This is a genomic window from Streptomyces sp. NPDC001816 (assembly GCF_042892235.1).
Classification (GTDB): Bacteria; Actinomycetota; Actinomycetes; order Streptomycetales; family Streptomycetaceae; genus Streptomyces.
Genome location: NZ_JBIATY010000015.1, coordinates 1 through 55,251 on the forward strand (window position 1 = coordinate 1; position 55,251 = coordinate 55,251).

General features: G+C 69.8%; 53 protein-coding genes and 6 pseudogenes (1 of these 59 only partly in view). 29 read left to right on the plus strand and 30 right to left on the minus strand.

From position 1 onward, the window contains the following. Positions 1-161 precede the first annotated feature (161 nt). Positions 162-1,022 carry a biotin--[acetyl-CoA-carboxylase] ligase gene (locus tag ACFYZZ_RS38160; protein ID WP_389186464.1) on the minus strand — a complete coding sequence of 287 codons (861 nt, stop codon included), beginning with the start codon at positions 1,020-1,022 and terminating at the stop codon, positions 162-164. Between the two features lie 111 nt (positions 1,023-1,133). Here ACFYZZ_RS38160 and ACFYZZ_RS38165 point away from each other — a divergent pair, with 111 nt between their 5' ends. The 4 genes from ACFYZZ_RS38165 (at position 1,134) to ACFYZZ_RS38180 (ending at position 3,858) form a co-directional block, all read left to right on the plus strand. Further along, positions 1,134-2,717 (plus strand): acyl-CoA carboxylase subunit beta, encoded by a 1,584-nt coding sequence (locus ACFYZZ_RS38165; protein WP_389186467.1) that lies wholly within the window; start codon positions 1,134-1,136, stop codon positions 2,715-2,717. Between the two features lie 24 nt (positions 2,718-2,741). Then, positions 2,742-2,951: an acyl-CoA carboxylase epsilon subunit gene (locus tag ACFYZZ_RS38170; protein WP_389186470.1), complete on the plus strand. Its 210-nt coding sequence runs from the start codon at positions 2,742-2,744 to the stop codon at positions 2,949-2,951. A 134-nt stretch (positions 2,952-3,085) separates the two neighbouring features. Beyond that, positions 3,086-3,214: a morphogenic membrane protein MmpB gene (mmpB, locus tag ACFYZZ_RS38175; protein WP_386579162.1), complete on the plus strand. Its 129-nt coding sequence runs from the start codon at positions 3,086-3,088 to the stop codon at positions 3,212-3,214. A gap of 26 nt (positions 3,215-3,240) precedes the next feature. Further along, positions 3,241-3,858 carry a Maf family protein gene (locus tag ACFYZZ_RS38180; protein ID WP_389186473.1) on the plus strand — a complete coding sequence of 206 codons (618 nt, stop codon included), beginning with the start codon at positions 3,241-3,243 and terminating at the stop codon, positions 3,856-3,858. Here ACFYZZ_RS38180 and ACFYZZ_RS38185 read toward each other — a convergent pair. After that, positions 3,830-4,414: a hypothetical protein gene (locus tag ACFYZZ_RS38185; RefSeq protein WP_389186476.1), complete on the minus strand. Its 585-nt coding sequence runs from the start codon at positions 4,412-4,414 to the stop codon at positions 3,830-3,832. The two genes, ACFYZZ_RS38180 and ACFYZZ_RS38185, sit on opposite strands and share 29 nt — an antisense overlap. Positions 4,415-4,789: 375 nt before the next feature. Between ACFYZZ_RS38185 and ACFYZZ_RS38190 the strand changes: the two genes are divergently transcribed. Beyond that, positions 4,790-6,562, plus strand: coding sequence for an acetyl/propionyl/methylcrotonyl-CoA carboxylase subunit alpha (locus ACFYZZ_RS38190; protein ID WP_389186479.1), 1,773 nt, complete (start codon positions 4,790-4,792; stop codon positions 6,560-6,562). A gap of 192 nt (positions 6,563-6,754) precedes the next feature. Here ACFYZZ_RS38190 and ACFYZZ_RS38195 read toward each other — a convergent pair whose 3' ends face one another. Then, complete coding sequence (locus ACFYZZ_RS38195; protein ID WP_389187011.1) at positions 6,755-7,660, minus strand: DeoR/GlpR family DNA-binding transcription regulator; 906 nt, start codon at positions 7,658-7,660, stop codon at positions 6,755-6,757. Positions 7,661-7,864: 204 nt separating this feature from the next. Next, positions 7,865-9,313: an NAD(P)H-quinone dehydrogenase gene (locus ACFYZZ_RS38200; RefSeq protein ID WP_389186482.1), complete on the minus strand. Its 1,449-nt coding sequence runs from the start codon at positions 9,311-9,313 to the stop codon at positions 7,865-7,867. Positions 9,314-9,429: 116 nt separating this feature from the next. On the opposite strand from ACFYZZ_RS38200, the gene ACFYZZ_RS38205 reads away from it, so the two are divergent. The 5 genes from ACFYZZ_RS38205 (at position 9,430) to ACFYZZ_RS38225 (ending at position 13,816) form a co-directional block, all read left to right on the plus strand. After that, complete coding sequence (locus ACFYZZ_RS38205; RefSeq protein WP_389186485.1) at positions 9,430-9,867, plus strand: gamma-glutamylcyclotransferase; 438 nt, start codon at positions 9,430-9,432, stop codon at positions 9,865-9,867. 126 nt (positions 9,868-9,993) lie between these two features. Beyond that, on the plus strand, positions 9,994-10,818 hold the full coding sequence (locus ACFYZZ_RS38210; RefSeq protein WP_386579150.1) for a purine-nucleoside phosphorylase: 825 nt from the start codon (positions 9,994-9,996) through the stop codon (positions 10,816-10,818). 155 nt (positions 10,819-10,973) lie between these two features. Next, positions 10,974-12,605, plus strand: coding sequence for a phospho-sugar mutase (locus ACFYZZ_RS38215; RefSeq protein ID WP_389186488.1), 1,632 nt, complete (start codon positions 10,974-10,976; stop codon positions 12,603-12,605). A 120-nt stretch (positions 12,606-12,725) separates the two neighbouring features. Then, positions 12,726-13,613 (plus strand): helix-turn-helix domain-containing protein, encoded by an 888-nt coding sequence (locus tag ACFYZZ_RS38220; RefSeq protein WP_389186491.1) that lies wholly within the window; start codon positions 12,726-12,728, stop codon positions 13,611-13,613. Next, positions 13,610-13,816: a DUF397 domain-containing protein gene (locus tag ACFYZZ_RS38225; RefSeq protein WP_389186494.1), complete on the plus strand. Its 207-nt coding sequence runs from the start codon at positions 13,610-13,612 to the stop codon at positions 13,814-13,816. Before ACFYZZ_RS38220 ends, ACFYZZ_RS38225 begins: the two co-directional genes overlap by 4 nt. 307 nt (positions 13,817-14,123) lie before the next feature. Here the strand turns inward: ACFYZZ_RS38225 and ACFYZZ_RS38230 are convergent, their stop codons facing one another. Further along, the gene (locus ACFYZZ_RS38230; protein ID WP_389186498.1) at positions 14,124-14,537 is read right to left on the minus strand and encodes a hypothetical protein; all 414 of its coding nucleotides are present in this window, start codon (positions 14,535-14,537) and stop codon (positions 14,124-14,126) included. Positions 14,538-15,273: 736 nt separating this feature from the next. Next, a complete protein-coding gene (locus tag ACFYZZ_RS38235; RefSeq protein WP_389186501.1) occupies positions 15,274-15,936 on the minus strand; it encodes a PH domain-containing protein in 663 nt (220 codons plus the stop codon). A gap of 137 nt (positions 15,937-16,073) precedes the next feature. Here ACFYZZ_RS38235 and deoC point away from each other — a divergent pair, with 137 nt between their 5' ends. From deoC to ACFYZZ_RS38250, 3 genes are read left to right on the plus strand one after another with little or no spacing between them, the layout of a single operon-like run. Then, positions 16,074-17,030, plus strand: coding sequence for a deoxyribose-phosphate aldolase (deoC, locus tag ACFYZZ_RS38240; RefSeq protein WP_386579375.1), 957 nt, complete (start codon positions 16,074-16,076; stop codon positions 17,028-17,030). A 20-nt stretch (positions 17,031-17,050) separates the two neighbouring features. Further along, positions 17,051-18,487, plus strand: coding sequence for an aldehyde dehydrogenase family protein (locus tag ACFYZZ_RS38245; RefSeq protein WP_389186504.1), 1,437 nt, complete (start codon positions 17,051-17,053; stop codon positions 18,485-18,487). After that, entirely contained in the window at positions 18,480-19,388 is a 909-nt protein-coding gene (locus ACFYZZ_RS38250) for an aldehyde dehydrogenase family protein (protein WP_389186506.1), read from the plus strand. Before ACFYZZ_RS38245 ends, ACFYZZ_RS38250 begins: the two co-directional genes overlap by 8 nt. A gap of 90 nt (positions 19,389-19,478) precedes the next feature. Here ACFYZZ_RS38250 and ACFYZZ_RS38255 read toward each other — a convergent pair whose 3' ends face one another. After that, positions 19,479-19,901 carry a hypothetical protein gene (locus ACFYZZ_RS38255; protein ID WP_389186509.1) on the minus strand — a complete coding sequence of 141 codons (423 nt, stop codon included), beginning with the start codon at positions 19,899-19,901 and terminating at the stop codon, positions 19,479-19,481. Between the two features lie 127 nt (positions 19,902-20,028). On the opposite strand from ACFYZZ_RS38255, the gene ACFYZZ_RS38260 reads away from it, so the two are divergent. Beyond that, the gene (locus ACFYZZ_RS38260; RefSeq protein ID WP_389186512.1) at positions 20,029-20,664 is read left to right on the plus strand and encodes a uridine kinase; all 636 of its coding nucleotides are present in this window, start codon (positions 20,029-20,031) and stop codon (positions 20,662-20,664) included. Positions 20,665-20,840: 176 nt separating this feature from the next. On the opposite strand, the gene ACFYZZ_RS38265 is transcribed toward ACFYZZ_RS38260, so the two are convergent. Beyond that, entirely contained in the window at positions 20,841-21,578 is a 738-nt protein-coding gene (locus tag ACFYZZ_RS38265) for a SigE family RNA polymerase sigma factor (RefSeq protein ID WP_386579134.1), read from the minus strand. A 229-nt stretch (positions 21,579-21,807) separates the two neighbouring features. Here ACFYZZ_RS38265 and afsQ1 point away from each other — a divergent pair, with 229 nt between their 5' ends. The 5 genes from afsQ1 (at position 21,808) to ACFYZZ_RS38290 (ending at position 25,635) form a co-directional block, all read left to right on the plus strand. After that, a complete protein-coding gene (afsQ1, locus tag ACFYZZ_RS38270; RefSeq protein WP_179851543.1) occupies positions 21,808-22,485 on the plus strand; it encodes a two-component system response regulator AfsQ1 in 678 nt (225 codons plus the stop codon). After that, on the plus strand, positions 22,482-24,065 hold the full coding sequence (locus tag ACFYZZ_RS38275; RefSeq protein ID WP_389186515.1) for an ATP-binding protein: 1,584 nt from the start codon (positions 22,482-22,484) through the stop codon (positions 24,063-24,065). Before afsQ1 ends, ACFYZZ_RS38275 begins: the two co-directional genes overlap by 4 nt. Continuing rightward, entirely contained in the window at positions 24,062-24,673 is a 612-nt protein-coding gene (locus tag ACFYZZ_RS38280) for a hypothetical protein (RefSeq protein ID WP_389186518.1), read from the plus strand. Before ACFYZZ_RS38275 ends, ACFYZZ_RS38280 begins: the two co-directional genes overlap by 4 nt. Before the next feature lie 107 nt (positions 24,674-24,780). Next, positions 24,781-25,338, plus strand: a complete 558-nt coding sequence (locus ACFYZZ_RS38285; protein WP_389186521.1) for a VanZ family protein — start codon at positions 24,781-24,783, stop codon at positions 25,336-25,338. A 93-nt stretch (positions 25,339-25,431) separates the two neighbouring features. Further along, positions 25,432-25,635, plus strand: a complete 204-nt coding sequence (locus ACFYZZ_RS38290) for a PspC domain-containing protein (RefSeq protein ID WP_389186524.1) — start codon at positions 25,432-25,434, stop codon at positions 25,633-25,635. Between the two features lie 77 nt (positions 25,636-25,712). Here ACFYZZ_RS38290 and ACFYZZ_RS38295 read toward each other — a convergent pair whose 3' ends face one another. Both ACFYZZ_RS38295 and ACFYZZ_RS38300 read right to left on the minus strand, forming a co-directional pair. Beyond that, positions 25,713-26,066, minus strand: a complete 354-nt coding sequence (locus ACFYZZ_RS38295) for an ATP-binding protein (RefSeq protein WP_386579126.1) — start codon at positions 26,064-26,066, stop codon at positions 25,713-25,715. Between the two features lie 151 nt (positions 26,067-26,217). Continuing rightward, the gene (locus tag ACFYZZ_RS38300; RefSeq protein ID WP_389186527.1) at positions 26,218-27,393 is read right to left on the minus strand and encodes an adenosine deaminase; all 1,176 of its coding nucleotides are present in this window, start codon (positions 27,391-27,393) and stop codon (positions 26,218-26,220) included. A 121-nt stretch (positions 27,394-27,514) separates the two neighbouring features. On the opposite strand from ACFYZZ_RS38300, the gene ACFYZZ_RS38305 reads away from it, so the two are divergent. Next, the gene (locus ACFYZZ_RS38305) at positions 27,515-28,276 is read left to right on the plus strand and encodes an alpha/beta hydrolase (protein WP_389186529.1); all 762 of its coding nucleotides are present in this window, start codon (positions 27,515-27,517) and stop codon (positions 28,274-28,276) included. Positions 28,277-28,284: 8 nt separating this feature from the next. On the opposite strand, the gene ACFYZZ_RS38310 is transcribed toward ACFYZZ_RS38305, so the two are convergent. Next, on the minus strand, positions 28,285-29,244 hold the full coding sequence (locus ACFYZZ_RS38310; RefSeq protein WP_389186532.1) for a LysR family transcriptional regulator: 960 nt from the start codon (positions 29,242-29,244) through the stop codon (positions 28,285-28,287). 63 nt (positions 29,245-29,307) lie between these two features. Between ACFYZZ_RS38310 and ACFYZZ_RS38315 the strand changes: the two genes are divergently transcribed. Next, the gene (locus ACFYZZ_RS38315; RefSeq protein WP_389186535.1) at positions 29,308-30,597 is read left to right on the plus strand and encodes an MFS transporter; all 1,290 of its coding nucleotides are present in this window, start codon (positions 29,308-29,310) and stop codon (positions 30,595-30,597) included. Positions 30,598-30,761: 164 nt separating this feature from the next. Further along, complete coding sequence (locus ACFYZZ_RS38320) at positions 30,762-31,775, plus strand: sigma-70 family RNA polymerase sigma factor (protein ID WP_389186539.1); 1,014 nt, start codon at positions 30,762-30,764, stop codon at positions 31,773-31,775. Here ACFYZZ_RS38320 and ACFYZZ_RS38325 read toward each other — a convergent pair. After that, positions 31,659-32,045 (minus strand): STAS domain-containing protein, encoded by a 387-nt coding sequence (locus tag ACFYZZ_RS38325; protein ID WP_389187014.1) that lies wholly within the window; start codon positions 32,043-32,045, stop codon positions 31,659-31,661. The genes ACFYZZ_RS38320 and ACFYZZ_RS38325 overlap by 117 nt on opposite strands. Before the next feature lie 80 nt (positions 32,046-32,125). On the opposite strand from ACFYZZ_RS38325, the gene ACFYZZ_RS38330 reads away from it, so the two are divergent. After that, positions 32,126-33,046, plus strand: coding sequence for an AEC family transporter (locus ACFYZZ_RS38330; protein ID WP_389186542.1), 921 nt, complete (start codon positions 32,126-32,128; stop codon positions 33,044-33,046). Between the two features lie 107 nt (positions 33,047-33,153). On the opposite strand, the gene ACFYZZ_RS38335 is transcribed toward ACFYZZ_RS38330, so the two are convergent. The 8 genes from ACFYZZ_RS38335 to ACFYZZ_RS38370 all read right to left on the minus strand — a co-directional run bounded on the left by ACFYZZ_RS38335 (position 33,154) and on the right by ACFYZZ_RS38370 (position 43,012). Beyond that, positions 33,154-34,431: a thymidine phosphorylase gene (locus ACFYZZ_RS38335; protein WP_389187017.1), complete on the minus strand. Its 1,278-nt coding sequence runs from the start codon at positions 34,429-34,431 to the stop codon at positions 33,154-33,156. A gap of 78 nt (positions 34,432-34,509) precedes the next feature. After that, positions 34,510-34,914: a cytidine deaminase gene (locus ACFYZZ_RS38340; RefSeq protein WP_389186545.1), complete on the minus strand. Its 405-nt coding sequence runs from the start codon at positions 34,912-34,914 to the stop codon at positions 34,510-34,512. Beyond that, positions 34,911-36,173, minus strand: coding sequence for an ABC transporter permease (locus ACFYZZ_RS38345; RefSeq protein ID WP_389186548.1), 1,263 nt, complete (start codon positions 36,171-36,173; stop codon positions 34,911-34,913). Before ACFYZZ_RS38345 ends, ACFYZZ_RS38340 begins: the two co-directional genes overlap by 4 nt. Then, complete coding sequence (locus ACFYZZ_RS38350) at positions 36,173-37,291, minus strand: ABC transporter permease (protein ID WP_389186551.1); 1,119 nt, start codon at positions 37,289-37,291, stop codon at positions 36,173-36,175. Before ACFYZZ_RS38350 ends, ACFYZZ_RS38345 begins: the two co-directional genes overlap by 1 nt. Continuing rightward, positions 37,288-38,958, minus strand: a complete 1,671-nt coding sequence (locus tag ACFYZZ_RS38355; protein ID WP_389187020.1) for an ABC transporter ATP-binding protein — start codon at positions 38,956-38,958, stop codon at positions 37,288-37,290. Before ACFYZZ_RS38355 ends, ACFYZZ_RS38350 begins: the two co-directional genes overlap by 4 nt. A 233-nt stretch (positions 38,959-39,191) precedes the next feature. Beyond that, positions 39,192-40,238, minus strand: coding sequence for a BMP family protein (locus ACFYZZ_RS38360; RefSeq protein ID WP_389186553.1), 1,047 nt, complete (start codon positions 40,236-40,238; stop codon positions 39,192-39,194). A 215-nt stretch (positions 40,239-40,453) separates the two neighbouring features. Then, positions 40,454-41,482 (minus strand): BMP family protein, encoded by a 1,029-nt coding sequence (locus ACFYZZ_RS38365; RefSeq protein WP_389186556.1) that lies wholly within the window; start codon positions 41,480-41,482, stop codon positions 40,454-40,456. Positions 41,483-41,770: 288 nt separating this feature from the next. Continuing rightward, complete coding sequence (locus ACFYZZ_RS38370) at positions 41,771-43,012, minus strand: amidohydrolase (RefSeq protein WP_389186559.1); 1,242 nt, start codon at positions 43,010-43,012, stop codon at positions 41,771-41,773. 226 nt (positions 43,013-43,238) lie between these two features. Between ACFYZZ_RS38370 and ACFYZZ_RS38375 the strand changes: the two genes are divergently transcribed. Next, on the plus strand, positions 43,239-43,892 hold the full coding sequence (locus tag ACFYZZ_RS38375) for a class I SAM-dependent DNA methyltransferase (protein WP_389186563.1): 654 nt from the start codon (positions 43,239-43,241) through the stop codon (positions 43,890-43,892). Positions 43,893-43,922: 30 nt separating this feature from the next. Here ACFYZZ_RS38375 and ACFYZZ_RS38380 read toward each other — a convergent pair whose 3' ends face one another. Then, on the minus strand, positions 43,923-44,405 hold the full coding sequence (locus tag ACFYZZ_RS38380; protein WP_389186566.1) for a MarR family winged helix-turn-helix transcriptional regulator: 483 nt from the start codon (positions 44,403-44,405) through the stop codon (positions 43,923-43,925). A gap of 220 nt (positions 44,406-44,625) precedes the next feature. Between ACFYZZ_RS38380 and ACFYZZ_RS38385 the strand changes: the two genes are divergently transcribed. The 3 genes from ACFYZZ_RS38385 to ACFYZZ_RS38395 all read left to right on the plus strand — a co-directional run bounded on the left by ACFYZZ_RS38385 (position 44,626) and on the right by ACFYZZ_RS38395 (position 47,209). Then, positions 44,626-45,252: an isochorismatase family protein gene (locus tag ACFYZZ_RS38385; protein ID WP_389186569.1), complete on the plus strand. Its 627-nt coding sequence runs from the start codon at positions 44,626-44,628 to the stop codon at positions 45,250-45,252. Positions 45,253-45,294: 42 nt separating this feature from the next. Next, a complete protein-coding gene (locus ACFYZZ_RS38390; RefSeq protein ID WP_389186572.1) occupies positions 45,295-46,455 on the plus strand; it encodes an alpha/beta fold hydrolase in 1,161 nt (386 codons plus the stop codon). A gap of 289 nt (positions 46,456-46,744) precedes the next feature. Next, positions 46,745-47,209 carry a hypothetical protein gene (locus tag ACFYZZ_RS38395; RefSeq protein ID WP_389186575.1) on the plus strand — a complete coding sequence of 155 codons (465 nt, stop codon included), beginning with the start codon at positions 46,745-46,747 and terminating at the stop codon, positions 47,207-47,209. Positions 47,210-47,324: 115 nt separating this feature from the next. On the opposite strand, the pseudogene ACFYZZ_RS38400 reads toward ACFYZZ_RS38395, so the two are convergent. From ACFYZZ_RS38400 to ACFYZZ_RS38425, 6 genes and pseudogenes are all read right to left on the minus strand, one after another. Continuing rightward, positions 47,325-47,633: pseudogene (locus ACFYZZ_RS38400) on the minus strand (serine/threonine protein kinase); the annotation flags it as partial. 11 nt (positions 47,634-47,644) lie between these two features. Next, positions 47,645-48,535, minus strand: coding sequence for a glycoside hydrolase family 19 protein (locus ACFYZZ_RS38405; protein WP_389186577.1), 891 nt, complete (start codon positions 48,533-48,535; stop codon positions 47,645-47,647). 127 nt (positions 48,536-48,662) lie between these two features. Further along, positions 48,663-49,072 (minus strand): annotated as a pseudogene (locus ACFYZZ_RS38410) (ATP-binding protein). A 120-nt stretch (positions 49,073-49,192) separates the two neighbouring features. Then, positions 49,193-50,528, minus strand: a pseudogene (locus ACFYZZ_RS38415) (IS256 family transposase). A 103-nt stretch (positions 50,529-50,631) separates the two neighbouring features. After that, positions 50,632-50,759: pseudogene (locus ACFYZZ_RS38420) on the minus strand (AAA family ATPase); the annotation flags it as partial. 190 nt (positions 50,760-50,949) lie between these two features. Next, positions 50,950-51,305, minus strand: a pseudogene (locus ACFYZZ_RS38425) (NUDIX domain-containing protein); the annotation flags it as partial. A gap of 187 nt (positions 51,306-51,492) precedes the next feature. On the opposite strand from ACFYZZ_RS38425, the pseudogene ACFYZZ_RS38430 reads away from it, so the two are divergent. Next, positions 51,493-51,690 (plus strand): annotated as a pseudogene (locus ACFYZZ_RS38430) (IS5/IS1182 family transposase); the annotation flags it as partial. A 28-nt stretch (positions 51,691-51,718) separates the two neighbouring features. Here ACFYZZ_RS38430 and ACFYZZ_RS38435 read toward each other — a convergent pair. Further along, positions 51,719-52,024, minus strand: coding sequence for a barstar family protein (locus ACFYZZ_RS38435; RefSeq protein ID WP_389186579.1), 306 nt, complete (start codon positions 52,022-52,024; stop codon positions 51,719-51,721). 104 nt (positions 52,025-52,128) lie between these two features. On the opposite strand from ACFYZZ_RS38435, the gene ACFYZZ_RS38440 reads away from it, so the two are divergent. Next, positions 52,129-52,374, plus strand: a complete 246-nt coding sequence (locus ACFYZZ_RS38440) for a hypothetical protein (RefSeq protein WP_389186582.1) — start codon at positions 52,129-52,131, stop codon at positions 52,372-52,374. A 240-nt stretch (positions 52,375-52,614) separates the two neighbouring features. Here ACFYZZ_RS38440 and ACFYZZ_RS38445 read toward each other — a convergent pair whose 3' ends face one another. Beyond that, positions 52,615-53,055 carry a barstar family protein gene (locus ACFYZZ_RS38445; RefSeq protein WP_389186584.1) on the minus strand — a complete coding sequence of 147 codons (441 nt, stop codon included), beginning with the start codon at positions 53,053-53,055 and terminating at the stop codon, positions 52,615-52,617. 5 nt (positions 53,056-53,060) lie between these two features. After that, on the minus strand, positions 53,061-55,251 hold the final stretch of the coding sequence (locus ACFYZZ_RS38450) for an RHS repeat-associated core domain-containing protein (RefSeq protein ID WP_389186587.1). The gene runs 4,940 nt beyond the window's last position; the window shows 2,191 of its 7,131 coding nt (coding positions 4,941-7,131); its start codon lies beyond the right edge, outside the window; the stop codon is at positions 53,061-53,063.

Consider the following 55,251-nt stretch of genomic DNA (forward strand, 5'->3'; position numbering starts at 1 on the left):
CCTGCGCGATCTGGCACAACCGGACCATCGGCGCACCCATCACCAGGTCACTGATCGCCTACGACCACTGAGCCACATCGGAACTACTCGTCTAGCCCGCAAAGGCGCCGCAGGGGGGCACCCCACCCAAGCCCGCAAAGGCGCCGCAGGCAAGGGCACCGTCACGCAGGCCGCAGATGCACGATGTCCCCCGCCCCCACAGGCTCCTGCACACCACGCTCCGTAGCGATGACGAGCCGCCCGTCCCCGTCGACGGCGACCGCCTCCCCCACCAGGGCCCGATCCCCCGGCAGCTCGGCCCGCACCACTCGCCCGAGCGTCGCGCACCCCGCCGCATAGGTCTCCTGGAGCCCACTGACCCCCGGATCACCCCCGGCCGCCCGCCACCGCCCGTACCAGTCCTCCAGCGACCGCAGCACAGCCCGCAGCAGCGGATCCCGATCCGTGCTCACCGCCCCGGCCAACGCCAGCGACCCCGCCTGCGGCACAGGCAGTTCCTCGGCGCGAAGCGTGACGTTGATCCCGACGCCGACCACGACGCCGTCGTCCCCGGCCCGCTCCGCCAGGATGCCCCCCGTCTTGCGCTCCTCGTCGCCCACGGTCACCAGCACGTCGTTGGGCCATTTGAGTGCCATGTCCACACCGGCGGCCCGAGACAGACCGGCCGCCACCGCCACCCCGGTGAGCAGCGGCAGCCACCCCCACCGAGCGACCGGCACCTCGACAGGGTTGAGCAGAACGGAGAAGAAGAGCCCCGACCGAGCAGGCGCGGTCCACTCCCGCTCCAGCCGCCCCCGCCCGGAGGTCTGCTCCTCGGCGACGAGGACCGCGCCCTCCCCCGCCTTGCCCGCGACGGCCCGGGCGACGAGGTCGGAGTTGGTGGAGCCGGTGTGCTGGACCACGTCCAGCTCCGACCACAGACTCCCCTCCCGCACCAGAGCCCTCCGCAGCGCGGCGGCGTTCAGAGGCGGACGGTCCAGGTCGGACCAACGACTGTCGTCTGATGCATTGTGCGGCGTCATGCAAGTCACCCTAGGTGTGGGAAACGCCGCACTGCCGACATGAAGGCACGCCACTACGCTACGGATGAGTAACCGTCCCCCCTTTTGAGCAGGCAGGGAGCCACGATCCCGATGTCCGAGCCGGAAGAGATCGACATCCACACGACCGCGGGCAAGCTCGCGGATCTGCAGCGCCGTATCCATGAGGCGACGCACGCCGGCTCGGAGCGCGCCGTCGAAAAGCAGCACGCCAAGGGCAAGCTGACGGCGCGTGAGCGCATCGAGCTGCTGCTCGACGAGGGCTCCTTCGTCGAGTTGGACGAGTTCGCCCGCCACCGCTCCACCAACTTCGGGCTGGAGAAGAACCGCCCGTACGGCGACGGTGTCGTCACGGGCTACGGCACGGTCGACGGCCGCCCCGTGGCGGTGTTCTCGCAGGACTTCACGGTCTTCGGCGGCGCGCTCGGCGAGGTCTACGGCCAGAAGATCGTCAAGGTCATGGACTTCGCGCTGAAGACCGGCTGCCCGGTCATCGGCATCAACGACTCCGGCGGCGCCCGCATCCAGGAGGGAGTCGCCTCCCTCGGCGCGTACGGCGAGATCTTCCGCCGCAACACACACGCGTCCGGCGTGATCCCGCAGATCAGCCTGGTCGTCGGCCCGTGCGCGGGCGGTGCGGTCTACTCGCCCGCGATCACCGACTTCACGGTCATGGTCGACCAGACGTCGCACATGTTCATCACGGGCCCGGACGTCATCAAGACGGTCACCGGCGAGGACGTCGGCTTCGAGGAGCTGGGCGGCGCCCGCACCCACAACTCGACGTCCGGCGTGGCCCACCACATGGCCGGTGACGAGAAGGACGCCATCGAGTACGTCAAGCAGCTGCTGTCGTACCTGCCGTCCAACAACCTCAGCGAGCCCCCGGTCTTCCCGGAGGAGGCGGACCTCGCCGTCACCGGGGAGGACCTGGAGCTGGACACCCTGGTCCCGGACAGCGCGAACCAGCCGTACGACATCCGCACGGTGGTCGAACACGTCCTGGACGACGCCGAGTTCTTCGAGACCCAGGCCCTGTTCGCGCCGAACATGGTCACCGGCTTCGGCCGGGTCGAGGGCCACCCGGTGGGCATCGTCGCGAACCAGCCGATGCAGTTCGCCGGCTGCCTCGACATCGACGCCAGTGAGAAGGCGGCGCGCTTCGTGCGCACCTGCGACGCCTTCAACCTCCCGGTGCTCACCTTCGTGGACGTGCCTGGCTTCCTCCCGGGCGTCGACCAGGAGCACACGGGCATCATCCGCCGCGGCGCGAAGCTGATCTACGCCTACGCGGAGGCGACCGTCCCGCTCATCACGGTCATCACCCGCAAGGCCTTCGGCGGCGCGTACGACGTCATGGGCTCCAAGCACCTGGGCGCCGACCTGAACCTCGCCTGGCCGACCGCCCAGATCGCCGTGATGGGCGCCCAGGGCGCGGTCAACATCCTGCACCGCCGCACGATCGCGGAGGCGGAGGACGTCGAGGCGACCCGCGCTCAGCTCATCCAGGAGTACGAGGACACCCTCCTCAACCCCTACATCGCTGCCGAGCGCGGCTACATCGACGCGGTGATCATGCCGTCGGACACCCGCGGCCACATCGTCCGGGGTCTGCGTCAGCTGCGCACCAAGCGGGAATCCCTGCCTCCGAAGAAGCACGGCAACATCCCCCTCTAGGCCCCGCGGACCCTTGGAGCGGTCATGAACATCAAGGTCGTACGAGGCAACCCCACCCCGGAGGAGCTGGCCGCCGCTTTGGCGGTGGTCCGCGCCCGCGCCGTGGCGGCAGCAGCGATGCCGCCCGGCGCACCGGGCCCGAGGGACTCCTGGTCGGACCCGTCCCGCATCGCAGCACAACGAGTCCCGAGGCCCGGCCAGGCGTCGTGGACCCGCACGTACTGGCCGAGCTGAGGCCTGGGAACTGCGCGACCAGCCCCCATGCACCCGCAGGTGAATACGACCTGAACAGCTGATGGCAATTCCGGGCCCCAACTTGAGTACCTGTACTCAGGCACCCTTCCCCGGCCAAGCCCCACGCTGGTGGCATGCTGTGGTCAGACCCCGAAGACGAGCCGCCGAAGGAACTCCGCGACACGCAGGAGATGCTCCGGCGGCTCGGCTTCGTCATGGCCCTGGCCATGTTCCTCGGCATGATCGTGCTCGGCCTGAGGTAGCCCGGCGGCCCCGCTAACCTGACCGCATGACTGCAAAGCCGCGCAGACGCCTCGTGCTCGCCTCCCGGTCCCCCGCCCGCCTGGCCCTGCTACGCCAGGCCGGCCTCGCCCCCGAGGTGATCGTGAGCGGCGTCGACGAGGACGCCGTCACCGCACCGACCCCGGCCGAGCTGGCGCTCGCTCTCGCGGAGGCCAAGGCCTCGGTCGTGGCGGCGAAGCCGGAGGTGCAGGGCGCCCTGGTGATCGGCTGCGACTCGGTGCTGGAGCTGGACGGGCAGGCGCTCGGCAAGCCGGCCGACGCCGAGGAGGCCACCGCCCGCTGGAAGTCGATGCGCGGGCGCGCCGGGACCCTCCAGACGGGCCACTGCATCTGGGACACGACGGCCAAGCGGTACGTCGCCGGGCTCGCCTCCACCGTCGTCCGCTTCGGCGAGCCCTCGGACGAGGAGATCGCCGAGTACGTGGCCTCGGGCGAACCTCTCTACGTCGCCGGAGCGTTCACCCTGGACGGACTCTCGGCGCCGTTCATCGAGGGCATCAACGGCGACCACGGCAACGTGATCGGCATCAGCCTGCCCCTCGTACGGCGGCTGCTGGCCGAACTGGGCATCGGCATCACAGAGTTGTGGGCACCGGCTGAGTGATCTGGGCGGGGACGGAGTCCTGCGGCTCGTCGTCCCCGTCCTGGGGCTCGTCCGTCCGGCTGTGCGACTCGCCCACGGCACCCGGGGCCCCGGCCGGCTCGCCCTCGGCCAACGGGTCGCCGCCCGCCTCCGGGGCACCGCCGGAGGCATCCTGCTCCGGGCCGTCCTCACGGTCGTAGGACACCAGGAGCAGGACGAGGAGGCCGAGCATCACGACCATGAACACGAAGGCCGGCCAGCCCACCAGGCTCAGGGTGAAGGCGCCCAGCAGGCCGTGCACGACCGCCACGCTGATCAGCACGACACGCCCGAAGCCCGCGGGGGCGCGGTTGCGTATCGCCACGAGCAGGGCCACCAGAGCGCACAAAGCGAAGTAGAGGCCGAAGGCCACCCCGCCGATCTTCGAGGACGTCGACATGACGTCGGGGTCGAGGCCGGCCAGGGACATCTGCTGCCGGTCCACCACCACCCCGAGGAACCAGTTCAGCGCCCCGATCACCAACGCCTCGGCCAAGAGGACGACCGCTACGACCCATGCCACCGGTCTGCGCACCACCGGCCCCCACCCACCTTCGACCTCAGCCCGAGCAGAGCTGCTGTTACCTGAAGTACGTTCGAGTCATCGCGAACGCTACTAACGGGTAAACCCAGGGACAAGGGTTCGGTCACCGGCAAAGAATCATTGGGCCATTCGTAGGGACTCGACAAAGAAACAGAGTGGGCCGCAGCACGCTCTCACAGAGACCTTGACCACATGACGGGGCTAGGGTTTTCCGGAGGAGTCCTGCGTACCGAGGTGCGACAAGGGATTTCGCGGGTCGAGCGAGCCTCGTATCACGCTCCGTGTGGGCAAGCTCACCATTGGGGACGGGTCGAAGTGCCGTGTCGGCAGTCCCTAAACTCGGCTTGTTTCAAGGAGGGAGCCTCAATCGTGCGCAAGGTGCTCATCGCCAACCGTGGCGAAATCGCTGTCCGCGTTGCCCGGGCCTGCCGGGATGCCGGGATCGCGAGCGTGGCCGTCTACGCCGACCCGGACCGGGACGCTCTGCATGTCCGCGCCGCGGATGAGGCGTTCGCCCTGGGTGGTGAGACCCCCGCCACCAGCTATCTGGACATCGAGAAGGTGCTGAACGCCGCTCGCGAGTCCGGCGCGGACGCGGTCCACCCGGGCTACGGCTTCCTCTCGGAGAACGCCGACTTCGCGCAGGCGGTCCTGGACGCCGGTCTGATCTGGATCGGCCCGCCCCCGCAGGCCATCCGCGACCTGGGTGACAAGGTCGCCGCCCGTCACATCGCCCAGCGCGCCGGCGCCCCCCTGGTGGCCGGTACGCCCGACCCGGTGAGCGGTGCCGACGAGGTCGTGGCCTTCGCCGAGCAGCACGGCCTGCCGATCGCCATCAAGGCCGCCTTCGGTGGCGGCGGCCGCGGCCTGAAGGTCGCCCGCACCCTCGAAGAGGTCCCGGAGCTGTACGAGTCGGCGGTCCGCGAGGCGGTCGCCGCCTTCGGCCGTGGCGAGTGCTTCGTCGAGCGCTACCTCGACCGCCCCCGCCACGTCGAGACCCAGTGCCTGGCCGACAAGCACGGCAACGTGGTCGTGGTATCCACCCGTGACTGCTCCCTGCAGCGTCGCCACCAGAAGCTGGTCGAGGAGGCCCCGGCGCCGTTCCTCTCCGAGAAGCAGGTCGCCGAGCTGTACCGCGCCTCGAAGGCGATCCTGAAGGAGGCCGCGTACGAGGGTGCCGGCACCTGTGAGTTCCTGGTCGGCCAGGACGGCACGATCTCCTTCCTGGAGGTGAACACCCGCCTCCAGGTCGAGCACCCGGTCACCGAGGAGGTCGCCGGCATCGACCTGGTGCGCGAGATGTTCCGCATCGCCGACGGCGAGGAGCTGGGATACGACGACCCCGCCCTGCGCGGACACTCGTTCGAGTTCCGGATCAACGGCGAGGACCCGGGCCGCAACTTCCTGCCGGCTCCGGGTACGGTCACCAAGTTCACCCCGCCGTCCGGACCCGGCGTCCGCCTGGACGCGGGCGTGGAGTCCGGCTCGGTCATCGGCCCGGCCTGGGACTCCCTGCTCGCCAAGCTGATCGTCACCGGCCGCACCCGCAAGGAGGCCCTGGAGCGGGCCGCCCGCGCCCTGGAGGAGTTCCAGGTCGAGGGCATGGCGACGGCGATCCCGTTCCACCGCGCGGTCGTGCGGGACCCGGCGTTCGCCCCGGAGCTGACCGGTTCCGCCGAGCCCTTCACGGTCCACACCCGCTGGATCGAGACGGAGTTCGTCAACGAGATCAAGCCGTTCGCGACCCCCGCCGAGGCCGAGGCCGAGGAGGAGACGAACCGCGAGACGGTCGTCGTCGAGGTCGGCGGCAAGCGCCTGGAGGTCTCCCTCCCGGCCTCCCTGGGCATGTCCCTGGCCCGCACCGGCCTCGCGGCCGGCGCCAAGCCGAAGCGCCGCGCGGCCAAGAAGTCCGGCCCGGTGGCCTCCGGCGACACCCTCGCCTCCCCGATGCAGGGCACGATCGTGAAGGTCGCGGTCGAGGAGGGCCAGGAGGTCAAGGAAGGCGACCTGGTGGTCGTCCTCGAGGCCATGAAGATGGAACAGCCCCTCAACGCCCACAAGGCGGGCACCATCAAGGGCCTCAACTTCGAGGTAGGCGCCTCGGTGACGTCGGGCGCCGCGATCTGCGAGATCAAGGACTGACGTCAGGACTCTGAGCGACGCCCGGTGGACAAAGACTCTGCCGGGCGTCCGCTATTTGAGTCGTCTGGGCGCAACCTACCCAGGGGCGCGGGGCTGCATCTATTAGCGGCTCCGCCGCGGGGCGCGACCAGCCACCCAGAACCCGCACCCGCCCACACGCCAGAAGCCCTACGGCGAATAGGCGAACGGACCTCAGCGCCGACGAAGGTCAGCCACCCGACCCCGCTCAACGCCTGGCGCCTGCTCCCCGAGCATCCCCCGCAACCCGCCCTGCCCCCGCCGAGGCCCAGGCAGACCCCGCTGACGCGCCGCAGGCACTTGCTCACCCCCCGGAGGGCTGCTCGCCCCCGCGACAGCGATCTGCACCCCCTGATCCGCGAGAGCCTGCAACTCCGTGGCGGCGCGATCGTCGTGCGCGGGCGGCTCGTCGGTGACCAGCCGGGTGATGACATCGGTCGGCACCGTCTGGAACATGGTGTCCGTACCCAGCTTGGTGTGGTCGGCGAGGACCACGACCTCCGCCGCGGCCTGCACCAGCGCACGGTCGACGGACGCCGAGAGCATGTTGGACGTGGACAGCCCCCGCTCCGCGGTCAGGCCGCTCCCCGAGAGGAACGCCTTCGACACCCGCAGCCCCTGCAGGGACTGCTCCGCTCCGGAGCCGACGAGGGCGTAGTTGGAGCCGCGCAGGGTGCCGCCGGTCATCACGACCTCCACGCGGTTGGCGTGGGCCAATGCCTGTGCCACCAGAAGGGAGTTGGTGACGACGGTCAGCCCGGGCACCCGCGCGAGCCGGCGGGCCAGCTCCTGCGTGGTCGTACCCGCGCCGACCACGATGGCCTCGCCCTCTTCGACGAGTCCCGCGGCGAGATCGGCGATGGCCGTCTTCTCGGCGGTCGCGAGATGGGACTTCTGCGGAAAGCCGGACTCCCGCGTGAACCCGCCCGGCAGTACCGCACCGCCGTGCCGGCGGTCGAGGAGTCCTTCTGCCTCCAGTGCGCGCACGTCCCGCCGTACGGTCACTTCGGAGGTCTGGACGACGCGGGCGAGTTCACGGAGCGACACGGCCCCGTTCGCTCGCACCATTTCGAGGATCAATTGGCGACGTTCTGCAGCGAACACGAAACTGACAGTAACCCCAACGACCGTCTGCTTTCAGCAGTTTGCGCCGAATAACAGAAGTTGTTCGTACGGCAGGACGGGAAGTGGTATAGGGCCTAATCTCCCCGCCTATGCCGCACGCATGCTCGACAACTCCCCGTGACCAGCGGGAACATCGGGCCCGGCAGCCGGGCCCGGCCGTCAGGCCTCGACGCCCGCCTTGCGGGTGTGCAGCTGCCGTGCCACCTCCGCGATCGACCCCGAAAGGGAGGGGTACACCGTGAAGGCGTTCGCGATCTGTTCGACCGTCAGATTGTTGTCGACGGCGATCGAGATGGGGTGGATCAGTTCCGAGGCGCGCGGCGCCACCACGACACCGCCCACGACGATCCCGGTACCCGGCCGGCAGAAGATCTTCACGAAGCCGTCCCGGATGCCCTGCATCTTGGCACGCGGGTTGCGCAGCAGCGGCAGCTTCACGACCCGGGCGTCGATCTTGCCCGCGTCCACGTCCGCCTGGCTGTAGCCGACGGTGGCGATCTCGGGGTCGGTGAAGACGTTGGACGAGACCGTCTTCAGGTTCAGCGGGGCCACCGCGTCGCCGAGGAAGTGGTACATGGCGATACGCCCCTGCATGGCGGCGACGGACGCGAGGGCGAAGACACCGGTCACGTCACCGGCCGCGTAGACGCCGGGAGCGGTCGTACGCGAGACCTTGTCGGTCCAGATGTGGCCCGAGTCGCGCAGCTTCACGCCCGCGTCCTCCAGCCCGAGACCCGCGCTGTTCGGGATGGCGCCGACGGCCATGAGGCAGTGCGAGCCGGTGATGACGCGGCCGTCGGCCAGCGTCACCTCGACCCGGTCGCCGACGCGCTTGGCGGACTGCGCGCGGGAGCGGGCCATGACGTTCATGCCGCGGCGCCGGAAGACGTCCTCCAGGACGGCGGCGGCGTCCGGGTCCTCACCCGGCAGCACGCGGTCGCGCGAGGACACCAGGGTCACCTTGGACCCGAGCGCCTGGTAGGCACCGGCGAACTCGGCACCGGTCACACCGGAGCCGACCACGATCAGCTCTTCCGGCAGCTCGGTGAGGTCGTAGACCTGGGTCCAGTTGAGGATGCGCTCGCCGTCGGGCTGGGCGTCGGGCAGCTCACGCGGGTGGCCACCGGTGGCGATGAGGACGGCGTCGGCGGTGAGGGTCTCCTCGGAGCCGTCGGCGGTGGTGACGACGACCTTGCGGGAACCGTCGAGGGACTGCATGCCGTCCAGCCGGCCGCGGCCACGCATGACCCGGGCGCCGGCGCGCGTGACGGACGCGGTGATGTCGTGCGACTGGGCGAGCGCGAGCCGCTTCACACGGCGGTTGACCTTCCCCAGATCCACGCCCACCACCCGGGCCGCCTGCTCCAGCGGCGGGGTGTCGTCGGCGACGATGATCCCCAGCTCCTCGTACGAGGAGTCGAAGGTGGTCATCACCTCGGCCGTAGCGATAAGGGTCTTCGACGGCACGCAGTCGGTCAGCACCGACGCTCCGCCCAGACCGTCGCAGTCGACGACGGTCACCTCCGCACCGAGCTGAGCGGCGACCAGCGCCGCTTCGTATCCGCCGGGTCCGCCACCGATGATCACGATCCGAGTCACGTACCCCATTGTCCCGCACGCTTCAAGGTGCTACTGCCCGGGGGGCGGCGGGCGACTGTCTCCGGTACGGAAAAGAACGGGAGAGAACGGAGAGTCAGGAGTTTCTCCTGCCGTACCCTCTCCCCATGTCGCTCTACGCCGCGTACGCCGGCAACCTCGAAGCGCGGCTGATGTCCCGCCGCGCCCCGCACTCCCCGCTGCGCGCCATCGGCTGGCTGAACGGCTGGCGGCTGACCTTCGGCGGCGAGCAGCTGGGCTGGGAGGGCGCGCTGGCGACGATCGTCGAGGAGCCCGGCGCCCAGGTCTTCGTCGGCCTGTACGACATCGCACCCATGGACGAGGAGTCCCTCGACCGCTGGGAGGGCGTCGGCCTCGGCATCTACCGCCGGGTCCGGGTCCGGGTGCACACCCTGGACGGCGAGGAGTCGGCATGGACGTACGCCCTCAACGCCTACGAGGGTGGTCTGCCCTCGGCCCGGTACCTGGGGGAGATCGCGGACGCGGCCGAATCGGCCGGGGCGCCCCACGACTATGTGATGGAACTCCGCAAGCGCCCCTGCTGAGGCCGGGCGGACAGCGGCCTTCCTGCGGCTTTGCCCGTGCTTCGTCGGAAACGACAAGACAACGAAAGCATTCCCGTGAGGTCTGTCATCTACGCGCGTAGGCGAAGACCGGCTACCCTCATCGGCGTGAACGCATCTCTTCTTCCGGACGACATCCAGGGCGACCCCTACGCCGCCGCCGACGCCGCCGCCGCGCGCCTGCGCGAACTCACCGGCGCCGAGACCCACGACGTCGCCCTCGTGATGGGCTCCGGCTGGGCTCCGGCCGTCGACGCCCTGGGCGCACCCGACGCCGAGTTCCAGGTCACCGAGCTGCCCGGCTTCCCGCCGCCGGCCGTCGAGGGGCACGGCGGCAAGATCCGCTCGTACTCCTTCGGTGACAAGCGCGCCCTGGTCTTCCTGGGCCGCACGCACTACTACGAGGGCCGCGGCGTGGCCGCCGTCGCGCACGGCGTCCGCACGGCCGTCGCCGCCGGCTGCAAGACCGTGGTCCTCACCAACGGCTGCGGCGGCCTGCGCGAGGGCATGCGCCCCGGCCAGCCGGTCCTGATCAGCGACCACATCAACCTGACGGCCACGTCCCCGATCGTCGGCGCCAACTTCGTCGACCTGACGGACCTCTACTCCCCCCGTCTGCGCGCCCTGTGCAAGGAGATCGACTCCTCCCTGGAGGAGGGCGTCTACGCGCAGTTCCCCGGCCCGCACTACGAGACCCCGGCCGAGATCCGCATGGCCCGTGTGATCGGCGCGGACCTGGTCGGCATGTCCACGGTCCTGGAGGCGATCGCCGCCCGCGAGGCCGGCGCCGAGGTGCTGGGCATCTCCCTGGTCACCAACCTCGCGGCGGGCATGACCGGCGAGCCCCTCAACCACGAGGAGGTCCTCCAGGCGGGCCGCGACTCGGCGGCGCGGATGGGGCAGCTGCTGACGCAGGTGCTGGGCAGGCTGTAAACACCGCTGAGCCCATCCGCCTGCTTTCCAGCCGAGAGATTCGGGATGGGGGTCCCCCCGCGCGAGCGCAGCCGAGCGTGGGGGAGGGTGGGAAACGGGGGTCTGGGGGCGGAGCCCCCAGTGGACGAGGCAAACACGGAGAGGTTGATCCCAAGGTGCACGACGATCTCATCGCCAAGGCCAGCGCATGGCTCGCCGAGGACCCGGACCCGGAGACCCGCGACGAACTGGCCAAGCTGATCGAGGCCGGGGACGTCACCGAACTCTCCGCCCGCTTCAGCGGCACCCTCCAGTTCGGCACGGCCGGCCTGCGAGGTGAACTCGGCGCCGGCCCGATGCGCATGAACCGCTCGGTGGTCATCCGCGCCGCCGCCGGCCTCGCCGCCTACCTGAAGAAGAACGGCCAGACCGACGGCCTCGTCGTCATCGGCTACGACGCCCGCCACAAGTCCGCCGACTTCGCCCGGGACACCGCCGCCGTCATGACCGGCGCCGGCCTGCGCGCGGCCGTCCTCCCCCGTCCCCTGCCGACCCCCGTCCTGGCCTTCGCGATAAGGCACCTGGGCGCGGTCGCGGGCGTGGAGGTCACCGCCAGCCACAACCCGCCCCGGGACAACGGCTACAAGGTCTACCTCGGCGACGGCTCCCAGATCGTCCCGCCGGCGGACGCGGAGATCGCCGCCGAGATCGACGCGATCGTCTCGCTGAACGACGTACCCCGCCCGGACGCCGGCTGGGAAACCCTGGACGACGCGGTCCTGGACGCCTATCTGGCCCGTACGGACGCGGTCCTCGCCCCCGACTCCCCCCGCACCGCCCGCACGGTCTACACGGCGATGCACGGCGTCGGCAAGGACGTCCTGCTGGCCGCGTTCGCCCGCGCAGGCTTCCCCGAGCCGGTGCTGGTCGCCGAGCAGGCCGACCCGGACCCGGACTTCCCGACGGTCGCCTTCCCCAACCCGGAGGAGCCGGGCGCGATGGACCTGGCGTTCGCCCAGGCCCGCGCGACCGACCCGGCCCTGATCATCGCCAACGACCCCGACGCCGACCGCTGCGCCGTGGCCGTCAAGGACGGCGACGCCTGGCGGATGCTGCGCGGCGACGAGGTCGGCGCGCTGCTCGCCGCCCACCTGGTGGCCCGCGGCGCCACGGGCACCTTCGCGGAGTCGATCGTCTCCTCCTCCCTCCTCGGCCGCATCGCCGAGAAGGCGAACCTCCCGTACGAGGAGACCCTCACCGGCTTCAAGTGGATCGCCCGCGTGGACGGCCTGCGCTACGGCTACGAGGAGGCCCTCGGCTACTGCGTGGACCCGGAGGGCGTCCGGGACAAGGACGGCATCACCGCCGCGCTCCTGATCACCGAGCTGGCCTCCGCCCTCAAGGAGCAGAACCGCACCCTCCTCGACCTCCTGGACGACCTGGCCGTGGAGCACGGCCTGCACGCCACCGACCAGCTGTCGGTCCGCGTCCAGGACCTCTCCGTCATCTCCGACGCGATGCGCCGCCTGCGCGAGCAGCCCCCGACCGAGCTGGCGGGCCTGGCCATCACCCGCGCCGAGGACCTCACCCAGGGCACGGACAAGCTCCCGCCCACGGATGGCCTGCGCTACACGCTCGACGGCGCCCGGGTGATCGTCCGCCCGAGCGGCACCGAGCCGAAGCTGAAGTGCTACCTGGAGGTCGTCGTGCCGGTCGCGACCCACGCCGACCTCCCGGCCGCCCACACCCGCGCGGCCGAGCTGCTCGCGGCCATCAAGCGGGACCTGTCGGCGGCTGCCGGCATCTGAGTCGTACGACAGTGATGGGGTGCCCCGGATGACCGGGGCACCCCATTTCGTCATTCCGAGGATTGGTGACTCTGTGGATGCATACGATGACAGAACGGAGTGTGACCGGAGGGGTACGGGATGACGGTCGACGCAGAAGCGGAAGCGGAAGCGGAAGAACTCAAGTCCGAGGCGGACGAGCCGGGTTGGGAGGTCGATCCGGACGACGAGTGGGGCGTCGCGGTCATCGCCACCGTCGGGCGGCAGTTGAGACTGCGCCGGAAGGCGATGGGGCTGCGGGCCGCCGAGTTCGGGAAGGCGATCGGGTACGGAGAGGGCCTGGTCCTCAAGGTCGAGAGTGGGGGGCGGATTCCCCGTCCCGAATACCTGGACAAGGCCGACGAGGTGCTGAAGGCGGACGGGTTGATCGCCGCGATGAAGGAGGACGTGGCCAAGGTCCGGTACCCGAAGAAGGTTCGGGAGCTGGGGAAGCTGGAAGCCAACGCGGTCGAGATCGGCGTGTACGAGTGCAACAGCGTGCACGGCCTGTTGCAGACGCCAGAGCACGCCCGTGCCCTGATCGAGGCAGCACAGCCGCCGTACTCGCCGGACGACGTGGAGCGCATGGTGGCCGCTCGCCTGGCCCGCCAGTCGATCTTTGAAGGGGACCCTGCCCCGAGCCTTCACTTCGTGCTGGAAGAAACACCGCTCCGCCGTCCGGTTGGAGGCACAATGGTGTGGCGACGACAGCTCGAACACCTGCTCCAGGCAGGGCAGTTGCGGAACGTCAGGCTCCAAGTCATGCCAACACACACTGACGCTCACCCAGGAGTGGACGGCAAGATCGAACTGCTCAAGTTCCCGGACGGCACGGCAGTGGGACGCTCCGACGGGGCGTTCAACGGTCGGCCGATCACCGATCCGAGGCAACTGCGCATCCTTGAGCTGCGGTACGGCACTATCCGGGCGCAGGCTCTCCCCCCTCGGGAGTCGCTGGCCTTCATCGAGAAACTGCTGGGAGAGACATGACCCGCAAACCCCCTGCCGGAGCCCCCTCCGAACTGGCGTGGTTCAAGAGCAGCTACAGCAGCGGAACAGATGGCGAATCCTGCGTAGAAATAGCCACCACCCCCGGCGCCATCCACGTCCGCGACTCCAAGCACACCGAGGGCCCCCGCCTCGCCCTCTCCCCCTCCGCATGGGGCGTTTTCCTCCCGTACGCCGCGAAGTGACCGTAGGGGCCGCCCGCTTCTTGGCCAGTGTCGTGCTTCCACGGCCCGCCTCAAGGGCGCTGCGCGTCGCCTTCGGCGATGGCCCTTCGGGCCACCCTTGACCCGGGCCGCTCCAGCACGGGGAAGAAGCGAGCGAGCGGCCCGGAAAGGCGGGGTCCCGGCCGGGGTTCGCGAGCAACGGCCGGCTGCGAGGGCACCCTCGGCCGACGGGGCGCGGTCGCGCCTCGCCAGCACGCCGGGCCGGCTTAGCGGCTTCCGGCCGGTAGGGGTGGGGACGCGTTCGCGAAGATCAACGAAGTCATCGGAGTCACTCTTTCGGCCCCGCGGGGCCGGTGGCCGCGGCCCGCGCAGCGGCCGCCGCCTCCAGTAGGGACCAGCCGTCGATCTCCACCACCCGCCGCCCCTCCGGCTGCCACCCGCGGGTCGACGCCACGTCGAGCAGGGCTCGGACGGCGCCGGGTTCGTGCAGGTTCAGGGAGGCACCCCGAACGTACCCCACGTCTCCAGAACCCAGGGGAGCCCCGCCTGGGACGTACCGGCCTGGGCCCTGGGGGAAGACGATGCGCAGTGGCCCGCCAGTGCCGGCTGGCTGCGGGTACAGCGTGAGGGTCTCGCAGCATGACCGACTGCTGTCCGCCACGCTGTGGCTGTGACGGAGCGTCCACAGATACGTGCGCCCGTCGGCAATCAGCCGACGGGGCTTCTTCGGATGACGGGGCATGGAACCGAGGGTACGCAGCCTGATCCACAAGACCTTCGTCACAGGCGCCCCACCTGCCCCGCCCAGGGCAGTGACTGGAAGATTTGGGCCAGGCCCAGGAGGAAAAGCGCAGGCCAGAAACCTAGTCCAGGCGGGGAGAGTGGGAGAGATCTGCGGCCTCTTGGCCCATTACTGCCAATCGCCACCCTTGTGTGACGAGAGCGACGGATGTGACGCCCCCAAGGTCCCCCAATCCAGCACGCTGACCCCAATCACCCCACGGCCCCCACGGCCCCCAGGGACTCGACGGACTCCAGGAGCGGCTCCCCCACTTACCAGCCGCACGCCACCCGACCCCACGAGCCGCAAGCCGCAAGGCGCCGTGCCCAGTCGGCGTGCCCCCACCCTGCGACCGCGCCCGCCCACACACCCGCCAGCCGCCGAACGCAGCCGGCGTGCAGGCGAGACGCACCCGCGCCCCCACAGCCAACGCCACGAACGCAGCACACCCAAGGGCCCAACCAGGCTCAGCCGGCCACTTTCCTCCGGCCGCCCGCTCGCTTCTTCCCCGTGCTGGAGCGAGGCGTGTCAAGGGTGGCCCGGAGGGCCATCGCCGAAGGCGACGCGCAGCGCCCTTGACTCGCCTCGCGGAAGCACGACACTGGCCAAGAAGCGGGCGGCCCCACGGCCACGTCTCCAACAGGCGCTCACACGCCCAACCTCGCACCCCCGCACCGGCACCGGCAAAGCCTCCGCCTCACCCGATCGCCAGCAGCACCGCCAGCAGCACCGCCCCGGCGGCCACGGGCGCGATCACCTCGTAGGCCCAGCGCACGGTCACCTCGCCCTGCGCCGACTTGGCCTGCCCGCGTCGCTCCTGGGTGGCGCGCAGGTCGTCCATGATCTGGTCGGTCTCGGCGCGGGTCGGCCCGTCGTGGCCGCCGAGGCCGCCGAAGAGGCCGAAGCCGCCGGGCCCTGGGCCCATGGAGCCCCCCTCGCCCTTGGCCGCCGCCTTCGCCCGGCTCTGCTGGCGCGCGGCCTTCTTGCGGGCGCGCAGCGACACGGGGATGGCCCACAGCTGGTACTTGGTGCCGGAGTTGTCGATGACCTCGTTGGTGTAGCCGGAACGCAGGGAGGCGACCTCCCCCCAGGGCAGGGTGATCACCCGGAACGGGTTGCGGACCCGCAGCCGGTCCTCGCCCGAGAAGACCGCCGGCCGCAGGGTGAAGGCGATCACCAGCGGGACGACCAGGATCAGCGCGGCGAGTGCGATCCAGGGGGTGCGCCCGGCGCCGCGGACCAGTGCGTCGAAGCCCAGCCAGGCGGCCAGCGCGAGCAGCAGCACACCGGCCATGAGCGCCATGGGCGAGCGGTAGGTCAGGTCCTTGGCGGTGGCCGACTGGTGGTCCGGGGTCGTCATGGTTCCGATTCTGCACGACGCCGCCGCAAGCGCAGCTACGCGCCCCCGTACCGGCGCTCATCCGTGATCGACAACCAGGCAATGAGCACCCGGGGCTATACAGCCGCTACGCGCGTAGATATGCTCGTCTGGTGACCATGCCCACTGCACCCACAGCACACGCTCTCGCTGACGTCACCGCGTCCGACAGCACGCTGCGCCGCTTCCTCCACGGGCTGCCCGGCGTCGACGCGGTCGGCCTGGAGGCGCGCGCCGCGTCTCTCGGCACCCGTTCCATCAAGACCACCGCGAAGGCGTACGCCATCGACCTCGCCATCTCGATGGTCGACCTGACGACGCTGGAAGGCGCGGACACCCCGGGCAAGGTCCGGGCGCTCGGCGCCAAGGCGGTCCACCCGGACCCGACGGACCGGACGACCCCGACCACGGCGGCCGTCTGCGTCTACCCCGACATGGTGGCCGTCGCCAAGGAGGCCGTCGCCGGTTCCGGCGTGAAGGTCGCCTCGGTCGCCACCGCCTTCCCGGCCGGCCGTGCCGCCCTCGACGTGAAGCTCGCCGACGTCCGTGACGCCGTCGCCGCGGGCGCCGACGAGATCGACATGGTCATCGACCGGGGCGCGTTCCTCGCGGGCAAGTACCTGAAGGTGTACGACGAGATCGTCGCCGTGAAGGAGGCCTGCGGTACGAGCGCCCGCCTGAAGGTCATCTTCGAGACCGGCGAGCTGTCCACGTACGACAACATCCGCCGGGCGAGCTGGCTGGGCATGCTGGCGGGCGCGGACTTCATCAAGACGTCCACCGGCAAGGTCGCCGTGAACGCGACCCCCGCCAACACCCTGCTGATGCTGGAGGCGGTGCGCGACTTCCGCGCCCAGACCGGCGTCCAGGTCGGCGTGAAGCCCGCCGGCGGCATCCGCACCACCAAGGACGCCATCAAGTTCCTGGTCCTGGTCAACGAGACCGCGGGCGAGGACTGGCTGGACAACCACTGGTTCCGCTTCGGCGCCTCCTCGCTTCTGAACGACCTGCTGATGCAGCGTCAGAAGCTGGCCACCGGCCGCTACTCCGGCCCCGACTACGTGACGGTGGACTGATCACCATGGCCAAGGAAAAGATGACCACCGCATTCGAGTACGCACCGGCGCCCGAGTCCCGCTCCGTCGTCGACATCGCCCCCTCCTACGGCCTGTTCATCGACGGCGAGTTCGTGGAGGCGGCCGACGGCAAGGTCTTCAAGACGGTCTCGCCGTCCACCGAGGAGGTCCTCTCCGAGGTCGCCCAGGCGGGCGAGGCGGACGTCGACCGTGCGGTGAAGGCCGCCCGCAAGGCGTTCGAGAAGTGGTCGGCGCTGCCGGGCTCCGAGCGCGCCAAGTACCTGTTCCGCATCGCCCGCATCATCCAGGAGCGCAGCCGCGAGCTGGCCGTCCTGGAGACGCTGGACAACGGCAAGCCGATCAAGGAGACCCGCGACGCGGACCTCCCGCTGGTCGCCGCGCACTTCTTCTACTACGCGGGCTGGGCGGACAAACTCGACCACGCCGGCTTCGGCGCGAACCCCCGCCCGCTGGGCGTCGCGGGCCAGGTCATCCCCTGGAACTTCCCGCTGCTGATGCTGGCGTGGAAGATCGCCCCGGCACTGGCGACCGGCAACACGGTCGTCCTCAAGCCCGCCGAGACCACCCCGCTCTCCGCGCTCTTCTTCGCGGACATCTGCCGCCAGGCGGGCCTGCCCAAGGGTGTCGTCAACATCCTTCCGGGCTACGGCGACGCGGGCGCCGCGCTCGTCGGGCACCCGGACGTCAACAAGGTCGCCTTCACCGGCTCCACGGCCGTGGGCAAGGAGATCGCCCGCACGGTCGCGGGCACGAAAAAGAAGCTCACCCTCGAACTGGGCGGCAAGGGCGCCAACATCGTCTTCGACGACGCCCCGATCGACCAGGCCGTCGAGGGCATCGTCACGGGCATCTTCTTCAACCAGGGCCAGGTCTGCTGCGCGGGCAGCCGCCTCCTGGTCCAGGAGTCGATCCAGGACGAGCTGCTGGACTCCCTCAAGCGCCGCCTGTCGACCCTGCGTCTCGGCGACCCGCTGGACAAGAACACCGACATCGGCGCGATCAACTCGGCCGAGCAGCTCTCCCGCATCACCTCGCTCGTCGAGCAGGGCGAGGCGGAGGGCGCAGAGCGCTGGTCCCCCGCCTGCGAACTGCCGACCTCCGGCTACTGGTTCGCCCCGACGCTGTTCACGAACGTCACCCAGGCGCACACCATCGCCCGCGACGAGATCTTCGGCCCGGTGCTGTCGGTCCTGACCTTCCGCACGCCCGACGAGGCCGTCGCCAAGGCCAACAACACCCAGTACGGCCTCTCCGCCGGCATCTGGACCGAGAAGGGTTCCCGGATCCTGGCCGTCGCGAACAAGCTGCGCGCCGGCGTCGTCTGGTCCAACACGTTCAACAAGTTCGACCCGACCTCGCCGTTCGGCGGCTACAAGGAGTCGGGCTTCGGCCGCGAGGGCGGTCGTCACGGCCTGGAGGCGTACCTCGATGTCTGAGAAGACGGAAAAGACCGACGTGCGGCTGTCGGTCTTCAAGACCTACAAGCTGTACGTCGGCGGGAAGTTCCCGCGTTCCGAGAGCGGCCGGGTGTACGAGGTGACGGACTCCAAGGGCAACTGGCTGGCCAACGCTCCCCGGTCCTCCCGCAAGGACGCCCGTGACGCGGTCGTCGCCGCCCGCAAGGCGTTCGGCGGCTGGTCCGGCGCGACCGCGTACAACCGCGGCCAGATCCTCTACCGCATCGCGGAGATGCTGGAGGGCCGTCGCGAGCAGTTCGTGCGCGAGGTGGCCGACGCGGAGGGCCTGTCCAAGTCGAAGGCCGCCGCCCATGTGGACGCCGCGATCGACCGCTGGGTCTGGTACGCCGGCTGGACCGACAAGATCGCCCAGGTCGTGGGCGGCGGGAACCCGGTGGCGGGCCCGTTCTTCAATCTCTCCTCGCCGGAGCCGACCGGCGTCGTGGTCGTCCTCGCCCCCCAGGAGTCCTCCTTCCTGGGTCTGGTGTCCGTGATCGCCCCGGTGATCGCGACCGGCAACACGGCGATCGTGATCGCGAGCGAGAAGTCCCCGCTCCCCGCCCTGTCGTTGGGCGAGGTGCTGGCCACCTCGGACCTGCCCGGCGGTGTGGTCAACGTCCTCTCCGGCGGTACGGCGGAGATCGCGGCCCCGCTGGCCGCGCACCAGGACGTCAACGCGATCGACCTCGCCGGCGCCGACGACGTCCTGGCGAAGGAGCTGGAGATCGCCGCGGCCGACAACCTGAAGCGCGTCCTTCGTCCACAGCCTGTGGACGACTGGCCGGCGACTCCCGGCATCGACCGCATGACGGCGTTCCTGGAGACCAAGACGGTCTGGCACCCCACGGGGTCGCTGGGCGCGTCGGGTTCGTCGTACTGACCGCTTGACGACCTGACGGCCCGCAGAGCCGGAGAGCCGCGCCACCCCTCCGTCCGGGGGCGGCGCGGCTCTCCTCGTGCCGGTCGGAGTTCAGCCCAGCGGGGCGCCCGTACCGCCGCCCAGCAGACCGGTCACCAGACCCACGCCCGGCACCGCGCTCAGCGACTTGGCCTGCGCGACCGGACCCGTCACCATCTGCGTGCCGACCGGCTTGAAGTCGGCGACCTGGGTGCCCACGCCGTTGTTCAGCGGGTCGACGCCGGTACCGGCGAGCGGGTTGGGCTTGAGGCCGGCGACCGGGCCGGTGACGTAGCCGACCGTCCCGGTGAGGGCCGTCAGGCCCGCGTCGGGGTCGACGTTGCCGAGCGAGGTGGGACGCCACGGCACGTCGAGGACCGGGGCGGCGGCCGCGTGCGCCGTCGCCGCGCCCGCGCCCAGGGCCGCTCCTGCGGTCGCGAGGGCGATCAGGGCGCGCCGCGCGGTGGGGTGCTGGGGGGAAGCGTGTCGGGCCATCGCTGGTGCCACCTTCTGGTGCGCAGGGTAATGAGGTCGACACACAGGGTAGTTGAGGTGAGGGTCACGCTCAAAAGCCGACCCGCGGGGTCGGCAGGCGGCCCACCATGCGTCAAACTGGTGTTCCGTGAGCATTCATCCCCCGTCCCCCGCCCGCGTCGTGCTGCTGTGCGGCCCCTCGGGCTCGGGCAAGTCACTCGTCGCCGCCCGTTCCGGGCTTCCCGTCCTGCGCCTCGACGACTTCTACAAGGAGGGTGACGACCCGACGCTGCCACTGGTGGACGGAAGTTCGGACATCGACTGGGACCATCCTCAGTCGTGGGACGCGGACGTCGCCGTCGAGGCCATCACCCGCCTGTGCGCCTCCGGGTCGACGCCGGTACCGGTGTACGACATCGCGCTGAGCGCCCGTAGCGGCGAGGAGACGCTGCACATCGGGCGCACCTCGCTGTTCATCGCGGAGGGCATCTTCGCCGCGGAGATCGTGGACCGCTGCCGTGAACTGGGCGTGCTGGCGGACGCGCTGTGCCTGACCCGCGGCCCGGTCACCACCTTCCGCCGGCGTTTCCTGCGCGACCTCAAGGAGGGCCGCAAGTCGGTCCCGTTCCTGCTGCGCCGCGGCTGGCGGCTGATGCGCGCGGAGCGGTCGATCGTGACCCGCCAGGTCGCGCTGGGCGCTCACCCCTGCGACCGGGACGAGGCGCTGGGCCGGCTGGCGGCCGCCGCCGCGGGGCGGCACGCGCGGCAGCAGACGGCGGCGTAACAGAACACGCGAGCACGGGAAAGCCGCGAGCACGCAAAGCGGGACTGGACGGACCCCCCGGCCCTCCAGTCCCGCTTCTCGGTTCTCCCCCGTGCTCCCCCGGGTTTTCCCCATTTCCCCCGTGGGCCCACCCCCCAGTGGTCCCCCGTTGGTCCCCCGTCGTTCCCCCCGAACCTTCAGGCGACCAGTTCGCCGAAGGCGTCCTCCTCGTCACGGCCGAAGCTGAGGACCTCGTCCTCGCGCAGCCGGCGGAGCGACCGCCAGATGCTGGACTTCACCGTGCCGACACTGATGTCGAGGATCTCCGCGATCTCCGGGTCCGTGCGGCCCTCGTAGTAGCGCAGGACCAGCATGGTGCGCTGGAGTTCGGGCAGCCGGGCCAGCGCCTGCCACAGGACCGCGCGCAGCTCGGTGCCGCGCATCGCGTCCGTCTCGCCTACGGTCTCCGGCAGTTCCTCGGTCGGGTACTCGTTGAGCTTGCGGCGCCGCCAGGCGCTGATGTGCAGGTTGGTCATGGTGCGGCGCAGATAGCCGCCGACCGCCGCCTTGTCGCTGATCCGGTCCCACGCCTTGTACGTCGAGAACAGCGCGCTCTGCAGCAGGTCCTCGGCCTCGAAGCGGTCACCGGTCAGGTGGTAGGCGGTGGCGTACAGGGAGGCGCGGCGCTCCTGGACGTAGGCGGTGAACTCCGCCTCGGTCAGCGAGCGGCGCTCCCCCGAGTCCTCCCTGTACGCGGATCCCCCGTGCGTTTCCCCCGTGTACGCGTCAACCACCGTCATGTAACCGGTGTGCTGACGCCCGGCGCCGCGAGCGCACCCCCGCCCGCTCACGGCGCCGGACTTCTCGGAACCCCGGTGCACGTCGTGCAGACGCGTGACCACTGCGCTGGTGCTGATGCTGTGCAGCGTGTTCATCTCGCGCTCCCCCGTCGTGGACTTCCGGTGTCCGGCTTGCTCGGCGTACTTCCTTGCCTGTGCCGAAAAGCTTGCCGAGCGACCTTCATGGCCGTGTCCGCCGACTGTCACAGACCTGTCACAGGGGTCCGGCCCAGGACCGTCACAGAGCGCGCACAGGAGGTGGCGGTAGCGAGAGCATGGCGTCGGCAGGTCGTACGAGAGCCCGTCCATGGGCCAGAATGAGCCCGTGCCTTCCCTGTTGCTGATCGAGGACGACGACGCCATCCGCACGGCCCTGGAGCTCTCCCTGACGCGCCAGGGTCACCGGGTGGCCACCGCTGCCAGCGGTGAGGACGGTCTGAAGCTGCTGCGTGAGCAGCGACCGGATCTGATCGTGCTGGACGTGATGCTGCCCGGCATCGACGGGTTCGAGGTGTGCCGGCGCATCCGGCGCACCGACCAGCTGCCGATCATCCTGCTGACCGCCCGTAACGATGACATCGACGTGGTCGTGGGACTGGAGTCCGGCGCCGACGACTACGTCGTGAAACCGGTGCAGGGCCGCGTGCTGGACGCCCGGATCCGGGCCGTACTGCGCCGCGGCGAACGCGAGTCCAGCGACTCGGCGGCCTTCGGCAGCCTGGTCATCGACCGGTCCGCGATGACCGTCACCAAGAACGGCGAGGACCTGCAGCTCACGCCGACCGAGCTGAGACTGCTGCTGGAACTGAGCCGGCGGCCCGGTCAGGCGCTGTCCCGGCAGCAGCTGCTGCGGCTGGTGTGGGAGCACGACTACCTGGGCGACTCGCGCCTGGTGGACGCGTGTGTGCAGCGGCTGCGCGCCAAGGTGGAGGACGTGCCCTCGTCCCCGACCCTGATCCGTACCGTCCGTGGTGTCGGCTACCGCCTGGATGCTCCTCAGTGACCGATACGCAAGGGGGGCTGCGCGGCTGGGCCGCGGGGCGCAAGGGAAGTCTGTCGCGGCTGCGGTTCACCAGCCTCAGGCTGCGACTGGTCGTCGTCTTCGGTCTGGTCGCGCTCACCGCCGCGGTGTCGGCGTCGGGCATCGCGTACTGGCTGAACCGGGAGGCCGTGCTCACCCGTGCCCAGGACGCGGTGCTGCGCGACTTCCAGCAGGAGATGCAGAACCGGGCGGGCGCGCTGCCGGTGCACCCCTCGCAGGACGAACTGCAGCACGCGGCGGGCCAGATGGCCGGCAGCAGCCAGCGGTTCAGCGTGCTGCTGGTCGCCCAGGATCCGAGCGGCGACACGGTGTACGGCAACTCGGGCGGCATCAACGGCTTCGCACTGGAGGACGTGCCGAATTCGCTGCGCGCCGCGGTGAACAAGCGGCAGAAGGTTGCCGGCTCCAACGAGTCGCCGTACCACCTGTACTGGCAGCGGGTCGACAACCACGGCACGCCGTATCTGGTCGCCGGCACCCGGCTGATCGGCGGCGGTCCGACGGGCTACATGGCCAAGTCGCTGGAGCCGGAGGCCAAGGACCTCAACTCGCTGGCCTGGTCGCTGGGGATCGCGACGGGTCTCGCGCTGATCGGCTCGGCGCTGCTCGCGCAGGCCGCCGCCACGACCGTGCTGAAGCCGGTGCACCGGCTCGGGGTGGCCGCCCGGCGGCTCGGCGAGGGCCGGCTGGACACCCGGCTGAGGGTCTCGGGCACGGACGAACTCGCGGATCTGTCACGGACGTTCAACAACGCGGCCGAGGCGCTGGAGAAGCGGGTGGCCGAGATGGCCGCGCGCGACGACGCGTCCCGGCGCTTCGTGGCCGACATGTCCCACGAGCTGCGGACGCCGCTGACCGCCATCACCGCCGTCACGGAGGTGCTGGAGGAGGAGCTGGACGCGGACGCCGGCAGCATGGACCCGATGATCGAGCCGGCCGTACGGCTGGTGGTCAGCGAGACGCGGCGGCTGAACGACCTGGTCGAGAACCTGATGGAGGTCACCCGCTTCGACGCGGGCACCGCCCGACTGGTCCTGGACGACGTCGACATCGCCGACCAGATCACCGCCTGCATCGACGCCCGCGCCTGGCTGGACGCCGTGGAGCTGGACGCCGAGCGCGGGACCCACGCCCGCCTCGACCCGCGCCGCCTGGACGTCATACTGGCCAACCTGATCGGCAACGCGCTCAAGCACGGCGGGTCGCCGGTGCGGGTGTCGGTGCGCATCGACGGGGAGGACCTGGTCATCGCGGTGCGCGACCACGGGCCCGGCATCCCCGAGGACGTCCTGCCGCACGTCTTCGACCGCTTCTACAAGGCCAGCGCCTCCCGGCCGCGTTCGGAGGGCAGCGGCCTGGGTCTGTCCATCGCCCTGGAGAACGCCCACATCCACGGCGGTGAGATCACCGCGGCCAACTCCCCCGACGGGGGTGCGGTGTTCACGTTGCGGTTGCCGCGGGACGCCTCGCGGCTGACGGAGGACAACGGCGAGGGCACCAAGGACGACGAGGTCGGGAATTCCGGGAAGGAGGGGTCATGAGAGCAGGGACCGTACGCAGCCTGCTGGCGGCGCCTCTCCTGGCCGCGCTGCTCACCGGGTGCGGGATCCGGCCCACCGAGGTGCCGACGGACTTCGGCGGGGCGCCCTCCCGGGTGCCGTGCACGCCGTCCGGGCCCGGTGTGTCGACGCAGTCCTCGCAGGGGGTGGCCGTGCAGGTCTTCCTGCTGTGCGGCTCGTCCCTGGTCGCCGTCGACCGGACCGTCCGGGTCCCGGAGGGCACCCCGGACGAGCGGCGCCGGGTGATCGTGGCACAGGGCCTGCTGGACCAGCTCGCCGCGTCCCCGTCGGCCGGGCAGAAGGCGGCGGGCTACACGACGTACGTGCCGGGCGGCCTGAGCGTGACCGGGCCGGGCCGCAAGGACCCGGACGACACGCTCAGGCTGAGCACCGCGCCGGAACAGCTCACCTCCTACGCCCTCGCCCAGCTCGTGTGCACGCTGTCCGACTCGGCGGCGACCGAGGGCGACGGCTCGGTCGTCCTGGGCGGCCCGGGCACCGCCCCGCTGCGCCGCTACGAGTGCACCGACGACGTCCGCAACCGCCCGGGGACGACCGAGCCGCCGTCCAGCGAGGTCACGGCGGCCTGATCAGCCAGGGCCTGTCGGCCGCGCGCGGGCGGGTGTGGCGGACGCCTCATGTGCATCCGCGTGACGGATGCGGAACCGATCGTGCACAGGGGTGCGTCTTGGGGGGCGTGCAGCGTCATGGCTCCATCGGCGGCAGTGCCGCGATCCGCATCCGTGCGACAGGGGGTGTCCTCCTCGTCGCGCACCTCGGGCTCGTCGCCTGGCTGATGCTGCGACCCCTGGACGTCCCCTGGGTGATGCCCGCCAACCTGCGCCCGCTGGCCGGTATCCGGGCCGATCTGGCGCTGGGCTGGCCCGAGGCCGCCAGACGCCTCGGCGAGGGGCTGGCGCTGCTCGCGCCGCTGGGTGTGCTGCTGCCGATGTCCGGCAGGCTCGACGTCTCCCCGCTCACCTCCCTGGTCCGTACGGCGGCCACGGGCGCCCTGATCTCGCTGGGCATAGCCCTGCTGCAGACGGGGGTGCCCGGCAGGGTCGTGGACGTCGACTCGCTGCTGCTGAACACCGTGGGCGTGATCCTGGCCCACTTGGCGGTGGTGCCGGCGGGCCGGGCCTGGCTGCGGCGCCGGGGCGAGCGCGAACCCCACGAGGCGGAGCCGGTCACCGTCCAGGAGGACCTCGCTCAGGGTCGTACCCCGACGATTCCCAGGGTCGGGATCGCCCCGTAGAGCGACGCTTCGTCCCCTTCGTCTCCGTACCGTGGAAGACAGTTGAGGCGATCGACGGGAGAGCCTCACCCGACGCTCACGAAGGAGCCGCAGATGTCCAGCCTCGCCCGCCCCACCCACGGCCGCATGATCGGCGGAGTGTGCGCCGCGCTGGCCCGGCGCTTCGGCACCTCCGCGACGACGATGCGGGTCGTCTTCCTGCTCTCCTGCCTGCTCCCCGGCCCGCAGTTCCTGCTCTACATAGCGCTGTGGATCCTGCTGCCGGCGGAGGACAAGGCCAAGGCCACCGCCTGGTGAGTCCGGGCACGCGAACGCCGCTGGGGCGTCCCGGACCTCTCCGGGGCGCCCCAGCGGCGTCGTGCGCGCGGCGGATGTCAGCCGAGCGGGATGCCGTTCACCGGCACGCCGTGCGTGGGCAGGCCCTGCAGCGGCAGTCCGCCGAGCAGGCCGGCGGCCGGCGCGGTCGGGCCGTCGGCGAGGACCTTCTGGACGGTCGGCTGCGCGGCGGCCAGCCCGGCGCCGAGGGCACCCTGCCCCTGGGCGAGCGCCTGACCGGCGCCCGGCAGCGCCTGTCCGACGTTCTGGGCCGGCAGCGTCTGGGTGACGGTGTCCAGGGCCTGCGTGGCGTCGGGGACGGCCGGGGCCGCGTTGGCCGCGCCCGCACCGACGGCGGCGAAGGCGGCACCGAGGGCGGCGACACCGAGGGTCTTGGCAGCAGACTGCTTCATGGTGAATGCGTCCTTGAATGCGGAGACAGGAGATAACAAACGCTCTGAGCGGTCCACGACCGTAAACATGCCGGACCGCCGCCCGCAAACACCGAAATGCGGACGACTTGTGAAAGCCCGTCCGCATTCCGTGCCGCCGTTCGCCTCGCCGCTACCCCTCAGATCCGGAAGAACCGCTGGTGGAGGTGGTCTGCTGGAACAGCCACTCGGATTTCAGCTCTGCATATCCGGGCTTGACCACGTCATTGATCATCGCCAGCCGTTCATCGAAAGGAATGAACGCTGATTTCATCGCATTGACGGAGAACCATGCGAGGTCGTCGAGCGTATAACCGAACGCCTCGACGAGATGCTCGAATTCCCGGCTCATGCTGGTGTGCGACATCAGCCTGTTGTCGGTGTTGACCGTCGCCCGGAAGTGCAGGCGCCGCAGCAGCCCGATCGGGTGCTCGGCGTAGGAGGAGGCGGCCCCGGTCTGCAGGTTGGAGCTGGGGCACAGCTCCAGCGGGATGCGCTTGTCGCGGACGTAGGAGGCCAGCCGCCCGAGCCGCACCGAGCCGTCGTCACGGACCTCGATGTCGTCGATGATCCGCACCCCGTGCCCGAGCCGGTCGGCGCCGCACCACTGCAGCGCCTGCCAGATGGACGGCAGTCCGAAGGCCTCGCCGGCATGGATGGTGAAGTGGTTGTTCTCGCGCTTGAGGTACTCGAACGCGTCCAGGTGCCGGGTGGGCGGGTAGCCGGCCTCGGCGCCGGCGATGTCGAAGCCGACCACGCCCAGGTCCCGGTAGCGGTTGGCGAGTTCGGCGATCTCCAGGGAGCGGGCCGCGTGCCGCATGGCGGTCAGCAGGGCGCCGACCCGGATGCGGTGGCCGTTCTCCCGGGCGAGCCGCTCGCCCTCCCGGAAGCCCTCGTTGACCGCCTCGACGACCTCTTCGAGGCTCAGCCCGCCCTCCAGATGCTGCTCAGGGGCGTACCGCACCTCCGCGTAGACGACCCCGTCCTCGGCGAGGTCCTCGGCGCACTCCCGGGCGACCCGGACGAGCGCCTCCCGGGTCTGCATGACGCCGACGGTGTGCGAGAAGGTCTCCAGATACCGCTCCAGCGAGCCGGAGTCGGCCGCTTCGCGGAACCAGATGCCCAGTTTGTCGGGGTCGGTCTCGGGGAGCTGGGAGTAGCCCGCTTCCTGGGCGAGTTCGACGACGGTTCCGGGGCGGAGCCCGCCGTCGAGATGATCGTGCAGCAGAACCTTGGGGGCCCGGCGGATCTGGTCCGGCGTCGGGACGTGCGTCGGGACGGTCCCAGTCGGTGCAGTCTGGCTCGTCATTGCCGCACTCTAGCGCCTACGCGCGTAGAGAGCTGGTGTACGGCATGTACTTTTCCGTCGATATTTAACGGTGACCGCACGGACGGGTTTCGTACACCGTCGCTTCTGACACTGTTCTGTCATGGGACAGCAAGCGACGCCGGTCCGAACGGCCAGGCTGGGAAAGGCAGTCGGCCCGGAGCCGACGTCGGTGAGCGGAGCGGTGCTGCTGCTCCCCGGGGGCGAGGAGGTCTCCGCCCGCAGGCCGTCGCCCCTCCAGGCGACGTCCTTGGTCCGCTCCCTCGGCCGCAGGTTCGCTCGCGCGGGCCGCGCGGAGGGCTTGGCTGTCCATACCGTCCACTACCGCTACCGGGGCTGGAACGGCAGCGAGGCGCATCTCGCGGGGGACGCGGAGTGGGCTGCCGACGAGGTCGTACGGCGGTACGGGGACGTTCCCGTGTGTCTGGTCGGACTCGGCATGGGCGGACGGGCGGCACTGCGGGCGGGTGGGCACGAGGCGGTGAACTCGGTCGTCGCGCTCGCACCCTGGCTGCCGGAGGAGGACGTGGCCGCGGCCACCGAGCCGGTGAAACAGCTGGTGGGGCGGCGGGTGCTGGTCGTGCACGGCACGAACGACGAACGGACCGATCCCGAGCTGTCGTTCCGGCTGGCGGCTCGGGCGAAGAAGGTGAACCGGGACGTGTGCCGGTTCGAAGTGCACTCCGATGGCCATGGGTTGCATCAGCACCGGGACGAAGTGCTGAGTCTTGCGGTGGACTTCGTGATGGGGGCGTTGTTCGGGTGTTCGGTGTCGCGGCCTGTGGAGGACGCGCTGGCTGCTCCGCCGCCCATCGGGCTTCGGATGCCGTTGGCTGCGGGGTTCGGCAAGTCGCTGAGACGGTAGGGGGTCCCTCAAGGAAGGAGACTCCCCCTTCTTGAGAGCAGGAACTTCTTGAAGGCGGCCACAGGCGGGGTGTCCGGGCGGTCGGCCAGCCACGCGACGCCGATTTCGCGGGCCGCTCTCGGCGCCGTCACCGTCAGTTCCGCGACGCCCGGTCTCGGCACCGTCGGCGGGGGCAGGAGGGCGACGCCCAGGCCCGCCGCCACCAGGCCCCTCAGGGTTTCTGCCTCCTCGCCCTCGAAGGCGACTCTCGGGCGGAAGCCCGCCTCTTTGCACAGGTCGTCGGTGATGCGGCGCAGGCCGTAGCCGGGTTCCAGGGTGACGAAGGTTTCGTCCGACGCCTCGGCCAGGCGGATGCGGCGGCGGGCGGCCAGGCGGTGGTCGGCGGGGACGACCAGGCGGAGTTTCTGCTCGTCCAGGCGGCGGGCGACGAGGTCGGGCGCGTCGGGGACCGGGGAGGTGAGGCAGAGGTCCAGCTCTCCTGCGCGCAGCCGTTCCAGCATCGCCTCGCCGTAGTTCTGGACCAGGCTGAAGCGGATGCGCGGGTGGTCGGCGCGGAAGGCGTGCAGCAGGCCCGGTACCGTCTCGGCGCCCATGGTGTGCAGGAAGCCGAAGGCGACCTTGCCGGTGGCCGGGTCGGCGTCGGCGCGGACCTCCTCGGCGGCGCGCTCGACCTCGGCGAGGGCGCGTTCGACGGAGGCGAGGAAGGTGCGGCCGGCGGTGGTGAGGGAGACCGTACGGCCGTGGCGGGCGAACAGGTCGACACCCAGGTCCTGTTCCAGGCGGGCCATCGCGCGCGAGAGGGTCGACTGGGGGACGTTCATCTCCTGGGCGGCGCGGGTGACGTGCTCCGTACGGGCGACGCCGGCGAAGTAGGCGAGGCGGGGGGCGAGCAACCTCGACATCTCAGCCATGTCTTCTGTGTCACTGGACGGTGACAGTCGCGCCTGTGAGCTTTGCTGATGCACCATGGGAACGATTATGGCGAATCCATGCATTGGACGGATGAGCGCGGCCGTACGTAGCTTCGAGGCATGTCTCCCGCCAGTACCGGGGCGTCCACCAGCGTGGACGCCGCCCAGCCCGTCCGTTCCTCCGACTCCGCGTCCGACTCCCGCATGGCGCCGGGCGGCCCCGGCTACCGCCGGATGAGCTTCGCCCTCTTCCTCGCCGGAGTCGCGACCTTCGCCCTGCTCTACTCCACGCAGGCCCTGCTGCCGCTGATCTCCGGGGAGTTCGGGGTCGCGGCGAGCGAGGCGAGCTGGACGGTGGCGGCCGCGACCGGCGGTCTGGCGCTGTTCGTGCTACCGATGAGCGCCCTGTCGGAGCGCTTCGGCCGCCGTACGGTGATGACGGCCTCGCTGGCGGTCGCGGTGAGCGTCGGGCTGCTGGTGCCGTTCGCGCCGTCGATCGGCGCGCTGGTGGTGCTGCGGGCGGTGCAGGGCGCGGCGCTGGCCGGTCTGCCGGCCTCGGCGACGGCGTACCTGGCCGAGGAGGTCCGGCCGAAGGCTCTGGTCACGGCGATCGGGCTGTTCGTGGCGGGCAACAGCGTCGGCGGGATGAGCGGCCGGGTGATCACCGGCTGGGTCGCGCAGGAGTGGGGCTGGCGGGTGGCCGTCGGCGTGATCGGCGCGATCGCGGTGGCCTGCGCGGTGGCGTTCCGGCTGCTGCTGCCGGCACCGAAGCACTTCAGGCCCGGCTCGCTGCGCCCGCGCGTCCTGCTCGGCACGGTCCGCGACCACCTCTCCGACCCGCTGCTGCGCCGCCTGTACGCGATCGGCGCGCTGTTCATGACGGTGTTCGGCGGTGTGTACACGGTGATCGGGTACCGGCTGACAGAGGCCCCCTTCTCCCTCCCGCAGGGCATCGTCGGCTCGATCTTCCTGGTGTACCTGGTGGGCACGGTGTCGGCGTCGACCGCGGGCCGTCTGGTGGGCCGGCTCGGCCGCCGGGGCGCGCTGTACCTGGCGGGCGGTACGACGGCGGCCGGCCTGCTGCTCTCCCTGGCGGACTCCCTGCCCTTGGTCCTGCTGGGCCTGATCCTGATCACCGCGGGCTTCTTCGCGGGGCACGCGGTCGCCTCTTCGGCAGTCAGCAAGACGGCCACCCGCGGCCGCGCCCAGGCCTCGGCCCTCTACCAGTCCGCGTACTACGTCGGCTCCAGCGCGGGCAGCACGGTCGGCGCGATGGCCTTCCACTCCGGCGGCTGGGCCGGCACGGTCGGCGTCGGGCTGCTGGCGGTGCTGGGCGTCGTGACGATCACGGTCCTCGGCTCGCGGGCGGCCCGGGTGGCGGCCCGGCGGCAGCTGGTGGCGGCGCACTGAGTCGGCGCACCGAGTCGGCGCCAGGTCCGCTCAACTTCATGAAGCAGCCGGTCTGAACTGCGCTTTTGTGCGCTCGGAGGGCCATTGTCAGCGGGCTGCGGTAGCTTCCGAAGTGCTGGAGCGCGAAGGCGCGTGAACAGAACGGCCACAGGGGTGGGTGGACGATGGGCGACAGCACGGCGACGGCGGACCTGGACGTCGCACTGGAGAAGCACCGGACCGAGCTGACCGGGTACTGCTACCGCATGCTCGGCTCCGCCTTCGAGGCCGAGGACGCGGTGCAGGACACCCTGGTGCGGGCCTGGCGGAGCTACGACAAGTTCGAGGGCCGTTCCTCCCTGCGCTCGTGGCTGTACCGGATCGCGACGAACGTGTGCCTGGACATGCTGACGGCCGGGAACAAGCGGGCCCGTCCCATGGACCTCACGGACTCGACTCCCCTCGCCCAGGCGGCCCTCGCCCCCCGCCCGGACAACACCTGGCTGGAGCCGGTGCCGGACGCGCGCGTGCTGCCGACGGTCGAGGACCCGGCGGAGGCGACCGTCGCCAAGGAGTCGATCCGGCTGGCCTTCATGGCAGCCCTGCAGCAGCTGCCGCCCAAGCAGCGGGCGGTGCTGATCCTGCGCGAGGTGCTGGCTTGGAAGGCGAGCGAGGTCGCCGAGCTGCTGGACACCTCGGTCGCCTCGGTCAACAGCGCACTGCAGCGGGCTCGGGCGACGCTCGCCGAGCGGGAGCAGGCCGGTGCCGAGGCGGCGGTCTCCGACCCGCTCGACGAGGAGCAGCAAAAGCTCCTGGAGCGCTATGTGAAGGCCTTCGAGGGCTACGACATGACGGCGCTCACGGCGTTGCTGCACGAGGACGCCGTCATGACGATGCCGCCGTTCGACCTGTGGCTGACCGGGCACGACGACATCACCGGCTTCATGACCACGCTGGGCGCCGCCTGCGCCGGCTCCCGCCTGCTGCCCGTGCAGGTCAACGGGCTGCCGGGCTTCGCCCAGTACAAGCCGGACCCGGAGGCGGGCGGCTTCACACCGTGGTCGATCCAGGTCCTGGAGATCTCAGACGGTCGGCTGACCGGGTTCCACTTCTTCCTCGACACCCAGCGGTGGTTCCCGCTGTTCGGCCTCCCCCTCCATCTGGAAGCGGAGCCCGACGAGATCGAGGAGGGCGTGTAGCGCGGGGTCCGGGTCGCGCAGCCGTATCCGGCCCCCGGCCCGCCGTGCGGCCAGCTCCAGCCGCGCGAGCAGATCGACCACGGCCAGGCCGGGCGGCCCCAGCCCGCCCACGTCGCAGACGACGACTCCGGCCCCGGTGACCTCCAGCAGCGCCCGTACGTCGTCGCACAGCCCCGTCACTTCGTCCCTGGCGACGGGGCCGGGCAGCACGAGCACGGCAGGTGTCCTCTCATCCACGTGCGGTAGACCGGGGAGCCGCCCGTAACTCATCGCGAACTCATCGCGCCGGCCGCGCACGCGGGCGGAGATCACATTGACCCGCCCCCTTGCTCCGCCGGAGGGTGGGCTCCGTGCAGGGGGTGCTGAGCGGGTTCGCGGTGATCGCGGTCGTCATCGGGGTGGGTTATGTACTCGGGCGGCGCGGCTCGCTCGGCGACCAGGGCCGTGAGGTCCTGACCGGGCTGGCGTTCATGGTGGCGGGCCCGGCACTCCTCTTCACGACCCTGGCCCGGGCCGACCTGTCGGTGCTGTTCTCCAGCCGGCTCCTGGTGACGGCCCTGAGCACGGCCGCGGTCTTTGGGCTCTTCGTGGCGATCGGCGCGCTGCGCCGCTGGGGCGTGGGCCGCACCACGATCGGCGCCCTGTGCTCCGGCTACGTCAACTCGGGCAACCTCGGCATCCCGATCGCCGCGTACGTCCTGGGCGACGCGTCCCTGGTGGCACCGGTACTGCTCTTCCAGGTCGTCCTGGTCACCCCTGTCGCGCTGACGGTCCTCGACCTCTCGGGGACGGGCGAGAAGGGCACGCTCTGGCGCCGCCTGCTGACCCCGCTGCGCAACCCGATAGCCGTCGGCTCGCTGTCGGGCGTCGTGGTGTCGGCGGCAGGCTGGAAGGTCCCCGACCCGGTCCTGGACCCCCTCACCCTGATCGGCAACATGTCCGTCCCGGCGGCCCTCCTGGCCTTCGGCATGTCCCTGCACGGCAGCGCGGCCCCTGGCCGGGGGAGGGACCGCCAACTGGTCCTGCTGTCAGTGGCGTTGAAGTCGCTGGGACAACCGCTGGTGGCGTGGGTCCTGGCACGGGGCGTCTTCGACCTGCACGGCGCCCCACTCCTGGACGTGGTGGTGACCTCGGCCCTGCCCGCCGCCCAGAACCTGTTCACCTACGCCAGCCGTTACCGGGTGGCCGAGGGCCTGGCCCGGGAGTCGGTCCTGTTGTCGACGGTGGTGTCGGTGCCGGTGTTGGTGGGGGTGGCGGCGGTGTTGGGATGAGGTTCAGCCGACCGTGAGGGTGAACACGTCCATGGCCTCATCCAACATGCCGAACGGGACCGGCGGAGGTCCGCCGATCCCGTTCACCCGAAAGATGAATCCCCAGGTCAGGCAATTCGTTCCAGTACCACCGGCGACGCGGTGAAGTCCGTGCCCGCCGCCGCGATGTCGTACGAACCCTCGACCGCCTGCAGCGCGTACTCGAAGCGCTCCGGGGTGTCCGTGTGCAGGGTCAGCAGCGGCTGGCCCTCCGTCACCGTGTCGCCCGGCTTGGCGTGCATCTCGATGCCCGCCGCCGCCTGCACCGGGTCCTCCTTGCGGGCGCGGCCCGCGCCGAGGCGCCAGGCGCCGACGCCGATGTCGTAGGCGTCCAGGCGGGTGAGCACGCCGGAGGAGGGGGCCTTGATGACGTGCTGCTCACGGGACGTGGGCAGCACCGCGTCCGGGTCGCCGCCCTGGGCCGCGATCATCCGGCGCCAGACGTCCATCGCCGAGCCATCGGCCAGGGCCTTCGCCGGGTCCGCGTCCTTCACGCCGGCGGCGTCGAGCATCTCGCGGGCGAGCGCGATCGTCAGCTCCACGACGTCCGCCGGGCCGCCGCCCGCCAGGACCTCGACCGACTCGCGGACTTCGAGGGCGTTGCCCGCGGTGAGGCCGAGGGGGGTGGACATGTCGGTCAGGAGGGCGACCGTCTTCACGCCGTGGTCGGTGCCGAGGCCGACCATCGTGGAGGCCAGCTCGCGCGCGTCCTCGATCGTCTTCATAAAGGCGCCCGAGCCGACCTTCACGTCCAGGACCAGGGAGCCGGTGCCCTCGGCGATCTTCTTCGACATGATCGAGGAGGCGATCAGCGGGATCGCCTCGACCGTGCCGGTGACGTCGCGCAGGGCGTACAGCTTCTTGTCGGCGGGGGCGAGGCCGTCACCGGCCGCGCAGATGACGGCGCCGGTGGTGTCGAGGACGTGCAGCATCTCCTCGTTGGAGAGCAGCGCACGCCAGCCGGGGATCGACTCCAGCTTGTCCAGGGTGCCGCCGGTGTGGCCGAGGCCGCGCCCGGAGAGCTGCGGGACGGCCGCGCCGCAGGCCGCCACCAGGGGCGCCAGCGGAAGGGTGATCTTGTCGCCGACGCCGCCCGTGGAGTGCTTGTCGGCGGTCGGGCGGGACAGCGAGGAGAAGTCCATGCGCTCTCCGGAGGAGATCATGGCTGCCGTCCAGCGGGCGATCTCGCGGCGGTTCATGCCGTTGAGCAGGATCGCCATGTTGAGCGCGGCCATCTGGTAGTCGGCGACCTCGCCGCGGGTGTACGCGTCGATGACCCAGTCGATCTGCTCGTCGGTCAGCTCACCGCGGTCCCGCTTGGTGCGGATGACGGTGATGGCGTCCATGGCCATGGCTGATGGCTTCCTTCCGGGAGGTGCGAAGTGCACGGCCCCCCTGCGCAGGTCAGGGGGGCCGTACGGGAGTTACTTGGTGAGATGGTCCGGGCCGAAGGCCTGGGGCAGCATCTCGGAGAGCGGGAGGATGCCCGCGGGGGTGTCCAGCAGCAGGTCGGGGCCGCCGAACTCGTAGAGCAGCTGGCGGCAGCGGCCGCACGGGACGAGCAGCCCGCCCGTGCCGTCCACGCAGGTGAAGTGCGTGAGGCGGCCGCCCCCGGTGCGCTGCAGCTGCGAGACCAGACCGCACTCGGCGCACAGGCCGAGGCCGTAGGAGGCGTTCTCGACGTTGCAGCCGGTGACCGTGCGCCCGTCGTCGACCAGGGCCGCCACACCGACCGGGAAGCCCGAGTAGGGGGCGTAGGCGTGGGACATGGCCTCCCGCGCCTCGGCGCGCAGCGCCTCCCAGTCGAAGTCGGCGGCGGCGGAGGTCACTTGCCCTGTCCCTTCCGGTACGGCAGGCCGTCCGCCTTCGGCATGCGCAGCTTCTGCGCGGACAGCGAGAGGACGAGCAGCGTGACGATGTACGGGGTCGCCGTCACCAGCTGGCGCGGAACCTCGTTCGTCGAGGCGTACCAGAGGAACATCAGGGCCGCGACGACGACCGTGATGACGGCGGGGACGTACTTCTTCTTCCACGCCTGGTAGGCGGCGCCGAACACCAGCAGGATCGCCAGCAGCAGGATCAGCGCGTGCACGTTGGTCGTGCCACCGCGCAGGTTGAGGCTGTCGGTGTAGCCGAACAGGCCGGCGCCGAGGGCGAGGCCGCCCGGCATCCAGTTGCCGAAGATCATCGCGGCGAGACCGATGTAGCCGCGGCCGGCCGTCTGGCCGTCGAGGTACACGTTCGAGGCGACGATGGACAGGAACGCGCCGCCGAGGCCGGCGAAGCCGCCGGAGACGATCACGGCGATGTACTTGTACTTGTACACGTTGACGCCGAGGGACTCGGCCGCCACCGGGTTCTCACCGCAGGAGCGCAGGCGCAGACCGAAGGAGGTCCGCCACAGCACCCACCAGGTCAGCGGGACCATGGCGACCGCGATCACGGTCAGCGGCGACAGGTCGGTGACCAGACCGCCGAGCAGGCCGGCGATGTCGGAGACCAGGAACCAGTGCTTGCCGTTGAGCGTGTTCAGCCAGTCGGACAGGCCCGGGATGCTGAACTCGCCGAGGGAGTCGATCGGCGGGGACTGCTTGGTGGAGCCCTGCGGGGCGTTGGCGAAGGTGAACTTCGACAGGTAGCGGGTCACGCCGAGGGCCAGGATGTTCAGCGCCACACCGGAGACGATGTGGTTGACGTTGAACGTGACGGTGGCGATGGCGTGCAGGACGGCGCCGAGCGCGCCGCCGACGATGCCGAAGACGACACCCACCCACGGGCCCCACTGGTAGCCGGCCCAGGCGCCGAACCAGGTGCCGAGGATCATCATGCCCTCGAGGCCGATGTTGACGACGCCCGCGCGCTCGGCCCACAGGCCGCCGAGGCCGGCGAGGCCGATCGGGACCGCGAGCTGCAGCGCGGCGGACATCTGCCCGACCGAGGTGATGCCGTCCGCGCCGGTGATGATGCGGACGATCGAGGTCAGCACCAGCACACCCGCGATGACGAGCAGGAGTACCGGCAGCGACATACGGCGGCCGCCCTTGCCGGGCTGCTTCGCCTGCGGCTTGGCGATGGTCGCGGTGGACATCAGGCAGCCACCTCCTTGTTGGTGTTCTTGGCGGCTGCGGCCAGTTCGGCGCCGACCCGCTGCTGCTGGCGGCGCAGACCCCACTGCTGGACGGCTGCGTACGAGATGACGACCGCGAAGACGATCAGGCCCTGCATGATCGTGGCGATCTCCTTGTCGTACGCCACGGGGGTCGCGTAGTCGAGGGCGGGCGAGGCCTTGTCGAGGAAGGCCCACAGCAGGGCGGCGAGCGCGATGCCGCCCGGGTTGTTGCGGCCGAGCAGGGCGATGCCGATGGCGGTGAAGCCGAGGCCCACGGGGAAGCTCAGGCTGTAGGTGTGGCTTTCGCCGAGCAGCAGCGGCAGGCCGGCCAGGCCCGCGATGGCGCCGGAGATCAGCATCGAGACCAGCACCATGCGCTTGGCGTCGACGCCGGAGGCCGCGGCGGCGGTCTCCGAGGCGCCGGTGGCGCGCAGGTCGAAGCCGAAGCGGGTGCGGTTGAGGACGACCCAGTAGCCGATGCCGAGGAGGACGGCGAGGAAGACCAGGCCGTAGATCTCGCCGACGTCCGAGCCCAGGTTGATGCCCGGGAACCAGCCGGACTTCTTCATGATGCCGGTCGTCGAGTTGTTGCCGACCTGCACGCCCCACACGTCGGTGAGGGTGACGTAGCCGATGACGGCGGTGGCGATCGCGTTCAGCATGATCGTCGCCACGACCTCGCTGACGCCCCGGGTGACCTTCAGGACACCGGCGATGCCGGCCCAGAAGGAGCCGGTGGCCATGGCGACCAGCAGCAGCACCGGGATCTGCAGGAAGCTGGGCAGGGCCATGTGCGCGCCGACGACGGCGGTCATCACCGCGGCGAGGCGGTACTGGCCGTCGACACCGATGTTGAACAGGTTCATGCGGAAGCCGAGGGCGACCGCGATGGCGGCGATGTAGTACAGCGACGCCTGGTTGATGATCAGCACCTGGATGTCCGAGTACGGCAGCTGCTGCAGCATCAGGGTGTACGGCTCGATCGGGTTCTTGCCCGAGGCAAGCAGGACCACCGAGGTCAGCGCGATCGCCAGGACGAGCGCGATGACCGGTCCGGCCACCGCGACGAGCACCCGCTCCTTGTCGAACTTCTTCATCGGGCCTCGTCCTCCGGACCGGCGTTGTCGCCCTCGGGGGCGGTCTCTTCGTGCTCCAGGTGACCGGACGCGGCACCCGTCATGGCCGAGCCCAGCTCCTCCGGCGTGATGGTGGCCGGGTCGGCGTCGGCGACCAGCCTGCCGTCGTAGATGACGCGCAGGGTGTCCGACAGGCCGATCAGCTCGTCCAGGTCGGCGGAGATCAGCAGCACGGCCAGGCCCTCGCGGCGGGCCTCGCGGATGCGGTCCCAGATCTGCGCCTGGGCGCCGACGTCCACACCACGGGTGGGGTGGGCGGCGATCAGGAACTTCGGGTCGTGGCTCATCTCGCGGCCGACGATCAGCTTCTGCTGGTTGCCGCCGGACAGGGAGGCCGCGGTGACGTCGATGCCGGGGGTACGGACGTCGTACTCCTCGACGATCCGGCGGGTGTCGTCCTGGGCGCCCTTGGGGTTCAGCCAGAAGCCCTTGGCGTTGGGCTTCTCGGTGACGTGGCCGAGGATCCGGTTCTCCCAGAGCGGGGACTCCAGCAGCAGGCCCTGGCGGTGGCGGTCCTCGGGGATGTAGCCGACGCCGGACTCACGGCGCTTGCGGGTGGGCCAGGGGGTGATGTCCTCGCCCAGGAAGGTGATCGAGCCGGAGTCGGCGTGCTTGGTGCCGATCAGCGCGTCGATCAGCTCGGTCTGGCCGTTGCCCTCGACACCGGCGATGCCCATGACCTCGCCGGCGTGGATGGTGAAGGAGACGTCGTCGAGGACCTTCTTGACCGCGCCGGCGGGCGCGAACTCGGTGAGGCCCTCGGCGGAGGGCTCCTCCTCCGTGCCCATCGAGACGGCGCCGCGGGCGTGCACGGTGAGGTTCCTGACCTCCAGAACCGGCCGGTCGGTGACCGTGGACTCGGCGGTCTCCGGGGTGGGCAGCTCGCTGCCGACCATCAGCTCGGCCAGCTGGCGCGGGGTGGTCTGGGAGGGGATCGCGGTCCCGACCGTCGTACCGCGCCGGATGACCGTGATGTCGTCGGCGACGGACAGCACCTCGCCCAGCTTGTGGGAGATGAAGATGACGGACAGGCCCTCGGACTTCAGCTCGCGCAGGTTGTCGAAGAGCGCGTCGACCTCCTGCGGGACCAGCACGGCGGTCGGCTCGTCGAGGATCAGGGTGCGGGCGCCGCGGAAGAGGACCTTGAGGATCTCCACGCGCTGACGGTCGGCCACACCGAGGTCCTCGACCAGCACGTCCGGGCGGATGCCCAGGCCGTAGCGGTCGGAGATCTCCTTGATCTTCCTGCGGGCGCCACCGCCGATGCCGTACAGCTTCTCGCTGCCGAGCACCACGTTCTCCAGCACCGTCAGGTTGTCGGCCAGCATGAAGTGCTGGTGGACCATGCCGATGCCGCGGGCGATGGCGTCGGCGGGGCTGGAGAAGCTCACCTGCTCGCCGTCGACCTGGATGGTGCCCTCGTCCGGCTTCTGCATGCCGTAGAGGATCTTCATCAGGGTCGACTTGCCGGCGCCGTTCTCGCCCACGAGGGCATGGACGGTGCCCTTGCGGACCGTCAGGTGGATGTCGTGGTTGGCCACGACACCCGGGAATCGCTTGGTGATGCCCGCGAGCTCGACCGCGACTGTCGACGGAGCGGTGAGCGGAGGGCTGCTGGACGCGTCGATGGCGCACTCTCCTCGGGAAAGGGGCCGCTCTACGCGCGTAGCGCCCCTGCTTTAAATAGTGCCCGGATCTGACCGACCTTGATCGAGAACTTCGCCTCGAGCAAAAATCCGATCCGTTCCGAGCATTCTGCCGCGCGAACGGGGTGCGGGCAGGTCATCCTCTCCGCACCCCGTTCCGTGGCCGTAACGCTGCCATTACAGCGTTCTGTTGGCCAAGGCTTCTGACTGGATCGTCAGGAGGTCTTCACCGTGATGCTGCCGTTCTTGATGCCTTCCTCGGCCTTCTTGATGGCGGCCTGGATGGCGGCGTCCTTCACGAAGGCCGGGTTGGACTGGGCGATGCCCACGCCACCCGACTTCAGGTCACCGCGGATCTCGCCGGTGAGCGGCTTCTTGTCCTTGATGACGGACTGGGAGAGGTCGTAGACCGCGCCCTCGACGTTCTTCAGGGCCGAGGTCAGGATGTACGACTTGTACTTGGCCAGCGCGGCCTGCTTGTACTGGTCGGAGTCGACGCCGATGGCCCACACCTTGTGCTCGGCGGCGGACTTGATCACGCCCTGGCCGGAGAGGCCGGCGGCGGCGTAGATCACGTCGGCGCCCGAGTCGATCTGGCCGTTGGCCGCGTTCTCGCCCTTGTCGGGGCTGGAGAAGCCACCCTCCTGGGGCGTCTGGGTGAGGTACTGCGACTCGATCTTGATCTTCGGGTTGACCGACTTGGCGCCTTGCTCGTAACCGGCCTCGAACTTGTGGATCAGCGGGATGTCCACGCCGCCGATGAAGCCGATGTGGTTCTTCTTGGTGGCCTTGGCCGCGGCCACGCCCGCCAGGTACGAGGACTGCTCCTCGTGGAACACCATGTCGGCGACGTTCTTCGCCTTGACCGTGTTGTCGTCGATGATGCCGAAGGTGACCTTCGGGAACTTCGCCGCGACCTCCTTCACCGCGCCCGCGTAGACGAAGCCGACGCCGATGACCGGGTTGTAGCCGGCCTTGGCCAGGGTCTCCAGGCGCTGCACCTTGTCGGCGTCCGTCTCGTTCTCCTGCGGCTCGACGTCGCGGCCACCGACGCCGAAGTCCTTCTGGGCCTTCTGGAAGCCCGCGTAGGCGGCGTCGTTGAAGGACTGGTCGCCCTTGCCGCCGATGTCGTACGCGAGGCCGATGCCCTTGGACTTGCCCTCGCTGGAGGAGGACGTGGACGAGCTGCCACAGGCAGAGACGGTGACGGCCAGCGCTGCGGTCGCAACGCCTGCAATCGTGATACGGGACACCCGGCGCATGGAACGTGACTCCTTTGTGCAAGCGCCCAAACCAGGCGCTGGTTCCGCCGCAGCGTAACGCGCGTAGACCAGACGGAAAACCCCCAATGTCCGGTCCGTTATCTAGCTGTGGCCACAGTCACTGCCAAGGTTACGGACAGCAGTACGCCCCTTGCGGGAGGCAAGGGGCGTACGGGTACGACAACGCCCGGGCGGGCGCAGATCCGGGGGTCAGATCACTTGGTGTTGACCGTGATCTTGCCGTCGATGATGTCCTGCTTGGCCTTGTCGACCGCGGCGACGACGTCCTTCATGGCCTGGTACTTCGGGTTGGAGTCGGCGAAGCCGACGCCGCCGGACTTCAGGTCGCCGCGGACCTCGCCGGACAGCGGCTTGCCCTCGTACACGGACTTGGACAGGTCGTAGACCGCGCCGCCGACGTTCTTCAGGGCCGAGCCGAGGATGTAGTCCTTGTACTTGGCCAGCGCGCTCTGGGAGTACTGGTCGGAGTCCACTCCGATGGCCCACACCTTGTGCTCGGCGGCGGACTTGATCACGCCCTGGCCGGAGAGGCCGGCCGCGTGATAGATGACGTCGGCGCCGGCGTCGATCTGGCCGTTCGTCGCGTTCTCACCCTTGTCCGGGCTGGAGAATCCGCCCTCCGCCGGCGTCTGGGTCAGATACTGCGACTCGATCTTGATCTTCGGGTTGACCGACTTGGCGCCCTGGTCGAACCCGGCCTCGAACTTGTGGATCAGCGGGATGTCCACGCCGCCGATGAAGCCGATGTGGTTCTTCTTGGTGGCCTTGGCCGCGGCCACGCCCGCCAGGTACGAGGACTGCTCCTCGTGGAAGACCATGTCGGCGACGTTCTTCGCCTGGATCGTGTTGTCGTCGATGATGCCGAAGGTGATCTTCGGGTGCTTGGCGGCGACCTCCTTCACGGCCGGCGCGTAGGCGAAGCCGACGCCGATGATCGGGTTGTACCCGGCCTTGGCGAGGGTCTCCAGGCGCTGCACCTTGTCGGCGTCGGACTCGTCGGCCTGCGGCTCGATGTCCCGGCCGCCGATCTTGAACTCGTCCTGGGCCTTCTTGAAGCCGGCGTAGGCGGCGTCGTTGAAGGACTGGTCGCCCTTGCCGCCGATGTCGTAGGCGAGGCCGATGCCCTTGGCGGAGTACTTGCCGTCCTTGGTGGAGGTGTCGGTGGACTCGGTGCTGGACTTGCCGCATCCGGCAGCCGCGAGGGCGACGACCGCGACGGTCACCGCAGCTTGGGAGAACCTCGTTCTCCGGGAGATCTTCCGAGAGAGCAGACGCACAGCAAGCACTCCTTCATCCCCACGGCGCCGTCACGGGCCGCTGTCCCCAATGTGCCGCCAGTGGTGGCGATTCGGCGCACAGTAACGCGCGTAGAAGGGGAGGGGAACGGGGTTCTTCCCGGCCGTTATCGATTCGTGCCGACTCCGGGTTACAGCTGTGCGCCGCCGGTTACGCCGGGATGACACAAGGGGACGAAGAGGCACCGAACGGGTGCCCCTCCCCCTCCGGGCGGCCTACAGCTCGTCGAGCAGTACGGCGGCCGTGAACATCTCCACGCCGACCGTGATGGCGCGCTCGTCGGCGTCGAAGTCGCCCTGGTGCAGGTCACGGGACGTGCGGTCGCCGGGGGTGCGGACGCCGAGGCGGGCCAGGGCGCCGGGCACCTGCTCCAGGTACCAGGAGAAGTCCTCGCCGCCGAGGCTCTGCTGGGTGCTCTCGACGGACCGCATGCCACGCCGGGCGACCATGGACTTGCGCAGCAGCTCGGTGGACTCCCGGTCGTTGACGACCGGCGGCACGCCCCGCACGTAGGTGATCTCCGACTTGGCCCGGTGCAGGGTGGCGATCTCGTCGATGGCCGCGTGCACGATGTCGGGTGCCTCGCGCCAGGCATCCAGGTCCAGGCAGCGGACGGTGCCGGACAGCTCGGCGTGCTGCGGGATGACGTTCGGGGCGTGGCCCGACTCGATCCGGCCCCAGGTCAGGGCGAGGCCGCTGCGGGTGTCGACGCGCCGGGCGATCAGCGCGGGCACGTCGACGGCGACACGGGCGGCGGCGGTGACCAGGTCGGTGGTCAGGTGGGGGCGGGCGGTGTGGCCGCCGGGCCCGTCCAGGGCGATCTCCAGCCGGTCGCAGGCGCTGGTGATGGGCCCGTGTCGCAGCCCGATCCGGCCGACGTCGACCTTGGGGTCGCAGTGCACGGCGAGGATCCGGCCGACCCCGTCGAGCACCCTGTCCTCGATGGCGCCGAGGGCGCCGCCGGGCATGACCTCCTCGGCGGGCTGGAAGAGCAGCCGCACCGGGCGGGACAGCAGCCCCTTGGCGTGCAGGTCGGCGAGGACGAGCCCGGCGCCGAGCACGACCGAGGTGTGCACGTCGTGGCCGCAGGCGTGGGCGCGGTCGGGCACCGTGGACCGGTACGGGCAGTCGGTCTTGGTGTCCGGGATGGGCAGGGCGTCGATGTCGGCCCGCAGGGCGATCAGCGGGATGGCGGGCCGCTCTCCCTCGGCGAGCTGATGTCCCTCTGGAAGCCCGATGTCACAGATGAGCCCGGTTCCGGTGGCGAGAACGCGGGGGTGCAGCCCGGCCTGCTCCAGCCGCTCCTTGATCGCGGCGGTCGTGCGGAACTCCTGGTTGCCCAGCTCCGGGTGCATGTGCAAGTCGCGCCGGAAGGCTACGAGTTCGGCGTGCAGGGACTCGCTGAGCACGCCGGGGAGAACATCCCCGGGGACATCGGCCTCATACTCTAGGGACATCAATTGGTTCACCCTCTGAAGGGTAGGACGCCCAACCGGTCAACTGACCCTCGATCAACAAAACTTCAGCCCGTTAGGTGAAGAAAATCTGACCGGCGGACGCATGGCGGCGGACTCTGGTGGGTAAAACCTCTGTTTCCTCCTTCCACGGATACCACGCCCACCCATACTCCCGCTCTACAAGTCCACGGACCGGACCAAGCCCGGCCCAGTAGGCTCCGCGCTCGTGAGCGACTCGACCGTGAGCTTCCTGCAGACCACCCGCTCCTCCTACGACGCGATCGCCAAGGACTACGCGTCCCGCTTCCCGGACGGCCTGTTCCACCCCCTGGACCGCCAGCTGGTCACCGCCTTCGCCGAGCTGGTCACGGCGAACGGCCCGGCCCCCGTGGCCGACCTCGGCAGCGGCCCCGGCTACGTCACCGCCCGCCTGCATGCGATGGACGTCCCGGCCTTCGGGGTGGACGTCTCCCCGGCGATGGTGGCCCTGGCCCGCGAGGCGCACCCCCAACTCCGCTTCCACGTGGGCTCGATGACGTCCCTGGACCTCCCCGACGCCACTCTGGGCGGCATCCTCGCCCTCTACTCCACCATCCACGTCCCCGACGATCACCTCCCGACCGCCTTCGCCGAGTTCCACCGCACCCTGGCCCCCGGCGGCCCCGTCCTGCTCGCCTTCCAGTCGGGCCCGGAATCCGGCCACCTCCATCTGGCGGAACGCTTCGGCCACGAGATCGACCTGGACTACTACTGGCGCACCCCGGAGCAGGTCACGGCGCTGCTCACGGAGGCGGGCCTGGAGCTGGTGGCGACGGTGGTACGCGAGCCGGACGCGGAGGAGACCCGCCCGAGGGCGTTCCTGCTGGCCCGCCGGCCCTAGCTGCGCCGCCCAGAGCTGTACGCCGCGCTCTCAGTCGCCCTGGCTCTGTCCCGGTTCGATGCCCGTGGTGACGGCCTCGCGTTGGAGGTCGGCCACGCGATGGAGGGCCGTCTTGAAGGCGGCGTACTCCTGCTCGCCCAGCGCCTGCGCGTGACGTTCCTCGATCGTGCGCATGATGGCGGCGGCGGCCTCCATCTGGAGCAGGCCGCGTTCGGTGGGGACGATCAGTTTGGCCCGGCGGTCCGCGGGGTCGGGTCTGCGTTCGACGTAGCCCAGGCGTTCGAGGTCGTCGACGAGGGTGCCGATGACCTGCTTGTGCTGTCCGGAGGCGCGGGCGAGTTCGCTGGCCCGGATGCCGTCCGTGCGCAGGTAGGCGAGGACGGCACCGGCGCGGGGCTGGATGTCGTCGAAGCCCTGCTCGGCGAGCGCGGCGAACAGCTCGCGCTGCACGGAGAAGAGGATCCGGGCGGCGAGCACGCCGAGGTCCGGTTCCGCGCTCTGATGCCCGGTCAACGCCCCTCCCGTCCCGGCGGCCGTCCGCCGCCGTGCCGTGTGACCAGCGATTTTAGTTGAGCGCCCGGCGGGCCGGACAGTGCCACCCAGACCCCGGGCGACCCGCCCCGACCGTTGCTTGCACCCCGGAGGGCTTGGGCATAGCCTCAAGTAGTCACTAGAACTGACTATCAAGATTAGTGACCAATAAGCCGTGGCTCCACCCCCGAAGGAGCGGAAGATGAGCGAGCGCAGCAAGTACCTGGAGTCGATCACCCGGGAGAACGCCGCCGTGGTGCTGGTCGACCACCAGGTGGGACTTCTGACCGGCGTCCGGGACATCCCTCTCGGCGAGCTGAAGCACAACGTGGTGGCCATGGCACGGGCGGCGACCGTGCTGGGCATCCCGCTGGTCGTCACCACCACCGCGGCCGACAGCATGTGGGGGCCGACCACCCCCGAGTTGGTGCAGGCGCTGCCGGCCGGACAGAAGGTCTTCGACCGCAGCACGGTCAACGCCTGGCACGACGACCGCGTCCGCGAGGCCATCGAGGCCACCGGACGGCAGAAGCTGATCTTCGCCGGGGTGTCGCTCGAAGTGTGCGCGGCACTTCCCGCGATCGCCGCGACGGCCGCCGGGTACGACGCGTACGTCGCCGTGGACGCCTCCGGCACCTTCAGCCGGACCAAGCGCGAGGCGGGGCTGCTGCGCATGCAGCAGGCGGGCGTCGTGGTCAGCGACTACGCCACCCTCCTGGTCGAGGCTCTGGCCGACAACGCCGCCCCCGAGGCCGGCGCCCTCTACGCCGCCCTCGACATGCCCTTCGCCGTCCTGGTCGGCCAGATCTCCGCGGCCTACCAGGCCTAGGACACGTCCAGCACACCTGCGCGCCGCCCCCGGGAGCACGTGATGTCCGTCATCGAAATGACCACCTTCCGGGTGAGACCCGACAAGGTCGCCGACATGCTGGCCGCCCGCCCCGGCATGCTGGCGGCCTTCCGGGAGGACCGGCGGGGCTTCGTCTCGGCGCGTCTCGTACGGGTGGGCGAAGACACGTGGCTGGACTTCGTGGAGTGGACGGACGACGCCGCATGGGACGAATCCCGCGCCAAGGGAGCCAACCGCCCGGAGATCGGCGACTTCTTCGCCACGATCGACACACTGGTGAGCGCTGAACGAGGAGCGCGCTACGACGATGACGCCGACGGCCCGCGGCCGGTGCGGACGGTCGCCTACGGTGCCCATCCCTCTCAGGTGGGAGAGCTGTACCTACCCCCAGGGGAGGGGCCCTTCCCAGTCGTCGTACTGGTGCACGGCGGCTTCTGGACGGCCCTGTTCGACCGTCGGCAGGTCGTCGGTCTCGCGGACGACCTGGTGGGCCTCGGGTACGCGGTATGGAACATCGAATACCGGCGTATCGGCGAGTCAGGAGGCGGCTGGCCCGGGACGTTCCTGGACGTGGCCGCCGCCGTGGACGCCGTCGCGGGTATCGATCCCTCGGTCGACGCCGGCAAGGTGATCGTCGTCGGTCATTCGGCAGGAGGCCAGCTGGCGACCTGGGCCGCTCACCGTTCCGTCCTCCCTCCGGCCGCCCCTGGGGCCAACCCCAGGGTCAAGCCGATCGGCGCCGTCTCGCTGGCGGGGGTGCTCGATCTCGTCGCGGCGGACACCGCCAAGCTCGGCTCCTCATTGGCCGACCCTGATGCCGAACCGTCGGCAGGCGCGCCGGAGCCGTCGGATCCCGCCGTCCGGCCGGCCGTGGCCGCCGAGGTCAGGGACGGCGTCGCCCGGGTGCTGCTGAGCGGCTCGGCCGCGGACGTGTCCGACCGCTACTCCCAGGCTTCTCCCGCCGAACTCCCGCCCGCCGAAGTGCCCGTGCTGGTGATCCACGGGGCCGACGACGAAGGCGTGCCACCGTCTTACAGCCGGGCGTACGCCGATGCCCAATCGGCACGAGGCGCAGACGTGCGCTTCGTCGAGGTGCCCGAGACGACTCACTTCGACGTGATCGACCCCGCGAGCCCGAGCTGGCGCCTCGCCCGCGACTGGATCCAGGAGCGGCTCGCCTGACCAGTGTTCGTCGCCAACTGTCCGTCCATGCCTGCCCGAAGAGCCTGTGAGGCACCTATAAGCTGATCACTCACCGAGATGCTGATGTGTTGTAAACGGGGGAAGCATGAGCGGAGTTCGATGAACCCGTGCGCCCAAGTCGTGGGCGTGCGCCGCAGCCGTTGTCATGAGCGCACTAACAGGGTGTGGCGGCCATGACTCGGACCCTGCACGGGCAGCCGGACCGACGGAAACCACCCAGGCTCCGTCACCGGGCAAGAACCCGACCGACCAGCCGTCGCCGCTCTCGATGCCCCCCGCCCGCGAGCCGGTGCTGCACGTGCGCGGTGACTACACGTACAAGGTGCAGATCCTCGACGCCAAGACCATGGTGGATGTGCCGGACAACCCGCCACCGGCGGGGACGAAGGCGCTGGCTCTGCTGGTGCGGGTGGAAGCCGAGCCGCGGAACCGCAGCGTCCACGCGCCCTACGCGGATCTGGGGATCGAGTACCCCAGCCTGGAGGCCGACAAGGACCAGCACATCGGGGACGTCATCGACGACGCGACGGCCTACATGACCGAGGACCAGATGCTCTACGGCGGTGACGGCGTCGACCCGGTGTTCGGCACCCTGCAGGCGAACACCGTGTACTACCACTGGGTGTGGCAGCTGGTCTCGGAGAAGGCCGACCTGACCGGCGCCTCCCTCTGTCAGGTACAGCTCTCCGGTCACAACTGCATCCCGATCGGAGCCGTCAAGGCCGACTCCTGACGCGTGGTCGGACTTTGCGCCGGCCCGACCGGCGGCGGAGCGGGTCAGGCCAAGCCCACCGCCGCCAGCCGATGCACGTCCTTGGCGGCCCCCGTCACGCCCGACAGGTCTCGGCCACGCCGGCGGTCGGCAGCCACGGCTGGGGTCCGTCGGCGTCACTGTCGATCACCGGGTGCTGTGCAGGCCCTGCACCCGCTCGGCCGCGCGCACCTCCTGCGCGCACCTCCTGCGCGAACCGCCGCCGGAACTCCGGATCTTCGGCGAACTCCGGCCGGATCACCTTGATCGCGACCGGACATCCGCCCGGGGTGTGGGAGAGTTACACCTTGCCCATGCCGCCGGCCCCGAGCCGGGCGGCCGACCGATGACCGGCGATCTGCTGCTGATCATCCTTGGCCGGCGCCTGAAAGGCTCCTTGGGGCATGCCTGCGCCGATCAGCAGTAGAGGTTGCCGCCCGTCGAGGTACCCAGGATCTGCACGAACCGCTGGTAGGCATCCACCCGGCTCTGCACCTGCGCGGGGTTCCTGCCGTCGCACTCCAGGGAGCCGTTGATGCTGCGGATGGTCTGGCCGAATCCGGCACTGTTGACCATCGCGTTGTGGGGCGTCATCGTGCCGGGTCCGGTCTGCGTGTTCCAGTACCAGAGCCCCGTCTTCCAGGCGACGGAGGCGTCGGTCTGAACGAGGTTGGGGTTGTTGAGCAGATCGATGCCGAGCGCGTCGCCCGCCGCCTTGTAGTTGAAGTTCCAGCTGAGCTGGATGGGACCGCGGCCGTAGTAGGCGGCCTGACCGGCCGGGCAGCCGTAGGGCTGGCTCCAGTCGCAGTAGTGCGGGTAGTTGGCGGTGTTCTGCTCCACCACGTAGACCAGCCCGCCGGTCTCATGGCTGACGTTGGCGAGGAAGGCGGCCGCCTCCTGCTTCTTCACGGTGTCGCTGCCGGTGTTCGCGAAGCCGGGGTAGGCGCTGAGGGCCGCGGTCAGCCCGCTGTACGTGTAGAACGGATTCCGGTTCGGGAACATCTGGTTGAACTGCGCTTCGCTCACGACGAAGGTGCCCGAGGGGTTGGTGGGGCCGCCGTCACAGGGGTACGGGTCCCAGAACCAGGTGCTGATGGTCGGGTCGTACCCCGGGTTGTCGTGCTCTGCTATGTAGGCCTTGCCGTCGGTGTACCGGACGATGTCGCCGGTGATGTAGCTCCTGCCGGCCGTCCAGGCCGAATAGCTCGAGCAGGCGGCGGCGGAGGCGTTCGCGGCCGGCAGCAGCACCGGTGCGGCGGTTCCGATGACGGCGGCGGCTAGGAGTGCGGAGAGGCGGCGTTTCGACACAGGGTCAACTCCTTTGCGGAGCAAGCTGCGGTGGGGGGTCTGGCGCCACACTCAACCGGATTGGTCTGGACCAGTCAAGGGTTTAGACCAGCCAGATCCGACAACGTTGCCAGAGGCGGACCGGCCGTCACGCCGCCGCCAGTTCGCACCACACGTACTTGCCTCGCTTCCCGAACCGGGCCGACGGCCGCCAGCCCCAGTAGTCCGCGCAGGCCCGGATCAGCGCCAGCCCTCGCCCCTCCTCCAACTCGGCGACCCGTTCTAATGGTTGCGGCGGCTCCGGCGGGGCGGGGTCCGCGTCCCACACCCCGATCCACACCACCCCCTCCAGGGAGCGGCGACCCTGAGCGCGGCCGACCCCTTCGTATGCCGCACGGCGTTGGAGACCAGCTCCGCCGCGAGCAGCTCCGCTGTGTCCGCGAGTCCGATCAGGCCGTGCATCGTCAGGATCAGACGCAGGGTGCGGCGGCAGATGGTGACGACTCTGAGGTCGTTGGGGATGTAGAGGGTGTAGTCCCAGGACTCGGTTTCGGGCATGCATCAACTCCGTTCAGAGCTCAGGGATTTCGCATGCGGTGGCATTGCCGCGGTCGTCATGGCAGGACGATGTGGTGCGCTCCGCTGCCTGTGCGAATGCCCGGCCGTCGCGGGGAGCACTCAACTGACCAGAGCGCCGGTGCGCGCCGCGAACTCGCGTACGCCCTCAATCCGGTTCGTCCCGTACAGCAGACCGGCGAACGTCTGCGGCGCGTCCCCGAGCGCGTTCCACATGCGGGCGATGTCGGTCCACGCCCGCGCGCGACGCTCCGCCGTCGGCATGCCATCGACGTCCCGCTTGCGGCCCTTCCCCGTCGGGTCGAGGCTCATCAGCGCCATGTAGATGCGCTTGAGGGCGGCGGCCTCGCTGGGGAAGTGTCCGCGGGCGCGGACGGCCTTGCGTAGCCGGGCGTTGACGCTCTCGATCGCGTTGGTGCTGCAGATGACTTTGCGGATCTCGACGTCGAAGGAGAGGAAGGGTACGAACTCGGCCCAGGCGTCAGACCACAGCTTCACGATCGCTGGATACTTCCTGCCCCAGGCGTCCTGGAACTCCAGGAAGCGTTCCATGGCCGCGTCCTCGTTCGGGCCGTGTAGACGGGCTTGAGCGTCTTGGCGACCTTGTCCCAGTCCTGGCGGGCCGCGTACCGGAAGCTATTACGCAGCAGGTGAACCACACACGTTTGAACAATCGTGCGGGGCCAGACGGTCTCGACCGCGTCGGGAAGGCCCCTGAGCCCGTCGCAGACCAGCATCAGGACGTCGTCCAGGCCGCGGTTCTTCAGCTCGGTGAACACGTGCAGCCAGTACTTCGCGCCCTCGCCGCCGTCTCCGGCCCAGATGCCGAGGATGTCGCGGGTGCCGTCCACGGTGACCGCCATCACGACGTATATCGGATGGTTCGCGACCTACCCGTCCCTGATTTTCACGTTGATGGCGTCCACGAGCAGAACCGGGTAGACGCGGTCCAGCGGACGGTTCTGCCATTCGGCCATACCGTCCATCACTTTGTCGGTGATGGTGGAGATGGTCTGCTTGGACACTTCGGCGCCGTGCAACTCGGCGAGATGAGCCGAGATCTCGCCGTGCGTGAGCCCTTTCGCGGACAGTGACAGCACCATCTCGTCCACCCGGTCAGGCGCCGCTGCCGCTTCTTGACGATCTGCGGCTCGAAACTGCCGGCGGTGTCGCGGGGCACCCTCACCTCGACCGGCCCCACATCGGTCAGCACGGTCTTGGACCGCGTGCCGTTGCGGCTGTTGCCGTTGTGCTTCCCGGCCGGATCGTGCTTCTCGTAGCCGAGGTGATCGGTGATCTCGCCTTCCAGGGCGGATTCCAGCACCCGCTTGGTCAGCATCTGCAACAGCCCGCCCTCCCCGGTCAACTGCAGGCCCTCGCTGCGAGCCCGGTCGACCAGCATCGCGACGAGCTGCTCGTCCGACGCGGCCGACGGCATCGCACCACCGGCCGGCTCCTCGACGGACTCGTGCTCGATCGTCGTCTTTCCCACTTGGCGTCTCTCCTTGATCAGCAGATCCGCCGTTGATTAGACACTCCCACTCTCCGAACAGTGGAATCATCCACTCGTCCGGCGTCAGCCGCAGCGCGCTGTGCTCCTCGGCGACCTGCCGAGCCCTTGTGGTCTTGCCGCCCCTGGCAGGCCGATCGTCAGGAACAAGGTGGTCACACCCAGATCGTGTCAGGGGAACCAATCGGAGGACGACTGCTTATTCTGCGGAGATCGCCGGGCCGCGATGCAGCCCTGTCGGCGCGATCACGTCCGCCTGCGCTGGTCGCGGACATGCACCGGACGGCCAGCCCTCGCGCGTTCTCAGTACTCCTCGACAACCGTTTCTGGTTCTCACCTACGCAGCCAATTCGTCGGAGATCTCCAGTCGGCCGCCGGTGATGCGGGCCGTGAAAGCAGACGTTGAACTGTCGCCGCACCTCGCCATCGGTGTAGGCGATGATGTGTCTCGGGCCGGTGCAAGTGCCGACCAGGCCGGTGATCCCGACGTCGAGGCTGGTCTCCTCCTTGACCTCGCGAACGGTCGGCCCCCGGCAGGGAGTCGGTGGGCTCCATGCCACCGCCGGGCAGCGCCCACAGGCCGTTGTCGCAGCGACGCTGCAGAAGGATGCGCCCATGGTCGTCGGTGACGACGGCGGAGGCGGCGACGACCATGCTGTTCGGCTCGGGTGTGCCGGGGTCGTCGTAGTACTCGGTGCGGGCCACGGTCAGCCTTCTTTGGTGGACCGGGTGGACGAAGATCTTGTCGGCTCGTGTCTTGCAGGCTCTTGAGCGGTTCAATGCCGCCCACCCCTGGGATCACAACGCCCACTACCATCGCTGGACCCTGCGGCAGTTGCCGAGACGCTTCGACCGTGCCCTGGACGTCGGCTCCGGCAGCGGTGACCTCGCACGGCTCCTGGCCGGACGCGTCGCAGCCGTGGAGGCAGTCGACTCCGATTCGACGATCACCAAGCAACGCAACACCGTCAAGCCGAGCATCAACCGCCTCAAGCAATGACGCGGTTTGGCAATGCGCACCGACAAGCTTGCCCTGGTCTACCAGGCGGCCCTCCACCCGGCGACCATTCTGATGTGGACCCGCCGCTGAGCTGGGAGCCCAGACCACAGCGCGAAGATCACGACGGCTCGTGCACAACCAGTCGCGACTGCCGACCCGCGAACGCACTTCGCAGCGCCCGGGCCTCCCGATTCCGCGAAGCGAAGACTCCATGCTTGTCCACGTGGACCACCAGGACGTCATAGCTGTCGATGACCTCAGAGATGCCTCGTGTCTGGATGGTGTCCCGCCAGGCATCTGTATTCCGTCCGAACCACTCTGGCAGTCCGCAGGGCTCGGAGACAGCGTCCCAGAAGTCATCGAGCGTCTCCATCGACCGACCCCGCAGGTCAACCACCAGCTCCGACTCTGTCTTCTTGGCCATCGCAGCAGAGTAACCGACCCTCACCCACCTGGGCAGGCGCCAAAGAGGCAGGCTCCAGGGCCAGTAGTCGCCTGGCCGGATCGCGATACAGGTCAGCGCGCTCCTTGGGTTCCGTTGGAGTCCGTGGTTGTGCGTGGAAATCCGGGGGTGTTGCCGACGCGCGCCAGCGGACGCCTGGCGAACTGCACCTGCTGGCCGCGAAGTTGACCAAAGCGCTGACCAATGTGCACCGGATCGCGGTCAGTCGCGGTGAGCGCCTGCCCGCACCAGCCTACGAAGACCTTCACACCATCGACTCGGGCGACGAGGACGACCAGCAGGACACCCTCCAGCCTGCCCAGCACGACTGACCTGCCCACCGCGATACGCCGCCACGGTTTCGGCCGGATACCTCTTGCGTACGGGCCGGAGCGGGCCATGTGCTTTTGATATTCACATCCAGCCCCCGTTAGCCCATGCTGCTGGGCTTCAGGCCGACGGTCGCGGCGCTTTAGGAGTCCAATCCAGCTGGCGGCCAGGGTGACAGCCGAAACGGCCCGCTGGAGAATCCGACGGGCCGTCACGATGAACCAAGACCGAGCGACATCCCATTACGAGGCAGGCATCCAGTCCGCCAGATAGAAGAGCTCTAGTTGACCAGAGCCCTCGTCCGACAAGGCACGTGCCATCATCTGCAGGAGTGAGACAGACCTCACAAATTCATGCAGGTTCGCATCGTGAAAGGCAACGCTCGACGAGAAGACAATCGCCACACTGAATGGCTTATTTACCCCTCGGTCACGAAGGACATCTCGCAGAGCATCCCAATTCTTACCGTAGTAGTCGGGGGCCGAAAGGACTTGGCCAAGCTTGATCAGGAGATCCAGTTCTGCCCTCACACTTTCGAGGTCGACTTCGAGAACAGAGAACCCTGCTCTGCTCAACTCTCCGACCAGCACAAGGTGATGGCCTTCGTGCACGAAGTAAGGTTCACCCGGTAGCCAAGGGAGGATCTCACCAACATCCACCCACGAGTCCATAAGGTCATCCATGCCTGTCACCGCAGCCGATAAAAGGAACCGTAGTGATCTCCGGTGTAGTACACTTCACCCTTCTTCCCGAAGATGAGTCGCTGCGCGCCTCTGTTGACTCCCCCAGTGGGCCACACGTCTGACTCACTGTAATAGCCACCCTTCCGCTTGGGCAGCTTCCCCGCGTCATTGGTGAATTCGCCTCTCTGGTAGCCCTTCCTTCCCCCCTTCATCACACCAGCCGGCGTACGCCCGGTCTTGTCGTAGTAGTTGATCACCTTTTGCACCTGCGCGCCGAGCGGCGTAAGGCAACGGTCGGAATTGTGGACCAGAACCGGTGTCTCGCCCGCCAGCACATAGTACGTGTGCAGTTGGTCAACCGTCAGATTGTACATATCCCGGTCGCCCGGCCGACGGATGACTGCATCGATGTACACGTGCCGGTTTGTGGCGGTGTTGAGCGCATGACCCGGGATGACTTTGCCGGCGGGGACCCAGGCGTGGTCGGTGTCGTCCCAGAAGGGATGCTTGGACGTCGTGTGGATGGTGGCGATGGTGCCGTCGGCCAGCCGGATGCGGAGGTCGATGAGGTCGTAGTCGTGGTTCAGCCAGACGTGCTGGACAGTGCGACTGCCCTTGTGCTTTCCGGTGGCCTGGTCCGCGGCTTCGACCTTGTCACCGGTTTTGATCTTGCCGATGGCCTTGGTCTTGCCGTGGGCCATGAGGACCCGTGTGTCCGGGGTGAAGCTGCAAGGTCCTCCTGCTGAACCCGCACCCGCGCCCTCGCCCTCGCCGAACAACTCGTCACCCAGTGCGCCTGCGGCACCGGCTATGCGCAGGGATCCACCGGCCGCCAGCTCTGCTTCGCCGGCTGCGGCGTCGAGGGCAGCCGGGCCGCAGACCTCGATTGTGGCCAGGCAGGTGAGACCCGCTACGAAGCCGCCGAGAATCTTGGTAGCCGTGGGGTGTTCGTCGTCGACCAGTCCGTACCAATTGGCCTCTGCGCAGGCGGCGCTGGATGGTTCTGACTGGCAGATTCCTACCGCCCACAGGTGCAGCTCGTGCTCGTAGCTGCCGGTCATTCCGCGGGCTGCGAAGTCCCGGCGGGTGGGAACAGGCTTTCCCGCGATCGTGCGGGGATACGTCCGGCCACTCTTGGTCGGGCGGTAGCCGGCCGCCGGGCCGGAGATCGGGACGTACTTGCCGTGGCGCTTTCCGTAGCAGCCCTCGGTGGTGCATCCCGGACCGTGGCTCGGCTTCCAGGCGGTGTCAGGGTTGTTGACACTGCATCCGTCGCAGAAGAGGCCGGTGGGGTCGCTGCCGGTGACGGGGCTGTTGTCGGCGTAGGCGTAGCCGTTGAAGGACTGCGGGTCCCCGGTGTCGAGGAGTGCGTCCGGGCTGAGGAAGCGGCCGAGGGCTGGGTCGTACTCGCGGGCGCCGATGTTGGTGAGGCCGGTGGTCGGGTCGATGGTGCCGCCGACGAAGCCGTGGTCACCGGGCCAGGTGCTGGGGGCCTTGCCGCGGGTCTCGCCGAAGGGAGTGACGGGGCGGCGGGTGACGGTGAGGGTGTCGGCCGTGATGTCGTCGGTGGCGGTGTCGTTCGGGTCACCGGTCTGGTAGCTCAGCTTCGTTCCGCTGGTGCCGGCTGTGGCGGTGCGGACTGCCGTGGGTGCGCCGGCGAGGCTGTAGTACCGGGTGGCGGAGGTGACGGCGCCGTCGGTGAAGGTCAGCTGGTCGCCGCCGAGGTAGAGGGTGGTCTTGCCGTCGTCGGTACGGGCGATCAGGTTCCCGGCGTCGTCGTAGTGGTAGCCCGTGCGGTGCTTCGGTGACGCTGCAGGGCCGGTGGTGAGGGTGTCGAGTTTGCCGATGGAGTTCCAGGTGTAGGCCTGGGCCTGGTCCGGCTGGTCGTTGCCGTCGGTGGTGGTGCTGACGGCGCTGGGGTTGCCGGCCTGGTCGTAGCTGTAGGTGTGGGTGGTGTCGCCGGTGGTCGCGGTGTGGACGCCGTGGGTGTGATCGCCGAGGTCGAAGTGCTCGCTGGTCGTGACGTCCTTGGACGCGTCGCCGGTGAGGTCGTGGTCGGTCTTGGTGGTGCGGTTGCCGGTGAGGTCGTAGGCGTAGCTCTGCCAGTACGGGGCGGGGCCACCGAGGTTGCCGGCGTCGGGCGTGGTGTTAGTGCAGCCGCCGATGCCGTTGATCGTGGGCGAGTCCTCGGTGTGG

What these genes read in the sequence shown, in the direction of transcription:
- ACFYZZ_RS38160 (WP_389186464.1), bottom strand. Translation starts at nt 1,022, where the DNA reads ATGACGCCGCACAATGCATCAGACGACAGTCGTTGGTCCGACCTGGAC.
- ACFYZZ_RS38165 (WP_389186467.1), top strand. Translation starts at nt 1,134, where the DNA reads ATGTCCGAGCCGGAAGAGATCGACATCCACACGACCGCGGGCAAGCTC.
- ACFYZZ_RS38170 (WP_389186470.1), top strand. Translation starts at nt 2,742, where the DNA reads ATGAACATCAAGGTCGTACGAGGCAACCCCACCCCGGAGGAGCTGGCC.
- mmpB (WP_386579162.1), top strand. Translation starts at nt 3,086, where the DNA reads ATGCTGTGGTCAGACCCCGAAGACGAGCCGCCGAAGGAACTCCGCGAC.
- ACFYZZ_RS38180 (WP_389186473.1), top strand. Translation starts at nt 3,241, where the DNA reads ATGACTGCAAAGCCGCGCAGACGCCTCGTGCTCGCCTCCCGGTCCCCC.
- ACFYZZ_RS38200 (WP_389186482.1), bottom strand. Translation starts at nt 9,313, where the DNA reads ATGGGGTACGTGACTCGGATCGTGATCATCGGTGGCGGACCCGGCGGA.
- ACFYZZ_RS38205 (WP_389186485.1), top strand. Translation starts at nt 9,430, where the DNA reads ATGTCGCTCTACGCCGCGTACGCCGGCAACCTCGAAGCGCGGCTGATG.
- ACFYZZ_RS38220 (WP_389186491.1), top strand. Translation starts at nt 12,726, where the DNA reads ATGACGGTCGACGCAGAAGCGGAAGCGGAAGCGGAAGAACTCAAGTCC.
- ACFYZZ_RS38225 (WP_389186494.1), top strand. Translation starts at nt 13,610, where the DNA reads ATGACCCGCAAACCCCCTGCCGGAGCCCCCTCCGAACTGGCGTGGTTC.
- ACFYZZ_RS38230 (WP_389186498.1), bottom strand. Translation starts at nt 14,537, where the DNA reads ATGCCCCGTCATCCGAAGAAGCCCCGTCGGCTGATTGCCGACGGGCGC.
- ACFYZZ_RS38235 (WP_389186501.1), bottom strand. Translation starts at nt 15,936, where the DNA reads ATGACGACCCCGGACCACCAGTCGGCCACCGCCAAGGACCTGACCTAC.
- deoC (WP_386579375.1), top strand. Translation starts at nt 16,074, where the DNA reads ATGCCCACTGCACCCACAGCACACGCTCTCGCTGACGTCACCGCGTCC.
- ACFYZZ_RS38245 (WP_389186504.1), top strand. Translation starts at nt 17,051, where the DNA reads ATGACCACCGCATTCGAGTACGCACCGGCGCCCGAGTCCCGCTCCGTC.
- ACFYZZ_RS38250 (WP_389186506.1), top strand. Translation starts at nt 18,480, where the DNA reads ATGTCTGAGAAGACGGAAAAGACCGACGTGCGGCTGTCGGTCTTCAAG.
- ACFYZZ_RS38255 (WP_389186509.1), bottom strand. Translation starts at nt 19,901, where the DNA reads ATGGCCCGACACGCTTCCCCCCAGCACCCCACCGCGCGGCGCGCCCTG.
- ACFYZZ_RS38265 (WP_386579134.1), bottom strand. Translation starts at nt 21,578, where the DNA reads ATGAACACGCTGCACAGCATCAGCACCAGCGCAGTGGTCACGCGTCTG.
- ACFYZZ_RS38280 (WP_389186518.1), top strand. Translation starts at nt 24,062, where the DNA reads ATGAGAGCAGGGACCGTACGCAGCCTGCTGGCGGCGCCTCTCCTGGCC.
- ACFYZZ_RS38290 (WP_389186524.1), top strand. Translation starts at nt 25,432, where the DNA reads ATGTCCAGCCTCGCCCGCCCCACCCACGGCCGCATGATCGGCGGAGTG.
- ACFYZZ_RS38295 (WP_386579126.1), bottom strand. Translation starts at nt 26,066, where the DNA reads ATGAAGCAGTCTGCTGCCAAGACCCTCGGTGTCGCCGCCCTCGGTGCC.
- ACFYZZ_RS38300 (WP_389186527.1), bottom strand. Translation starts at nt 27,393, where the DNA reads ATGACGAGCCAGACTGCACCGACTGGGACCGTCCCGACGCACGTCCCG.
- ACFYZZ_RS38305 (WP_389186529.1), top strand. Translation starts at nt 27,515, where the DNA reads ATGGGACAGCAAGCGACGCCGGTCCGAACGGCCAGGCTGGGAAAGGCA.
- ACFYZZ_RS38310 (WP_389186532.1), bottom strand. Translation starts at nt 29,244, where the DNA reads ATGGTGCATCAGCAAAGCTCACAGGCGCGACTGTCACCGTCCAGTGAC.
- ACFYZZ_RS38315 (WP_389186535.1), top strand. Translation starts at nt 29,308, where the DNA reads ATGTCTCCCGCCAGTACCGGGGCGTCCACCAGCGTGGACGCCGCCCAG.
- ACFYZZ_RS38320 (WP_389186539.1), top strand. Translation starts at nt 30,762, where the DNA reads ATGGGCGACAGCACGGCGACGGCGGACCTGGACGTCGCACTGGAGAAG.
- ACFYZZ_RS38325 (WP_389187014.1), bottom strand. Translation starts at nt 32,045, where the DNA reads ATGAGTTACGGGCGGCTCCCCGGTCTACCGCACGTGGATGAGAGGACA.
- ACFYZZ_RS38335 (WP_389187017.1), bottom strand. Translation starts at nt 34,431, where the DNA reads ATGGACGCCATCACCGTCATCCGCACCAAGCGGGACCGCGGTGAGCTG.
- ACFYZZ_RS38345 (WP_389186548.1), bottom strand. Translation starts at nt 36,173, where the DNA reads ATGTCCACCGCGACCATCGCCAAGCCGCAGGCGAAGCAGCCCGGCAAG.
- ACFYZZ_RS38350 (WP_389186551.1), bottom strand. Translation starts at nt 37,291, where the DNA reads ATGAAGAAGTTCGACAAGGAGCGGGTGCTCGTCGCGGTGGCCGGACCG.
- ACFYZZ_RS38360 (WP_389186553.1), bottom strand. Translation starts at nt 40,238, where the DNA reads ATGCGCCGGGTGTCCCGTATCACGATTGCAGGCGTTGCGACCGCAGCG.
- ACFYZZ_RS38370 (WP_389186559.1), bottom strand. Translation starts at nt 43,012, where the DNA reads ATGTCCCTAGAGTATGAGGCCGATGTCCCCGGGGATGTTCTCCCCGGC.
- ACFYZZ_RS38385 (WP_389186569.1), top strand. Translation starts at nt 44,626, where the DNA reads ATGAGCGAGCGCAGCAAGTACCTGGAGTCGATCACCCGGGAGAACGCC.
- ACFYZZ_RS38390 (WP_389186572.1), top strand. Translation starts at nt 45,295, where the DNA reads ATGTCCGTCATCGAAATGACCACCTTCCGGGTGAGACCCGACAAGGTC.
- ACFYZZ_RS38395 (WP_389186575.1), top strand. Translation starts at nt 46,745, where the DNA reads ATGCCCCCCGCCCGCGAGCCGGTGCTGCACGTGCGCGGTGACTACACG.
- ACFYZZ_RS38435 (WP_389186579.1), bottom strand. Translation starts at nt 52,024, where the DNA reads ATGGCCAAGAAGACAGAGTCGGAGCTGGTGGTTGACCTGCGGGGTCGG.
- ACFYZZ_RS38445 (WP_389186584.1), bottom strand. Translation starts at nt 53,055, where the DNA reads ATGGATGACCTTATGGACTCGTGGGTGGATGTTGGTGAGATCCTCCCT.